Origin of the sequence: Rodentibacter pneumotropicus DSM 21403, from assembly GCF_000379905.1 — a bacterium.
GTDB lineage: Bacteria > Pseudomonadota > Gammaproteobacteria > Enterobacterales > Pasteurellaceae > Rodentibacter > Rodentibacter pneumotropicus.
The window spans coordinates 115,343-157,442 of record NZ_KB904058.1; the positions used below are offsets into that span (position 1 = coordinate 115,343).

At 40.7% G+C, this 42,100-nt stretch carries 41 protein-coding genes, 2 tRNA genes and 2 rRNA genes; 11 read left to right on the top strand and 34 right to left on the bottom strand.

The window, feature by feature from the left end:
• Positions 1–209: 209 nt before the first annotated feature.
• From A3GE_RS0109165 to nudE, 9 genes are all read right to left on the bottom strand, one after another.
• Complete coding sequence (locus A3GE_RS0109165; protein ID WP_018356965.1) at positions 210–515, bottom strand: nucleotidyltransferase family protein; 306 nt, start codon at positions 513–515, stop codon at positions 210–212.
• On the bottom strand, positions 499–912 hold the full coding sequence (locus tag A3GE_RS0109170; protein WP_018356966.1) for a nucleotidyltransferase substrate binding protein: 414 nt from the start codon (positions 910–912) through the stop codon (positions 499–501). Before A3GE_RS0109170 ends, A3GE_RS0109165 begins: the two co-directional genes overlap by 17 nt.
• A gap of 22 nt (positions 913–934) precedes the next feature.
• Positions 935–1,297 carry a DUF1304 domain-containing protein gene (locus tag A3GE_RS0109175; protein WP_018356967.1) on the bottom strand — a complete coding sequence of 121 codons (363 nt, stop codon included), beginning with the start codon at positions 1,295–1,297 and terminating at the stop codon, positions 935–937.
• Positions 1,297–1,995, bottom strand: coding sequence for a 6-phosphogluconolactonase (gene pgl / locus A3GE_RS0109180; protein WP_018356968.1), 699 nt, complete (start codon positions 1,993–1,995; stop codon positions 1,297–1,299). Before pgl ends, A3GE_RS0109175 begins: the two co-directional genes overlap by 1 nt.
• Before the next feature lie 3 nt (positions 1,996–1,998).
• Positions 1,999–3,483 carry a glucose-6-phosphate dehydrogenase gene (gene zwf, locus A3GE_RS0109185; protein WP_018356969.1) on the bottom strand — a complete coding sequence of 495 codons (1,485 nt, stop codon included), beginning with the start codon at positions 3,481–3,483 and terminating at the stop codon, positions 1,999–2,001.
• Between the two features lie 68 nt (positions 3,484–3,551).
• Positions 3,552–4,376 carry a 3'(2'),5'-bisphosphate nucleotidase CysQ gene (gene cysQ, locus A3GE_RS0109190; protein WP_018356970.1) on the bottom strand — a complete coding sequence of 275 codons (825 nt, stop codon included), beginning with the start codon at positions 4,374–4,376 and terminating at the stop codon, positions 3,552–3,554.
• Positions 4,377–4,398: 22 nt separating this feature from the next.
• On the bottom strand, positions 4,399–4,812 hold the full coding sequence (locus A3GE_RS0109195; RefSeq protein ID WP_018356971.1) for a hypothetical protein: 414 nt from the start codon (positions 4,810–4,812) through the stop codon (positions 4,399–4,401).
• A 51-nt stretch (positions 4,813–4,863) separates the two neighbouring features.
• The gene (locus A3GE_RS0109200; protein ID WP_018356972.1) at positions 4,864–6,864 is read right to left on the bottom strand and encodes an OPT family oligopeptide transporter; all 2,001 of its coding nucleotides are present in this window, start codon (positions 6,862–6,864) and stop codon (positions 4,864–4,866) included.
• Between the two features lie 147 nt (positions 6,865–7,011).
• On the bottom strand, positions 7,012–7,572 hold the full coding sequence (gene nudE, locus A3GE_RS0109205; protein ID WP_018356973.1) for an ADP compounds hydrolase NudE: 561 nt from the start codon (positions 7,570–7,572) through the stop codon (positions 7,012–7,014).
• Between the two features lie 71 nt (positions 7,573–7,643).
• Between nudE and hslR the strand changes: the two genes are divergently transcribed.
• A complete protein-coding gene (gene hslR / locus A3GE_RS0109210; protein ID WP_018356974.1) occupies positions 7,644–8,030 on the top strand; it encodes a ribosome-associated heat shock protein Hsp15 in 387 nt (128 codons plus the stop codon).
• A 58-nt stretch (positions 8,031–8,088) separates the two neighbouring features.
• Here the strand turns inward: hslR and lysA are convergent, their stop codons facing one another.
• Positions 8,089–9,336, bottom strand: a complete 1,248-nt coding sequence (lysA, locus tag A3GE_RS0109215) for a diaminopimelate decarboxylase (RefSeq protein WP_018356975.1) — start codon at positions 9,334–9,336, stop codon at positions 8,089–8,091.
• A gap of 15 nt (positions 9,337–9,351) precedes the next feature.
• Positions 9,352–9,468 carry an LPS translocon maturation chaperone LptM gene (lptM, locus tag A3GE_RS12375; RefSeq protein ID WP_077553533.1) on the bottom strand — a complete coding sequence of 39 codons (117 nt, stop codon included), beginning with the start codon at positions 9,466–9,468 and terminating at the stop codon, positions 9,352–9,354.
• Positions 9,469–9,565: 97 nt separating this feature from the next.
• Here lptM and cyaY point away from each other — a divergent pair, with 97 nt between their 5' ends.
• Both cyaY and recQ read left to right on the top strand, forming a co-directional pair.
• A complete protein-coding gene (cyaY, locus tag A3GE_RS0109225) occupies positions 9,566–9,871 on the top strand; it encodes an iron donor protein CyaY (RefSeq protein ID WP_018356977.1) in 306 nt (101 codons plus the stop codon).
• Position 9,872: 1 nt separating this feature from the next.
• A complete protein-coding gene (gene recQ / locus A3GE_RS0109230) occupies positions 9,873–11,720 on the top strand; it encodes a DNA helicase RecQ (RefSeq protein WP_018356978.1) in 1,848 nt (615 codons plus the stop codon).
• Between the two features lie 51 nt (positions 11,721–11,771).
• Here recQ and glpC read toward each other — a convergent pair whose 3' ends face one another.
• The 3 genes from glpC to glpA are packed head-to-tail and all read right to left on the bottom strand — an operon-like array spanning position 11,772 to position 16,033.
• A complete protein-coding gene (glpC, locus tag A3GE_RS0109235; RefSeq protein WP_018356979.1) occupies positions 11,772–13,052 on the bottom strand; it encodes an anaerobic glycerol-3-phosphate dehydrogenase subunit GlpC in 1,281 nt (426 codons plus the stop codon).
• A gap of 10 nt (positions 13,053–13,062) precedes the next feature.
• Positions 13,063–14,352 carry a glycerol-3-phosphate dehydrogenase subunit GlpB gene (gene glpB / locus A3GE_RS0109240; RefSeq protein WP_018356980.1) on the bottom strand — a complete coding sequence of 430 codons (1,290 nt, stop codon included), beginning with the start codon at positions 14,350–14,352 and terminating at the stop codon, positions 13,063–13,065.
• Positions 14,342–16,033, bottom strand: coding sequence for an anaerobic glycerol-3-phosphate dehydrogenase subunit A (gene glpA / locus A3GE_RS0109245; protein ID WP_018356981.1), 1,692 nt, complete (start codon positions 16,031–16,033; stop codon positions 14,342–14,344). The genes glpB and glpA overlap by 11 nt, the downstream gene beginning before the upstream one ends.
• Positions 16,034–16,321: 288 nt before the next feature.
• Here glpA and glpT point away from each other — a divergent pair, with 288 nt between their 5' ends.
• Both glpT and glpQ read left to right on the top strand, forming a co-directional pair.
• Positions 16,322–17,764, top strand: coding sequence for a glycerol-3-phosphate transporter (glpT, locus tag A3GE_RS0109250; protein ID WP_018356982.1), 1,443 nt, complete (start codon positions 16,322–16,324; stop codon positions 17,762–17,764).
• A gap of 147 nt (positions 17,765–17,911) precedes the next feature.
• On the top strand, positions 17,912–19,003 hold the full coding sequence (gene glpQ, locus A3GE_RS0109255; protein WP_018356983.1) for a glycerophosphodiester phosphodiesterase: 1,092 nt from the start codon (positions 17,912–17,914) through the stop codon (positions 19,001–19,003).
• 96 nt (positions 19,004–19,099) lie between these two features.
• Here the strand turns inward: glpQ and A3GE_RS0109260 are convergent, their stop codons facing one another.
• On the bottom strand, positions 19,100–19,843 hold the full coding sequence (locus tag A3GE_RS0109260) for an MIP/aquaporin family protein (RefSeq protein ID WP_018356984.1): 744 nt from the start codon (positions 19,841–19,843) through the stop codon (positions 19,100–19,102).
• 341 nt (positions 19,844–20,184) lie between these two features.
• Here A3GE_RS0109260 and glpK point away from each other — a divergent pair, with 341 nt between their 5' ends.
• Complete coding sequence (glpK, locus tag A3GE_RS0109265) at positions 20,185–21,696, top strand: glycerol kinase GlpK (RefSeq protein WP_018356985.1); 1,512 nt, start codon at positions 20,185–20,187, stop codon at positions 21,694–21,696.
• Positions 21,697–21,728: 32 nt separating this feature from the next.
• Here glpK and A3GE_RS0109270 read toward each other — a convergent pair whose 3' ends face one another.
• On the bottom strand, positions 21,729–22,601 hold the full coding sequence (locus A3GE_RS0109270; protein ID WP_018356986.1) for a VirK/YbjX family protein: 873 nt from the start codon (positions 22,599–22,601) through the stop codon (positions 21,729–21,731).
• Between the two features lie 103 nt (positions 22,602–22,704).
• Here A3GE_RS0109270 and yihA point away from each other — a divergent pair, with 103 nt between their 5' ends.
• Both yihA and A3GE_RS0109280 read left to right on the top strand, forming a co-directional pair.
• Entirely contained in the window at positions 22,705–23,322 is a 618-nt protein-coding gene (yihA, locus tag A3GE_RS0109275) for a ribosome biogenesis GTP-binding protein YihA/YsxC (protein WP_018356987.1), read from the top strand.
• 114 nt (positions 23,323–23,436) lie between these two features.
• Entirely contained in the window at positions 23,437–24,966 is a 1,530-nt protein-coding gene (locus A3GE_RS0109280; RefSeq protein WP_018356988.1) for a YifB family Mg chelatase-like AAA ATPase, read from the top strand.
• A 112-nt stretch (positions 24,967–25,078) separates the two neighbouring features.
• Here the strand turns inward: A3GE_RS0109280 and nfuA are convergent, their stop codons facing one another.
• The 7 genes from nfuA to A3GE_RS0109315 form a co-directional block, all read right to left on the bottom strand.
• Positions 25,079–25,663 carry a Fe-S biogenesis protein NfuA gene (nfuA, locus tag A3GE_RS0109285; RefSeq protein WP_018356989.1) on the bottom strand — a complete coding sequence of 195 codons (585 nt, stop codon included), beginning with the start codon at positions 25,661–25,663 and terminating at the stop codon, positions 25,079–25,081.
• Positions 25,664–25,765: 102 nt separating this feature from the next.
• Positions 25,766–26,464, bottom strand: a complete 699-nt coding sequence (locus A3GE_RS0109290) for a phosphoribosyltransferase family protein (RefSeq protein ID WP_018356990.1) — start codon at positions 26,462–26,464, stop codon at positions 25,766–25,768.
• Between the two features lie 2 nt (positions 26,465–26,466).
• Positions 26,467–27,849: a type IV pilus secretin PilQ gene (locus A3GE_RS0109295; RefSeq protein ID WP_018356991.1), complete on the bottom strand. Its 1,383-nt coding sequence runs from the start codon at positions 27,847–27,849 to the stop codon at positions 26,467–26,469.
• A gap of 8 nt (positions 27,850–27,857) precedes the next feature.
• Complete coding sequence (locus tag A3GE_RS11635; protein ID WP_018356992.1) at positions 27,858–28,250, bottom strand: pilus assembly protein PilP; 393 nt, start codon at positions 28,248–28,250, stop codon at positions 27,858–27,860.
• Positions 28,251–28,252: 2 nt separating this feature from the next.
• Entirely contained in the window at positions 28,253–28,771 is a 519-nt protein-coding gene (locus tag A3GE_RS0109305; protein ID WP_018356993.1) for a hypothetical protein, read from the bottom strand.
• A complete protein-coding gene (locus A3GE_RS0109310; protein WP_018356994.1) occupies positions 28,768–29,286 on the bottom strand; it encodes a PilN domain-containing protein in 519 nt (172 codons plus the stop codon). Before A3GE_RS0109310 ends, A3GE_RS0109305 begins: the two co-directional genes overlap by 4 nt.
• Positions 29,273–30,109: a pilus assembly protein PilM gene (locus A3GE_RS0109315; protein ID WP_018356995.1), complete on the bottom strand. Its 837-nt coding sequence runs from the start codon at positions 30,107–30,109 to the stop codon at positions 29,273–29,275. Before A3GE_RS0109315 ends, A3GE_RS0109310 begins: the two co-directional genes overlap by 14 nt.
• A gap of 98 nt (positions 30,110–30,207) precedes the next feature.
• On the opposite strand from A3GE_RS0109315, the gene A3GE_RS0109320 reads away from it, so the two are divergent.
• Together A3GE_RS0109320 and A3GE_RS0109325 are read left to right on the top strand one after the other, a co-directional pair.
• A complete protein-coding gene (locus A3GE_RS0109320; protein ID WP_018356996.1) occupies positions 30,208–32,829 on the top strand; it encodes a penicillin-binding protein 1A in 2,622 nt (873 codons plus the stop codon).
• A gap of 54 nt (positions 32,830–32,883) precedes the next feature.
• Positions 32,884–33,729 (top strand): 23S rRNA (adenine(2030)-N(6))-methyltransferase RlmJ, encoded by an 846-nt coding sequence (locus A3GE_RS0109325; RefSeq protein WP_018356997.1) that lies wholly within the window; start codon positions 32,884–32,886, stop codon positions 33,727–33,729.
• A gap of 135 nt (positions 33,730–33,864) precedes the next feature.
• On the opposite strand, the gene hslO is transcribed toward A3GE_RS0109325, so the two are convergent.
• From hslO to A3GE_RS0109355, 6 genes are all read right to left on the bottom strand, one after another.
• Complete coding sequence (gene hslO / locus A3GE_RS0109330; RefSeq protein WP_018356998.1) at positions 33,865–34,740, bottom strand: Hsp33 family molecular chaperone HslO; 876 nt, start codon at positions 34,738–34,740, stop codon at positions 33,865–33,867.
• A 207-nt stretch (positions 34,741–34,947) separates the two neighbouring features.
• Positions 34,948–36,081: a porin gene (locus A3GE_RS0109335; protein ID WP_018356999.1), complete on the bottom strand. Its 1,134-nt coding sequence runs from the start codon at positions 36,079–36,081 to the stop codon at positions 34,948–34,950.
• Positions 36,082–36,237: 156 nt separating this feature from the next.
• Positions 36,238–37,197: a lipopolysaccharide heptosyltransferase RfaC gene (gene rfaC, locus A3GE_RS0109340; RefSeq protein WP_018357000.1), complete on the bottom strand. Its 960-nt coding sequence runs from the start codon at positions 37,195–37,197 to the stop codon at positions 36,238–36,240.
• Entirely contained in the window at positions 37,194–38,240 is a 1,047-nt protein-coding gene (waaF, locus tag A3GE_RS0109345) for a lipopolysaccharide heptosyltransferase II (protein ID WP_018357001.1), read from the bottom strand. The genes rfaC and waaF overlap by 4 nt, the downstream gene beginning before the upstream one ends.
• A gap of 76 nt (positions 38,241–38,316) precedes the next feature.
• Entirely contained in the window at positions 38,317–39,243 is a 927-nt protein-coding gene (rfaD, locus tag A3GE_RS0109350; protein WP_018357002.1) for an ADP-glyceromanno-heptose 6-epimerase, read from the bottom strand.
• A gap of 77 nt (positions 39,244–39,320) precedes the next feature.
• On the bottom strand, positions 39,321–39,824 hold the full coding sequence (locus A3GE_RS0109355; protein ID WP_018357003.1) for a protein disulfide oxidoreductase: 504 nt from the start codon (positions 39,822–39,824) through the stop codon (positions 39,321–39,323).
• Between the two features lie 109 nt (positions 39,825–39,933).
• Here A3GE_RS0109355 and deoC point away from each other — a divergent pair, with 109 nt between their 5' ends.
• Positions 39,934–40,605 carry a deoxyribose-phosphate aldolase gene (gene deoC / locus A3GE_RS0109360; RefSeq protein ID WP_018357004.1) on the top strand — a complete coding sequence of 224 codons (672 nt, stop codon included), beginning with the start codon at positions 39,934–39,936 and terminating at the stop codon, positions 40,603–40,605.
• 22 nt (positions 40,606–40,627) lie between these two features.
• Here the strand turns inward: deoC and mazG are convergent, their stop codons facing one another.
• The 5 genes from mazG to rrf (A3GE_RS0109385) form a co-directional block, all read right to left on the bottom strand.
• Complete coding sequence (gene mazG, locus A3GE_RS0109365; protein WP_018357005.1) at positions 40,628–41,425, bottom strand: nucleoside triphosphate pyrophosphohydrolase; 798 nt, start codon at positions 41,423–41,425, stop codon at positions 40,628–40,630.
• A gap of 66 nt (positions 41,426–41,491) precedes the next feature.
• Positions 41,492–41,567, bottom strand: a tRNA-Trp gene (locus A3GE_RS0109370).
• Between the two features lie 17 nt (positions 41,568–41,584).
• Positions 41,585–41,661, bottom strand: a tRNA-Asp gene (locus tag A3GE_RS0109375).
• An 11-nt stretch (positions 41,662–41,672) separates the two neighbouring features.
• Positions 41,673–41,788 (bottom strand): 5S ribosomal RNA (rrf, locus tag A3GE_RS0109380).
• A gap of 47 nt (positions 41,789–41,835) precedes the next feature.
• A 5S ribosomal RNA gene (rrf, locus tag A3GE_RS0109385) occupies positions 41,836–41,951 on the bottom strand.
• Positions 41,952–42,100 lie beyond the last annotated feature (149 nt).

The following is a 42,100-nucleotide window of genomic DNA, read 5'->3' on the forward strand; positions in this document are numbered from 1 at the left end:
GCTTTTTCTTGATTCCTCTAACCTTTTTAATGCATTATCCGTCATATTTCTAAAACCTCGACCAGCGTATATGGATTGACTAGAAGTAGCTATAGCTATTGTGCATAAAAAATAGCATTAAAAATGATAATATACTTATATAATTTTTCATATTTCCCCAAATAAAATTTGATTAAATAATATGCATAATCTATTATAGAACTCTATCTTTATTCCGAAACGACCACATACTTTTGAGAGATAATTTCTCGAAATGTTTCGGAAATCGTCGCCCAATCCAGCAAATCAACTTTATAGGGGAGACCACTTTCACTAAAGGCTTCCTCCACTTCGGCGAATAGCAGTAATGAAAGCGGTTGTTCGCTCATGACCACTAAATCCAAATCCGAAAATTTGCGAGCGGTGCCTTTCACTCTAGAACCAAATGCCCGCACTTCGTAGCCAGCCAAGTGAGTTCGTAAAATATCTTGTACAATAGCAAGATGTTTGGGTTCTATATCAAAAACTTTGTCCATTTTGACCGCTCTTTAATTTTTTTTGAAGATGTTTCGCTTCACTTAAAAATTTAGGAATCCCTTGCACCACCAGAATTGCAGTATCTTCATCGTAAGTATGGCTCGTTCGGCTACGCATTTCACGATACTGTTTCCAATCTAACCATTCGCCTTGCAATAATCCATATTCATTGCCTGTACGAATAAGATCCTGAAAGCTTATACCATCATAAAGTTCCGGATTGGGTGAAACAGCAATTAAATAACGCTTTAACATTTTATGACTGAGTTCATAGGTAAATTCAAATCGCTGAATTAAACCATCACGAATTTGAACATCACTGATATCTTGTTGATAACGATTTAACCCTTCCTCTAAACGGAAAATCGCTTTTTCCAATGGTGTAAAATCGAGCATGATTATTTTTCCCCATAGAGCATTAATTTTGATAAGCAATTTGTAAGATAATCGCCAACACCGCCGGTAATCCCTGTTTCACCAAAATGCCTTTATTTGCTGTGGTTGCACCAAAAATTGCGGCGATAATCACACAGGTTAGAAAGAAATAAATCACAGGCATTTGCTGAATGGCATAACCGAAAATAATCCCAGCTGCCAGAAATCCGTTATACAACCCCAGATTAGCAAACATCACCTTCACTTTCTGTTGGGCGATAAAGTCATCGATTAAGCCAAAAATACGTTTGGCGCTTTTTCCTTCAATAGCGAACATTTCTAAATAGAGAATATAGAAATGTTCAAGTGCAACAAGTGCGGTCAAAATATGGGCTAAAATTTCCACTATAACAATGCCGCCGCCGACTTATCCAAATACCACTCCGTTACACCATTTTTGGCTTTAATTTTAGCTGCCGGATAAGGTAGATTTTCAGTCGGTGTTGTTTGGATTTCTTTTAAAATTTCCGCTTTTCCTTCGCCTGTAACAAGATAAGTAATGCGTTTTGCCTGCTCAATTAATTTTGCGCTTTTAGAAATACGGATTTGTCCGCTTTCTGGATGTTTTGCAATAACTGCAAGGTTTTCATCATCAAAATTGGTTTGATATGGAAATAACGAAGCCGTATGCCCGTCCGCGCCCATGCCTAAAATAATCCAGTCAAAAACGCCGTCAGGAATGACCGCACTTAGTTCTTCTTGAAAACGTTCCAGCTCAAAGTGCGGTTCATTTTCACCACGAATTCGGTGAATATTCTCAGTGGGAATTTGAATATGATCGAATAATAATTTTTGCACTTCGCCATAATTACTTTCAGGAGATTGTGACGAAACCATTCGCTCATCCCCCCACCAGAAATGCAGATTTTCCCAATGAATTTCCGTATTGTAAGGCGCTTCAGCTAAAGTTTTAAATAATAATTTTGGCGTGCTTCCGCCTGATAATGAAATATGAATCGGGCGTTGTTGTTCACTATATATTTTTAATTCTTGTGCAATTTTTTCAACCGCTTGTTGGGCTGTATCAAAGATTATTGTGTTCATCAATTATACCTTTTTCTTCATCAATCCACTCGGTTTACGCCATACTTTGCCTTGTCTGGCAATGAGTTTATCCGCCGCCACCGGTCCCCAAGTACCGGCTTCATAATCATGGATTCGTCCGCCGTTGGCTTTGTAATCCAAAATAGGTTGAACGAATTTCCATGCAGCATGAACGGCATCCGTACGGGCGAATAGGGTTGCATCACCTTTCATCGCATCCAGCAATAAACGTTCATAAGCGGTCAGTACTTGTGCTCCGGCAAGATCCGCATAGCGGAAATCCATTGATACTTCTTTGGCTTCAAAGCCTGCTCCCGGTTTTTTCAAACCAAAACGCATTGAAATACCTTCATCCGGTTGAATACGGATAATGAGTTTATTTTCCGGCGCATTTTGGCTAAATACAGGATGTGGCGTGGTTTTAAAGTGAATCACAATTTCTGTCACACGAGCAGGTAAACGTTTACCGGTACGTACATAGAAAGGTACACCTGCCCAACGCCAGTTTTCGATCTCACAACGCAACGCAATATAGGTTTCAGTGTGTGAATCTGCCGGCACGCCTTTTTCTTCCAAATATCCCTTCACCATTTTGCCGTTCACTTCACCTGCGACATATTGACCAAGCACTAAACTATGCTCCACATCCTCTTGCGTGAGCGGGCGTAAACAGTGCATCACTTTTGCTACTTCATCACGCATTGAGTCCGCGTTAATGATTGCGGGCGGTTCCATTGCCACCATTGCAAGCACTTGTAATAAGTGATTTTGGAACATATCCCGCATTGCACCGGATCCGTCATAATAGCCGCCACGCTCTTCAACGCCAATGGATTCAGCACCGGTGATTTCAACATAATCAATAAAATTACGATTCCAAAGCGGTTCAAACCAGCCATTGGAAAAACGCAACACGAGTAAGTTTTGCACGGTTTCTTTACCAAGATAATGATCAATACGGTAGATTTGATGTTCTTCAAAGAAACGGTGAATTTGCACATCCAACACTTGCGCCGTTTTTTCATCGTAACCAAAAGGCTTTTCTACAATAATACGTTTCCAACCGTATTCTTCCGTATTCAAACCATGTGCCGCCAAGCATTCGGGAATCACACCATAAAGACTTGGTGGGGTGGACATATAATAGAGTGTATTGCCACAGGTCTGATATTTATCGTGTAATTCGTCCAAACGAGGCACTAATTTGCCATAGTCTGCGGCATCTGCCGTATTCACAGATTGGTAATAAAGATGATGGCAAAATTCATCAAGGGTTTCAGGTGTGGTATCTTCATTATTGATTAAAGCTTCACGCATTTTCGTACGGAAAGTTTCATCATTAAGCTCCGAACGCGCAACGCCAAGCACAGAGAAGTTCCCGCCTAATCGTCCGATTTTGAAAAGATTATAAAGTGCCGGAATAAGTTTTCGGTGGGTTAAATCACCGGATGCGCCAAAAATGACGATACAGCTGTTCTCAGTTTGCATAATTATCCTTATAAAAAATACCGAGTGAAATGATGGGCTATTCTAACGAAAATTCCCCCTCTAACCAATCAATTAAATTGAAAGACAGATGCCCAATTAACAGATTTATCCGCCACCATCACAAAAGGGGGATTAATCAGTATTTCACGTCGGTTGTATGTCAATGGTGCAAATTTCGGATCGAAAATTTGCCCGTTGGTTTCCCCCAATAACACCTCTGCTGCTGCCGTATCCCATTCTCCGGTTTGCCCAAGACGAACATAGCAATCCACAATGCCCTCCGCCACTAAACCGCTTTTCAAACTACTGGAACCCATCACAACAAATTCACAAGGAAAATCTTTCGGCAAAATTGACCGCACTTTTTCCTGAGCTTCTCTCGCGCCCACTGCAATACGCAATGGGAAATCAGAAAAAGTGCGGTTAAGATTTACGCTGTTTGTAGCCAGTTTTTTTACTTGATCGCCTTGTTTTTTAAACGCACCAAAACCTTCCATCGCATAATAAGTGAAGGATAAAATCGGCGCATGGATAATACTTAACACGGGTTTATTTTTACGGATGAGGGTAATTAAAACGGAAAATTGATCGGTGCGATTAATAAATTGTTGCGTACCGTCAAGGGGATCGATTAACCAATATTCTTTCCATTTTTGGCGTTCCTCAAAAGGAAGATGACAATTTTCTTCTGACAAAACCGGTATTTGAGGAAAAAGTGCGGTCAGTTTTTCAGTTAAAAATTGGCTGATGAAAAGATCCGCTTCTGTGACCGGCGTATTATCTTCTTTCATTTGTATATCAATATGCTGTTGATAAAAATCTTGTAGATAATTACCGGCTTGGTAAGCAATCGGTAGAATTTGATTGAGTAAATGTTCATTGAGTAGCAACATAAAATCTCCCTACAATATTTTTTCATAATGATTTTGTTTTCGGCAACAGCCATGGCAACACAAATAGGGTATAAAAGACCATACAGCAAGCACTTAGTATCCCTAATGTTAAACCGCCTTCAGTAAGCCATTGCCAAAATGAAGCGTCCTGTTTACCCATAAACAATAAATAGAAATAGGACGCGACATTACAATAAAAAAAGCTAATCAATGATGAGCATAATACGATGGCTGCAATATTATGACGAATATAACGAAATCTCGCGGCAACCAAGGCAATTAAAAAAGCAGGGATTGTGGTGAGAAAAAATGCCACCATAAGATAGCGAGTAAAAGGGGTCGGTTCAAAATCCCAATTCAAAAACCAAAATAGTGCGGTCACTAATCCTTGTAAAATGAGAGGAAATAAAATTAATGCTTTGAGATAAGGTTTCATAAAAAAATAGACTATCGGGAAAGATAGCCTATTTTAAAGGAATTTTAGGGATTAATCAGATTTTTTCGCACGTAATACACGGGAAGCAAAAATAATGATTCCGGCAATAAATACGGTTAAACCTAATATTTCACCAATGCCGTCCCAATTTTCAAGGTTAAGCGCCAGTGGTGCTTCAGAACCACCGGATGTGACAGAAGCTGCAATAATGAAGGCGAGAATCACCCCCATGAGGCTTTCACCGACAATCAAGCCTGCCGAAAAAAGCGTACCGAAACGTTCTGCTTTAGCCGAGGCTTGTTTATCGCCGGTTCGTGCCGCATAGTTTGCAATATGGCGGTTAATGAACCATGCTAAAAATGCCCCAACGACAACCGGTGTATTAATAGATGGTGGTAAATAAATACCAATTCCCACCGCTAATACCGGCAATGCGAAGGCTTTATTACTCACTTTTTTCAAAAATTCATCAATAATAATTAACACAGCCCCTAAGCCCACACCAGTTAAAATGTACGTCCATTCTAATTGGTTAGTAAAAATACCTTGTGAGATAGTCGTCATAATCGTGGCTTGCGGTGCGGAAAGTGCTTGAGTCGGATCCATATCCGGACGTGGCAACGCTCCGGTAAAGCCATAAGCGTGATACAAAATTTCCAATACCGGAGCAATCACCAGTGCGCCGACAAAGCAACCGATAATCAATGCCACTTGCTGACGCCACGGCGTGGCTTCAACTAACAGACCGGTTTTTAAATCTTGTAAGTTATCGTTGGAAATCGTCGCGGTAGTTAGCACGATAGAGGCTGTAAAGAGCGTAAGTGCGGTTAAAAATTTCTGACCATCTGTGGTTTCAAATAAACCCGTAGCATTACCGATAGAAACCAATACGAGAGAAATCACAATCACCGAAATAATCCCGATACCGGAAATTGGGCTTGATGATGCCCCTACTAATCCAGCCATATAACCGGAAGCCGCAGCCACAAAAAAGCCAATAAATACAGCCAAGAAGGTACAAACCACCACTAATAAAATAGAAAGTTCCGGTGAAATAGGTGCGACTGCAATAAAGTGATGTAATGAAATCACGATCAATGCAACGGTTGCAATGAGGATATAAATCATCGTTTTTGGTGAAAGATCGATATCAATGCGATCATCAGATTCTGATTGGCCCCTTTTCAACATACGGAATGAATGTATCATACCTTCTACCATCGGTTTCATTAAAACCAGTAATGTCCAAATTGCGGCAATACCGATCGTCCCCACTCCAATAAAGCGAACCTTGGTTTTCCATGTCCTCATGGCAAAGTCGATTAACCCCATATCTGTCGGCATATCACCGGACACAGTAAAGAACGGAACGGCGACACCCCAAGTCAGCACTAAGCCGACTAACATAGCAATACCTCCAACAATACCGATCAAATAACCTGCACCTAATAATGCCAGAGAGAACCCCATTGGTAATTGGAAAGCGGCTTTACCGGTTTGAATCCAGGCGCTTGCCCCATCCGCCATTACACGTAAGCCATTGGTTAAAAATGCTACAACACCAGCTAACACGCCACCATAAGCAATGTCTTTTACACCGGTATCACCTTTGTCATGATTTCCCACCTTTAAAATTTCGGCAGCGGCGACGCCTTCCGGATAAGGTAAATCACTATTCACTACCATCACTCGGCGTAGCGGAATCGTAAACAATACACCTAATGTTCCGCCGGAAGCACAAATTAACATGGTTTGCCAAAATGGAAAATCGTTCCAGTAACCCATCATTAACAAACCCGGTAAAACGAAAATAACGGAAGATAAAGTGCCGGCAGCAGAAGCCTGAGTTTGCACCATATTATTTTCCAAAATACTGGAATCTTTAAAGAATTTTAACACTGCCATGGAAATAACAGCGGCAGGAATGGAAGAAGCAAAAGTCATTCCGACTTTTAATCCCAAATAGACGTTAGACGCGGTGAAAATCACCGTAATTAACGCCCCGAGAATAATCCCACGAAACGTGAGTTCTTTTAAATTTGAATGAGGCATAATTTTTCCCTAGGTTAAATAAAAAGCTCTTCACTTTCCCAAGAAACGGCAAAAAACTCAAGAATTATTTAAATATTTATGCAATTAAATTAAAAAATATTTAATAAATACTCTCTTTATTAGAAAAATTATTAATATCTCATTATCTTATCTTAGACCGTCCAAATAATCTCTTAAGGCATAAAGTGCGGTCAAATTTCTCGCCTCATTGAAATCGGGATCTGCAATTAATTCATCTAATTTTACCAATGGAAAACGAACCAATTCTAATGGTTCGGGCTCATCCCCTTCAAGCTTGCAAGGATAAAAATCCTGCACAATAAAAATATGCATTGGGTTACACATATAACTTGGGCTGGTAATGATCGTGCGTAAAAAACGGATGTGCTTTGCCCCAACGCCAATTTCTTCTTTCAATTCACGATTAGCCGCTTCCTCCGGCGTTTCCCCTACATCGATTCCCCCTTTAGGAAAACTCAGCTCATAACGTTCCGTACCCACAGCATATTCCCGAATCATTAAAAGTTCATCACCCTCAATAGGCACCATCATCACCGCCTGATGCACTCCCGGTTTAAAGCGTTCATAGGTGCGTTTTTCACCATTACTAAATGCCAAATCAACCGCCTGAATTTCAAATAAGCGTGATTTTGCAACGGTACGTGTGGAAAGAATTTGAGGCAAGTGTTTTTGACTATTTGACGACATCGGTTTTCCTTTATTTTGTGATACCATTGGGCTCAAACTGTATCATAAATTGAGCAATAGAGAGATCCCAAATGGAAGAAAAAGACGTTCGCCTAGATAAATGGCTATGGGCTGCCCGTTTTTATAAAACCCGCAGTCTTGCGAAAGCTATGATTGAAGGGGGAAAAGTACATTACAACGGACAACGGGCAAAAGTCAGCAAAATAGTGGAAGTAGGCGCTATCTTAAAATTACGTCAAGGCAATGAAGAAAAAGAAGTAGAAATTTTGGCGTTAAGCGATCAACGCCGTGGTGCACCCGAAGCACAATTACTTTATCGAGAAACGAGCCAAAGTTTGAAAAAACGGGAAGAAATGGCATGGGCAAGAAAAAATAACGCCCTTTCGATGCCTCATCCAGAACGTCGCCCGAACAAAAAAGAACGTCGGGATTTGTTGAAGTTTAAGCATCAGGTATAAAAAAAGTGCGGTTGAAAATCTCTCTGTTTTTCAACCGCACTTTCTTTTCAAGGGAGGATTAAATCACCGATTCCAACGCCCAAAGTTCTTGCAAACTTTCACGGCGGCGGATTAAATGTGCGTTATCGCCATCCACTAAAACTTCCGCTGTGCGTGGACGGGAATTGTAGTTGGAAGACATACTCGCCCCATAAGCACCCGCAGAACATTGTGCAATATAATCGCCCTCCGCAATGGCAAGTTCACGCTGTTTGCCTAAAAAATCCGAGGTTTCACACACCGGCCCCACCACATCATAAACGGCTTTTTCGCGCGCCAAAGTGCGGTCAATTTCTACGATGTTCATATAGGCTTCGTACAATGCCGGACGAATCATATCGTTCATACCGGTATCCGTGATGGCAAAATTACGGCTTTCGTTACTTTTCAAATACTGGACTTTTGCTACTAAAATGCCGGCATTGGCGGTAATTGCCCGTCCCGGTTCAAGGATAATTTCAAGATCCTTGTAATCTTTTAGTTTTTCCAATAAGGCTTTAGCATACTCGCTTGGATGTGGCGGATTTTCATCGGTATAAGTTACCCCCAAACCGCCGCCTAAATCTAAATGTTCCAGAGCAATGCCATCTTGTTTGAGTTGCTCCATTAGCACAATAAGACGCTCTACCGCATCTAAAAAGGGTTGCAATTCAGTGAGTTGCGATCCGATATGACAATCCATTCCCGTGATCTTCACATTCGGTAGGCTTGCTGCCAGCTTATAGACTTCACGGGCTTCATCCACACTGACCCCAAATTTATTTTCTTTTAAACCGGTGGAAATATAAGGATGAGTATGAGCATCTACATCAGGGTTTACACGCAAGGAGATCGGTGCAAGCTTTCCCATTTCGCCGGCAATGAGGTTTATGTGGTGAAGTTCAGAAACAGACTCAACATTAAAACAACGAATCCCTACCTCTAAAGCACGCATAATCTCCTCGCGAGATTTTGCCACACCGGAAAAGACGACTTTCGATGCCTCACCACCTGCCACCAATACGCGTTCCAATTCGCCTTGCGAGACAATATCAAAACCTGAACCTAATTTTGCCATAACACTTAATACCCCAATGTTAGAGCAAGATTTCACAGCAAAACAAATTAAATGGGGATGTGAACCTAATGCGTCGTTAAACGCATGCCAATGGCGTTCCAGCGTGGCGCGGGAATAAATATAAAGCGGTGTACCGAACTGTTCTGCGAGTTGTTGTACCGGCAATTGTTCTGCATAAAGTCGGTTATTTTGATATTGGAAAAAATTCATATTGTGTCTCACCAATTATTGATTCTGTTGCGTTTGCTCTTTTTCCGGAAAATACAATGGTCCTTTCACGCCACAACCTGTTGCTAACACACAAACTGCACTTAATACTAAAATTGACAATAATTTTTTCATTTTTTCTCTCTCACTCATCGTTAAATCCGCCTTTCACAAGGGAACAAAAGGCTTTATAATTTGCCGCATTCTATCAGATTTGAAGGGAAAAACATTTATGAATGTTGCAGAATTTCATCAAAATATTGAACAAATTTGGCAAAAAATTGAAGAAGAATTAGAAGAACAAGGTGCAGATGTGGATTGTGAAACCCAAGGCGCGGTGTTTACTATGACCTTTGACAATCGCACACAAATTGTTATCAACAAACAAGAACCTTTGTTTGAACTTTGGCTTGCCAGTAAATTAGGCGGTTTTCATTTTTCCTTCAAAAATGGTGAATGGATTTCTAATGATGGACAACGATTCTGGGATAGTTTAACGAAAGCCTGTGCAGCGCACGGCGAAGCTGTTCAATTCTAATATGTCCAGTCTTCCTCCATCCCCAAAAATACCGGAAAAACCAACCGCACTTTCTGTGCTAAATTCGGTTTTCGGCTATCAATCTTTCCGCAAAGGGCAAGAAGAAGTTATTAATACCACACTTAATGGACAAGATTCACTGGTGGTAATGGCGACGGGGAATGGTAAATCTCTCTGCTATCAGATTCCGGCGCTCTGTTTTGATGGACTTACACTGGTGATATCCCCCCTCATTTCATTAATGAAGGATCAGGTGGATCAACTACAGGCTAACGGTATTGAGGCGGATTTTCTCAATTCCAGCCAAACATTAGAACAGCAGCAACAAGTACAAAATAAGCTGATTTCAGGACAGCTTAAACTCCTTTACATCTCACCGGAAAAGGTAATGACAAACAGCTTTTTCCAGCTGATTTCCTATTGTCAAGTCAGTTTTATCGCCATTGATGAGGCGCATTGTATTTCTCAATGGGGGCATGATTTTCGCCCCGAATATACCCAACTTGGCGGCTTAAAATCCAGTTTTCCGAATACGCCTATTATGGCATTGACGGCAACTGCGGATCATGCCACACGGCAAGATATTCTCACTCATCTAAAACTGCAAAATCCGCATAAATATATTGGCAGTTTTGATCGCCCAAATATCCGCTACACACTAGAAGAAAAATTTAAACCCATGGAACAACTTGCCCGTTTCGTGCTGGCACAAAAAGGCAAAAGCGGTATTGTTTATTGTAACAGTCGTAATAAAGTCGAACGAATAGCAGAAAGTTTACGTAATAGAGGAGTATCCGCTGCTGCCTATCACGCCGGAATGGAAACCACACAGCGTGAACGTGTGCAGCAGGATTTTCAACGTGATAATATACAAGTGGTGGTGGCAACTATTGCCTTTGGTATGGGGATCAATAAATCCAATGTCCGTTTCGTGGCACATTTTGATTTGCCGCGTAGTATTGAATCTTACTATCAAGAAACCGGTCGTGCAGGACGGGATGATTTACCTGCGGAAGCCGTATTATTTTATGAATCAGCGGACTATGCTTGGTTACAAAAGATTTTACTTGAGAAACCGGAAACACCTCAACGGCAAATTGAACAACATAAATTAGAAACCATAGGCGAATTTGCCGAAAGTCAGACTTGTCGTCGTTTGGTGTTGCTCAATTATTTTGGAGAACATCGCCAAACGCCGTGCAACAACTGCGATATTTGCTTAGATCCACCTAAGAAATATGACGCTTTAGTAGATGCGCAAAAAGTAATGTCAACCATTTACCGTGTAGGGCAATGTTTCGGAGCGCAATATGTGATTGGCGTATTACGAGGAATGCAAAATCAGAAAATCCTCGAACGGCAACACGACAAACTGAGCGTCTATGGCATTGGTAAAGATAAGAGCAAAGAACATTGGCAATCGGTGATTCGCCAATTAATTCATCTTGGTTTTATACAGCAGGTGATTGGAGAATTTAACACAACATTACAGCTTACAGAAAACGCCAAACCCGTGTTAAAGGGAGAAATCCCCCTAGAACTCGCAATGCCACGTATTTCCGCAATTAGCAAAATTGCTCACAGTCCACAACGAAGCACGATGGTTAATTACGATAAAGATCTTTTTGCCCGCCTGCGCTTTTTACGCAAACAAATCGCCGACAAGGAAAATATCCCTCCTTATATTGTGTTCAATGATGCAACACTACAAGAGATGGCACAATATATGCCGACCTCTAATATTGAAATGCTGCAAATTAACGGCGTGGGAGCAATAAAATTGGAACGCTTCGCCCAACCTTTTATGACATTGATTAAAGAACATAAAGCGATTTTGGCGAAGGCTTAAGTAAGATAGAAGTAAAAAGTGCGGTCAATTTTAACCGCACTTTTTTGTTTCCTACGCCTCCATTGACATACAAAGTAAGGTCAAAGGGTGAATGCAGGTAACGTTGGAGGACATATCAATTTGCCATTTACAGGTTTGACATTCGGAAATAACGTAATCAAATCCGCCATCATTGATATTATCAAATAAAGTTTTGCCGATAGATTGTGCAGTGTCATAATTTTCCGCTTTAAATCCATAAGTACCGGCAATGCCGCAGCATTGTGACGGCAACATAATGATTTCCAATCCCGGAATTTGTTTCAACACATCCAACGTGTAAGGTGCCCAACCGGCCTTTTCCACATGGCATGCCGTGTGGTATGCCACCCGCAATTTAAGTGGCTTGAGTGGCAAAGTTTTACCTTCTTTAAAAAGCCGATACAGGAAAGGGGTCACCATATGAATGTGTGGACGGACTTTGGCATTGTCGATACCTAAGATATGATGATACTCATCCCGTAAATTTAACGCACAACTTGAGGCTTCGCTAATTACCTCTACCCCTTTTTCATCCACTATTTTGCCAATATGGTCGGTATTAAATTGAGCAATATTGCGCGCGCGCTCAGGAAAACCGTTCACGGTTAAAGGTAAGCCGCAACATTTTTCTTTTTCTAATAACATCACACCAATCCCCATGGCATTGAATACTTTCAGAAATTCCTTGCCCAATTGGGGATTATTGTAGTTCACATAACAACCGTGAAAATACGCGACTTTGCGTTCAAAGTTTTTCTGTTCTTCTAAGGCATTTTTCATGTACCAGCTACGAAACGTGCCAAAGGAATATTTCGGCAGAGTGCGTTTTTTACTGATATTAAGGGTTTTCTCAAGCACAAATTTAGTGGCACTTAATCCGGTGATAGTATTCACAATGGGCGCAAGGGGCGTGTTGAGTTTTCCCATCACATCGGTGTTACTCAAAATGACATCACGCAATTTGTTCATCAGCGGTTTTTTCTGTTGTGCCAAATGATTATTCCGAGCCCGAACAATAAGATCACCGATTTTTACATCAGACGGACAAGCCACTTCACAACGTTTACAGTTCGTACAATATTTGAGAGCTTCGTCATAAAGTTCGGCAGATTTTAAACGTAAACGCTCACCATCAGGGCCGGACTGCTTCGGACCGGGGTAAAGAGGATTATTACGAGAAACCGGACAAACCGCGGTACAAGCAGTACATTTAATACAGCTTTCAAAACTTTCATCAATATACTGGTGGCTTGCCGGTGAATTGAGCGATTGTTTTGCACTGTCAATTAATCGTTGAATATTTGTATCCATATCGCCCCTCCTATTTTGCCTTTGCTAAAATTTCATCAGCCACGGTAAGTGCTGTTACCACTGCCACCCCAGAACCACAACCCAGTTCTAAAGCATTAAAACCGCCGATGACGTTACCCACCGCATATAGATTCGTTAAAAATTGACCGCCCTTTTGTACTTGGCAATGCGCATTAATCACCACCCCGGCAGATTGATAAGGTTGCGGATTAGAGAAACGGTGATCCGTCCAAGTGAAACGATCTTTTTCATTAAAACCTTGTACGCCCGTGATGTCAGCATAAAACACTGGCTCGAAAATTCGATCAAATTCGGACATTAACCCTTTGCTGAAAAAACTGCCGGAGGCAAGGACAAAATTGTCAGCAATGATTTCTTCTTTATTATGCAGACGTGTCATAATACAACGCACACGATCGCCGTCAAAATGCGCTTTCACTGCACTGTCGCCATTCATCATTAATCCACCGAGGGATTCAAATTGGCGACGTAATTGAATACGTTGGCGCATTCCTAGCAATGACGGCGGCAAAGTTGGTAATTCAAATAAAGCGAGTTTTGTAGCTTGGCGAAGTGCGGTCATAAATTCTTGATTTTCTAACCCAAAACAAGCCGGCAAAAATACCGCTTCTGCACCTTGCGCCGCATCCACAATTTCTTTCACCAAATCATCAAAAGCCAATTTATGTTCTAAAAGCTGGGCGATATTGACACTACGGAACTCACGGGCATTTTGTCGAAGTTCGTCCAACTGTGGAATATTCAAGAAACCGCTGGTTACCTCACAATGAGCAAATTGCGTATTAAGCACTAAATTTGCGGCTAATAATTGCGGTTGGAAATCGTGATAACCTTCAATACCCAGCACAGCAATACGTTTGTGTGGGAAAGATTCACTCCCCTCTATCGTCGGAACACTATTCGGGGAAAGCCATGAGCCACGCAAGCTCCCCAATCCTGCCACCCTCCAGTGATTTTTTTCTCTGGAACCGACTAAATGAAGATTGAGTGATTGAGCCAAGGTTTCAAACGCCTGTGCTTTGCTCATCACTTGTTCTCCCCCCAACAGACTATAGGGATGAGCCGGTAATGCGGTGCAAAGTGCGGTCAAATTTTCTTTTAAATTTTCCACCGCACTTCCGTCAGGCAGACGACTTAATAAATCAAAAGAACCGGAGGCAAAATCCATTGCGGCTTGTCCGTTGTTGATGATCACGCAATGTTTACCCTGTTGTTGAAGGGCTATGCCGCAGGTCAATCCCGCCAAGCCACCGCCAATAATCGCTACATCAAAATTCATTACTATCCGTCCCTTGTTGCGCTTGTTCTTCAAGCGGTTTCACATCATTCAAACCCAATACGCTACCATACATCCAAGCGGTAAATTCCGCCTCACGAATTGCTTCACCCCAAGCGATAGGTTGGATACCACGCCAACGCTCTTCCATAAAGGCATTAAGTTGAGTGGTAGATTGGCGAGGAGTGGCAACCTCAAAACGATTCATCAACCCAGCAGCACGGCAAGCACAAAGTTCCGCTTGGCAGGTTCCCATGCCTACACGGGTACGGCGGCGTAAATCCACCAGATTATTGACATCAAGCTCATCAATAGCATAACGTACTTCCCCCGCCGTCACCGCTTCACATTCGCACACCATGGAACGATCTAAACGATCTGTTTGTAGCAATCGACTTGCCCGCGCACCATGGCGATATACGGCGGAGTAGCGAATAGTGCTTGGTAATGAGATCACTTTTTGATTGGTCTCTTGGCGGCTTTCTGTCGAACCCGGTAAAGGACGCTCTGCGGTAACACAAGGAGTATTTTTATTCAGCTTTTTACACACTAAATTCGTTGCCCATTCTGCCATCAAGCGATAGGTCATCAGTTTACCGCCGGTAATCGTAATAAATCCGTCTAAACCGTCACGCTCTGCATGATCCAACAAAACAATACCACGGCTTACATTTCGACCTGACGGATCATCATCAGTCGCTACGAGTGGACGCACCCCCGCATAAGCGCGAAGCACACGCGTGTGGCGTAAACTTGGCGCAAGTTTTTCCCCTTCACGAAAAAGAATATCCACCTCTTCGGGGGTGACTTCCATATTGTCGATTTGATCATAAGGAATGCGGCTGGATGTCGTACCAATCACACAAATGGTATCACCCGGCACGAGAATATCGGCATCCGCCGGTTTACGGCAACGATTAATCACCATTTTATTAATACGGTGTCCCATCACCAGTAAGGCACCTTTTGCCGGGAACATTTTTATTTTGAGATCAGCGTATTCCGCAATCCCTTGCCCCCAGATCCCACTGGCATTCACCACCACTGGTGCAAAAAATTGACGTTTAATCTTGTTTTTATGGTCATAAACATCTACGCCAATGACTTTCCCGCCTTCCCGAATAAGATTTTTCACTTCACAATAAGTGAATACTTTGGCACCGTTTTCTGCGGCATCCATCATATTGGAGGCAGTTAAACGGAAAGGGTCAATGGAACCGTCCGGCACAACCACTGCCCCCACTAAGTTTGGATTAACAGAAGGCTCCATAATTTTGGCAAGTTGAGGATCAATAGCAACTGCCTCAATACCGGATTTTATACAGCTTTCAATGAAGGTTTTTTGATAATCAAGGGAATCCTCCGGTAGAGTGATAAATAACCCTTCCGTTTCATCTACACAATGACGGGCGATTTTGCGCAAAATACGGTTTTCTTTAATACATTCTTCCGCCGATTCTTGATCATTCACCGCATAGCGTGCACCACTATGCAAGAGCCCGTGATTACGCCCGGTTGCACCGGTCGCAATATCACGGCGTTCCAATAAAATACAATTAACACCACGCAATGCACAGTCGCGTGCAATACCAGCGCCTGTTGCACCACCGCCAATAATAATCACATCTGTAGATAAAGAAGAAAAATCTCCAACATCTCGATATAAATTAGGCGATAATCCCATGTTTACCCCCAAAGCCCACAAAAAATAAGAGAAAATAAAAAACTAAACCGATTGTAGAGAATAACGTTTAAATTAACAACATTTTGCTCGAAAAAGAAAATAAATTTGTGAGAAAGATCACTATATTTTCGCATTCACTCATATAAGCATAATTTTTTTGTGAACCACTTCACATTTTTTAATTCAAAAACTTCCTTATTTTTTATTTTTCATTATTATGCACGCTGTTCCTTTCTTTTTTAAATTTGAAGGGAAAATCATAATTATAAATGTTGTTGGAGAAAAATTATGTTTGGACCATTTAAACCCGCGCCGCATATTGCGGAACTTCCGGCGGAAAAAATTGATTCTACTTATAAACGCTTACGTTGGCAGGTATTTGCAGGAATCTTCTTTGGTTATGCTGCTTACTATTTTGTGCGTGCAAACTTTGACTTGGCTCAAAAAGGTTTAATTGAAGCAGGTATGTATAACAAGGCTGAGTTGGGTCTTGTCGGTACGGCAGCCGGTTTGGCTTACGGTTTGTCAAAATTCTTTATGGCAATGCTTTCGGACCGTTCTAACCCGAAAGTCTTTTTACCATTCGGTTTATTGCTGTCCGGTTTATGTATGACCATGATGGGGCTGTTCCCATGGGCGACATCCGGCATCGTTATCATGTGGATTATGATTTTTTTAAACGGTTGGTTCCAAGGGATGGGATGGCCACCATGCGGACGTACTATGGTTCACTGGTGGTCTAAATCCGAACGCGGAACTATCGTTTCTATTTGGAATACCGCACACAACCTTGGTGGTATGGTACCGGGGGCAATGGTACTTCTAGCCGGTGCTATTTACTTTAGCACATACGGTGTAGAGGCCACGGCAAAAGACGTATGGCAACAAGCCCTTTACTATCCGGGTATTGCCGCAATGATCATCGCTATTCCGATTTATCTTGTGATGAAAGATACCCCACAATCTTGCGGTTTACCACCTGTTGAAAAATGGCGTAATGACTATCCCGATGACTATAACGAAAAAACTTACGAGCATGAGCTTTCTACCAAAGAAATCTTTATGACTTATGTATTGAAAAACAAATTATTATGGTACATCGCCATTGCTAACGTATTTGTTTACTTAATTCGCTACGGTGTGTTGAAATGGTCGCCGGTTTACTTAGGTGAAGTCAAACACTTCAACATTAAAGGTACCGCATGGGCATACACCATTTATGAATTGGCGGCGATTCCGGGTACATTATTATGCGGTTGGGTATCTGACCACGTATTCAAAGGTAAACGCGGATTAACCGGTTTCATCTTCATGATCTTAACCACCATTGCGGTTGTGGCTTTATGGAAAAACCCGGCTACACCTGAAGCTGAGATTGCTAGCTACAGTGCATGGTATGAAAACCCATATCAATTAACCGACTTCATTTTAATGACAACTATTGGTTTCTTAATTTATGGTCCGGTGATGTTAATTGGTTTACACGCCCTTGAGCTTGCACCGAAAAAAGCAGCAGGTACGGCAGCAGGTTTCACCGGCTTATTCGGTTATTTAGGCGGTACAGTTTCAGCCTCTGCTGTAGTAGGTTGGGCAGCTGAATACTACGGCTGGGATGGCGGTTTCTACGTTATGATTATCGGCGGTATCTTAGCAGTGTTATTGCTTCTCAATGTGATGATTGAAGAAGGTAAACACAAAGCGAAATTAGGTGATACCTACGGTACGAAATAATTAGTGTAAATAAGGTGACGGGCAAATGCTTAAGTCGCCTTTTTTCTTTAAGAAATCTTTAACATAAATGAATTATATTGACCCAATATTATTCATTCACAAAAAACAATCCGAAAACTAACCGCACTTCTTCAAGGAGAAATAGTTATGAAACTTAAGACTTTAGTCCTTTCTTTATTGGCTGCAGGCGTATTAGCCGGTTGTAGCAGTCAAACTTCAATGATGGCAAATAATATGAAATCAGAAAAAATCATTATCGCCCACCGTGGTGCAAGCGGCTATTTACCGGAGCATACTCTGGAGTCCAAAGCCCTTGCTTTCGGTCAACAAGCGGATTATTTAGAACAAGATTTAGCCATGACAAAAGACGGTCGCCTCATTATTATTCATGATCATTTTTTGGACGGCTTAACTGATGTGGCTAAAAAATTCCCAAACCGTCACCGTAAAGACGGCCGTTATTATGTAATTGATTTCACCTTAAAAGAAATTCAAAGTTTGAATATGACGGAAAACTTTAAAACCAAAGACGGTAAACAAGTTGCCGTTTACCCTAACCGTTTCCCGCTTTGGAAATCCCATTTCAAAATCCATACTTTTGAGGATGAAATTGAATTTATCCAAGGTTTAGAAAAATCCACCGGAAAAAAAGTGGGTATTTACCCTGAAATTAAAGCCCCTTGGTTCCATCACCAAAACGGCAAAGATATTGCAACCGAAACACTCAAGGTATTGAAAAAATACGGTTATGACAAAAAAACTGATAGGGTTTATTTACAGACCTTTGATTTCAATGAGTTAAAACGCATAAAAACTGAATTACTCCCTAAAATGGGGATGGATTTGAAATTAGTTCAATTAGTGGCATACACTGATTGGCATGAAACTGAAGAAAAAAATGCTCAAGGCAAATGGGTGAACTACGATTATGATTGGATGTTCAAACCAGGGGCTATGGCAGAAGTGGCAAAATATGCTGATGGCGTAGGGCCAGGCTGGTATATGTTAATCGATAAAGAAAAATCGAAAGTCGATAATATTCAATATACCCCATTAGTGAAAGAATTAGCACAGTATAAGGTGGAATTACACCCCTATACGGTGCGTAAAGATGCCCTACCGGAATTTTTTACCAATGTAAATCAAATGTATGATGCGTTGCTAAATAAAGCCGGAGCAACAGGAGTGTTTACTGATTTCCCTGATACAGGCGTGATGTTTTTAAAAGGGCAGAAATAATTTTTCTCACAAAATAAAGAACCCAATCTATAAAAGATTGGGTTCTTTTATATGTATAAAAAGTGCGGTTGTTTTCCAACCCGTTTTTCGATTTAGCTACATCACCACAGCATAAACAGCCGCTGCCAATAACGATCCGATGATCGGTCCTACAATCGGTACCCAACAATATGCCCAATCCGGTTTGGTGTTTAATTGGCGGCGGAGGAAAAGTCCTAAGGTTAAACGCGGTCCAAAATCCCGTGCCGGATTGAGAGCATAACCGGTTGTTCCCCCTAAACTCAAACCGATCGCCCAAACAAGAATCGCAACTGGCAATGCACCGATAGAGCCTAAACCAATAGGCGTTGCTTTGGTTGTACCCGGCAAGGTAATATCAGCGCCAACGATATAGAAAATCACAAAGATCAAGACAAAGGTGCCGATAATTTCACTAACAAGGTTGCTTGGATAATGACGAATTGCCGGCTCTGTGCAGAAACAAGCACGTTTTGAACCTTCATTTTCTGTGGCTAAGAAATGGTTACGGTACATAATATAGACCAACAAAGCGCCTACCATACCGCCAAAAACTTGAGCAATAACATAACCCGGCACTAAGCCCCAATCGAATACACCTTTTGCGGCAAGCCCTAAGGTAACTGCCGGATTCAGATGTGCTCCACTGTAAGGCCCGACAACGACAACCGCCACATATACGGCAAACGCCCATGCAGTCGTAATCACAATCCAACCGGAACTTTGTCCTTTCGTTTTATCAAGACAAACATTGGCAACAACACCATTCCCCAAAAGAATCATAAGTGCGGTGCCGAAAAACTCTGCAAAATAAACATTCATAAGAGAATCTCCATACGATGATTGAAAAAGGCATTTCTAAAAAGAAGTGCCGATAGGCAATTATGTTCGTTATTCGATCAAAGGTGAGACACTCAATTTGAGTGTGTTCATTATCAGCCAAAAACCCTACGATTCAAGTAAGTATTTAAACTAAATTTTAGAAATGAGAAGCAGATCACATAATTATTTATCGAAAAAGAAAAATTTTTGTGATCACTGTCATAAAATCACAAAATAGGTATTTAATTTTAATGAAAATTCCATTAGGTTATGGGCGCAATTTGTTCGTTTAAGCTCAAAATATTCGTTTATAACAAAAAACGTACTCCAAGGAGTTTACCATGACCGACAAAAAATACATTATCGCTTTAGATCAAGGCACAACCAGTTCTCGAGCAGTGTTACTGGATCATAACGCTAACATTGTCGAAATTGCTCAACGCGAATTTACTCAAATCTACCCTCGTGCAGGTTGGGTAGAGCATAACCCAATGGAAATTTGGGCAACGCAAAGTTCCACCCTCAACGAAGTCGTTGCCAAAGCCGGTATTACCTCCGATGAAATCGCTGCAATTGGCATCACCAACCAACGTGAAACCACGATTGTTTGGGAAAAAGCAACAGGTGTTCCTGTTTATAACGCTATTGTTTGGCAATGTCGCCGTACTGCGGATATTACCGATAAACTCAAGGCGGACGGTTATGAAGATTATATTCGTCACACCACAGGATTAGTGGTTGATCCTTATTTCTCCGGAACCAAAGTGAAATGGATTTTGGACAACGTAGAAGGGGCTCGTGAAAAAGCAGAACGTGGGGAACTATTATTCGGCACCGTAGATACTTGGCTTGTGTGGAAACTGACTCAAGGTCTTGTTCACGTCACTGATTATACCAACGCCTCACGCACCATGTTATTTAATATTCACACCAAACAATGGGATGACAAGATGCTTGAAATCTTGAATATTCCTCGTTCAATGTTGCCGGAAGTGCGTAACTCTTCTGAAATTTACGGTCAAACCAACATTGGCGGTAAAGGCGGTGTGCGTATTCCGGTAGCAGGTATTGCCGGTGACCAACAGGCAGCACTTTATGGTCACTTGTGTGTACATGCCGGTCAAGCAAAAAATACTTACGGCACAGGTTGTTTTATGTTGCTCCATACCGGTGATAAAGCGATCACCTCAAAAAACGGTTTGCTCACCACCATCGCTTGTAATGCCAAAGGCGAACCGGAATACGCCTTGGAAGGTTCCGTATTTATTGCCGGTGCTTCTATTCAATGGTTACGTGATGAACTCAAAATTGTTCACGACAGTTTTGATTCCGAATATTTTGCGCAAAAAGTACCGGACAGCAATGGCGTCTATGTTGTCCCTGCCTTCACCGGTTTAGGCGCTCCTTATTGGGATCCTTATGCACGTGGTGCGATTTTCGGGCTTTCTCGCGGTGCAAATCGTAACCACATTGTGCGTGCTACCCTTGAATCTATTGCCTATCAAACCCGTGACGTACTGGAAGCCATGCAATCCGATTCAGGCGAGCACTTACAATATCTCCGTGTCGATGGCGGTGCAACAAACAATAATTTCTTAATGCAATTCCAAGCGGATATTTTGGATGTGAATGTAGAACGTCCTGTGGTGAAAGAGGTCACCGCGTTAGGTGCGGCATATCTTGCAGGTCTGGCCACCGGTTTTTGGAAAGACTTGGACGAACTCCGCGATAAAGCACGCGTAGAACGCACTTTCACACCGGATAATGACAACGAAAAACGCGAACGTCGCTACAAAGGTTGGAAAAAAGCTGTGAAACGCTCATTAGAATGGGCGAAGGAAGAGGCTGAATAGAGAACAAAAGAGCGGTCAATTTGACCGCTCTTTTACGTCTTAATCCCTAGTTTCTCGGCCATGGATTTCGAAAATTCATCTAACATAGCGTAGCGTTTCCGATACATTGAACGTTTTTTACTTGGTATATCATCAAGATTTCTATTCTCTTCCAAAGGCAAAACCCAATAATCTTTTCGTTGTCCGCCTGATTCTGAAAAAATAGCATCATAATCCACGGTATAGCTTTTCGACTGAATAAAGCGAGATTTATTTTGATACCTCTGCGGAATACCGAGTAGACTCTCAAATCCAAGACACTTCGTAAGTGCTTTCATTACCTCAATCATTAAATAGGCAGGACGTAAGCCATAGCAAGCTTTCGTAAGCTGTTTCACTCTTTCTTTTGCCCCTTCAAAATTCGGTCCCTGTACAACAGCAATAAGCAATGCATCCTTAAGTTTGGCAAAAGTGAGTAAATAAACCAATTCATTTTGAGATTTATGCCACAGTTCCAATACCCAGTAACCTTCCATGGGTTGATGTGTCGTCATACTTAATGTTATCTCAAAATCAGGGATAATTTCCCCAAAATTCAATGCTTTTTCCCATAGAGGTATCGAAAGTGCGGTTAATTTTTCAGGCAAAAATAATAAATTATCACAAATGGCGTCAAAACGCTGTGATGAGTTAAAGCGTTTATCTAAAAAACGATAAACTAATGGATAAGCATAATCCACTCGTTCATTTAATAACTTAATCAGCTCAGGATGTTGATTAATAAATCCTTCAAATTTCTTGATCCAACGCCAATGTAAAAGGCTACGCAAGTTATAACGCAAACGTTTAAGTACATAAAAACGCCCAGGGCGATCCGGATAAATATCTATTGCAGCTGTCCAACGGTATTGATTTTTTTGAGTCATTTTTATTTGTTATTAAGCTTTTCTCATTGAAACCTATTTTACACAATTTCAGCAAATTTGTGATCTATGCTATGCTTAGTCACTGTATATGAAAGGAAAAATTATGTCTGAAATCAAACTGAATTATCACAAAGCCCATTTTCTCACGAGTGCCCCTAATATCCGTGCCATTCCTGAAGATACCGGCATTGAAATCGCTTTTGCCGGTCGGTCAAATGCAGGAAAATCTACCGCACTTAATGCATTGACGAACCAAAAAAACCTTGCCCGAACCTCTAAAACCCCGGGACGAACCCAACTCATCAACTTATTTGAAGTCGAGCCAAATTGTAAACTTGTGGATTTACCGGGCTATGGTTATGCCGCCGTACCGGAACAAATGAAAATCCAATGGCAAAAATCCTTAGGTGAATATTTACAAAAACGTGAATGTTTAGCGGGGCTTGTTGTCTTGATGGACATTCGTCATCCATTAAAGGATCTCGATCAACAAATGATTGAATGGGCGGTTTCCGCAAATTTACCGGTTTTACTCCTACTCACCAAAGCAGATAAATTGAGCCAAAGCGCACGTAGCAAACAAGTAAAAATGGTGCGGGAAGCCATTCTTCCCTTTCAAGGCGATATTCAAGTAGAAGCTTTTTCAGCACAAAATAAAATTGGTATTGATAAACTTGCGACAAAATTAGATAGTTGGTTTTCGCCAGTTTTTTCTGAATAAAATATGAATTTTGCGAGTAAGATCGCAAAAAAAGCCGGTGATGAGAGATTTCATCACCGGCTTTTTTTATAGTACGAAAACTTTTTAAATTTTAACCGCACTTTTAGGATCCCTATGTCCCTTGCCATCGTTTATAGCCGTGCTTCCATGGGCATACAAGCCCCACTTGTTACGATTGAAGTCCATTTGAGCAACGGAAAGCCGGGATTTACGCTGGTCGGCCTGCCTGAAAAAACAGTCAAGGAAGCTCAAGACCGCGTACGCAGTGCATTGATAAACGCACAATTTAAATATCCAGCAAAACGTATTACCGTAAACCTTGCACCGGCAGATTTACCCAAAGAAGGAGGGAGATTTGATCTACCTATTGCCATCGGGATTCTCGCCGCCTCCGATCAATTAAATTCCTCACGGTTAAAGCAGTTTGAGTTTACTGGTGAACTGGCACTTACTGGGCATTTGAGAGGCGTTCATGGGGTAATTCCGGCTATTCTTGCCGCACAAAAAGCCAAACGGGAACTTATCATTGCCAAACAAAATGCCAACGAAGCCTCATTAGTTTCAGAGCAAAATACTTATTTCGCTCAAACCCTCCTTGACGTAGTGCAATTTCTTAATAATGAGGAAAAGTTGCCGACTGCCGCCGAATTAACACAGGAAAGTGCGGTCAATTTTCACCCTAAAAATCACTTAGACTTAACGGATATTATTGGACAACAACACGCCAAACGGGCACTCACCATTGCCGCTGCCGGCCAACACAATTTACTTTTTCTTGGTCCACCGGGAACCGGTAAAACCATGCTGGCAAGCCGTTTAACAGCACTGTTACCGGAAATGAGCGATCAAGAAGCCATTGAAACCGCCTCTGTGACAAGCCTTGTGCAAAATGAACTTAATCTCCATAATTGGAAACAACGCCCTTTTCGAGCACCGCATCATAGTGCCTCACTACCGGCATTAGTAGGCGGCGGTACGCTCCCTAAACCGGGAGAAATTTCCTTGGCGCATAATGGCGTACTTTTTTTAGACGAATTACCGGAATTTGAGCGAAAAGTCCTTGATGCGTTGCGCCAACCGCTAGAAAGTGGCGAAATAGTTATCTCACGCACCAATGCAAAAATCCAATTTCCTGCACGTTTTCAATTGGTGGCGGCAATGAATCCTAGCCCGACAGGGCATTATACCGGTACACATAATCGCACTTCACCACAACAAATTATGCGTTATTTAAACCGCCTGTCCGGGCCGTTTTTAGATCGATTTGATTTATCTATTGAAGTTCCGCTATTACCACAAGGGAGTTTACAACATTCAGGTGATCGAGGTGAAACCAGTACACAAGTGCGGGAAAAGGTATTAAAAGTACGAGAAATCCAATTAGCCCGAGCCGGAAAAATCAACGCTTATTTAACCGGTAAAGAGATTGAACGTGATTGTAAATTAAATAAAAAAGAGGCGCTATTTCTTGAGAACACATTAAATAAGCTCGGGCTTTCAGTGCGAGCCTACCATCGTATTTTGAAAGTTTCACGCACCATTGCCGATCTGAATGGCGAAAAACAAATTTCTCAAACCCATTTGGCAGAGGCATTGGGCTACCGTGCAATGGATCGGTTACTGCAAAAATTAATCCATGTATAACCATGCCTTAAAAACATATTAAGATTGAAGCTCAAAGTTCTCTCTACTATTGTATTTATTGCAAGATTTAAGGGCGTATACCACGCCCTTAAATTAGAAACTTACAAATAACTTAATAATAAGAATGTTCCCCTCGTTGATGTTCGGTAACATCTCTTGCCCCCTTCAATTCATTTGGGAATAAACCAACTAATTGTTTTTCTATACCATCTTTCAAAGTGACATCCACCATTGAGCAACCATTGCAACCACCACCAAATTGTAGAACAGCATAGCCTTCTTCCGTAATCTCAATCAAAGTAATTCGACCACCATGGCTTGCTAATTGAGGATTTATTTGGGTTTGAATCACATACTCTACTCGTTCAATTAATGGCGCATCATCTGCCACTTTACGCATTTTCGCATTCGGCGCTTTTAACGTAAGCTGTGCCCCTAATTCTTCTGTCACATAATCAATTTCAGCTTCTTCTAAAAAAGGTAAACTCACCTCATCAACAAAGGCAGAGAAAGTATCATACTTCATTTCTACATCGCTTGCTTCTACCGCATTTGGAGGACAGTAAGACACTCCACATTCTGCATTTGGCATACCGGGGTTCACTACAAAAATACGAATATTCGTTCCTTCCTCTTGGGTATCCAATAATTTGCGAAAATGTTCCTGTGCTGCTTTTGAAATAGCAATTTGCTCCATAAAAATATTCCTTAATACTTGAGAAAATTCGTCAGAAATGATACGCCTACTGCGGTATTTTTTCCACTTTTTTATCAAAATCATCCTTATCATCTAAGCCAATCAGACACGTGCCAGCCCCCATACTTGAATTTCCTGAACACCTAGACTAGGTAATAATTTAGCAATCTCATTGAGCGTACTCCCCGTAGTGATAACATCATCCACTAATGCCACTCGTTGATAAGGAAAAGGCTTGGAAAGATCGATCGTAAAAGCGTTTTTCAAATTCTGACGACGTATTGCAGCACTTAAGCCACGTTGAGTGCGCGTATGTTTCACACGTTTAACAGTATGGGATATACAAGGAATTTCAAGCCATCGACTAATAATTTTTGCCAATAAATCTGCTTGATTATAACCTCTCTGCCACTGGCGAAGATGATAAAGTGGTACAGGAATAATCGCTTGAGGAAAGATTAAACCGTGGTTACGCCTTGCATCATAAACTGCCAATAAAAGCAAGCGAGCTAAAGTACGATCGAGCCAAAATTGTTTTTGAAATTTGAAACGATGAATTAATTGAGAAAGTAATGTATCATAGCGTCCAACGACGACCATTCGATCCCATGCAAATTCATTATGCCCACAGCAACCACAATGGAGAGCAAAGTGTTGCAATGGCATACCACAACCGCCGCAATAGACATATTGTTGGATTTTTCGCTGACAAATTGAACATAATCCATTTTGACCTTGTTTTAAGGTAGCTTGACATAACACACAATTAAACTGAAAAAATGTATTAAAATCTAACCGCACTTTTACTTCCTTGGTTTGCCTGCTGTTTTTTGTTTCAATCCTTCTAAACTTTCTCCTTGTTTTAAAATACGTGGTGTAACAAAAATTACTAGTTCACGCTTTTGATGTCGTTCACTTTCTTTACTAAAGAAACGTTTTATCAATGGGATATCACCTAGCACAGGGACTTTATCAATACCTTTCGTAATCGTGTCATGAAACACTCCTCCCAACACGATAGTCTCACCATCTCTCGCAAAAACTTGGGTGTTAATCTCCTGCTTATCAATGGACACAATCTCGTTATTTTGTTGTCCATAAGATATCCGATTACCCGGCGAATTTTGGCTAACCAATAAGTCAAGCAAAATATTGTTATCTTTGGAAATATGAGGCGTCACTTCTAAACCTAACACAGCCTCACGAAACTCAACGGTTTGTATATCGTTCTTACCCGTTACAACATAAGGAATCTCAGTACCTTGCTTAATACTTGCGCTTTTCTTGTTAGTTGTCAGTAACCTTGGACTAGCAATAATTTCTACGCTATTTTCACGTTCAAGTGCAGTTAATTCTAAGTCTAATAATCGCCCGTTAATTTTAGCCACTTGTAATGCCAAAGAACCTGCCGGTGTGGTGTTTGTCGCAAAATTAACATTTAAATTATCTGTTATATTGGCAAAACCATTGGCCGCAATACCACCACTCACTCGATGTGCATTCTCTGTTGGGGTAAAAATTCCCCAACGCACACCTAACTCTTTGAGGCTTTCATCCGTGATAGTGACAATTCTGGCCTCAATAGCAATTTGCTCAATAGGTTTATCCAGTTCGGCAATCAGTTTCATCAAATTTTTGACGGATTTTGCTTCATCTTGAATAATTAATACATTGCTCCGGTCATCAAACGTAATACTCCCCACCGCAGACAATAAAGATCCGCTACCAGTCGTAAGCGATTTCATTACTTCCGAGGCTTTCGCAAAATGGAGTTTAATGGTTTTACTGACTAACATAGGTACATCAGATTTCATCGGTTCAGCAATTTCATTAGCGATTTCTACAGGTACTTTTGCTAAAGATGAGAGCACTCTTGAACTGCCTTGTTTACCTAAATAATAAATACCATTCTCCACCTTTAAAGCTAATCCCTTCATTTTTGCGACAGACTGTAATACACGATCAAAATCAACATTATCTAATTGTAACGAAAGCGAACCTTCCAATTCGTCCTCAATGATTAAATTGGTTCCCTGCTCCAACGCAAGTTCCTGCAAGCTAGATACAATTGGCGCTTGTTTCAATCGGATAGAAAAAACTTGATTCTCTTTCAATTCTGCCGCTAATAAATCCCCCCAATAAAAACTTAGCAAAAAGAGACCGCACTTTCTAAGCCATATGTTCATATCTTCTCCTAAAATCTAAGTTCTAAGGGCTCCGTTTGTTCACATTGCCCTGTTTTTGAACGCAACAACTTCACTCCATTTCTTCCAATCTGTTGCATTAAATACCCCTCTTGCCCCAACCTGTAACCTTGTTTAACAACTATCAATTGTTGGTGAGGATCTAAAAATAGTGCTTTTGAGCTATTTTTATAAAGCACCACACCCACTAATTTCAGCTGTTCAAAAGCACTTTCTATGGCAAAGGAAGGCTCATTAAAAACACATTTTTCTTTCCGTATTTTGGGGAGATTCATTTTATTTTCCCCCGTTTGACGTTGTGAGCGATCAAAAGGATCCGTTGCTACCGCATTAAGACAGGAAAATAAGCAACATAGACCTAAAAAATAACGAGATATCATCATCCTTATTCCTCCCTTTTAAGTTGTAAAACAAGATGGCTTTGCAACTTTCCATTTTCTTTTTTTTCCATCGTAAGCTGTACGAAAGAAAGTAGGGTTTGTTGCGCTAAAAGTGTAGTGAGAAAATGATATGAATATTGAAATTGCCCCTCTAATTGAATCTGTAAAATCGGTCGAGAGGAAAAATCCCATTGATAGACAATCAATTCAATTTCATCACCCAACAATCTGTGAATTTGTTCATCTAATGCCACAATTTGCTTTGTTAGCAGAGACGATAATTCACGCTGATCAGAATGTTTTTTTAAAGTCGAAAGTAATTTTTCTTGATGAGCCAATTCTGTTGATTGTTGTACAATTTCCTGTTCTAGCATTTGCCGTTGCTGTTCACTTTTCCATCCCTCTAAAAGAACAGAAAAATTGACCGCACTTAAACAACAGATAAAAAAACTCCAATGATACATTTTTGGCAATGCCAACCACTTTTCAACAAAGGGGAGCCGCTGTTTAATCAGAGGTTTCACTTGCCACCTCCCGTCATCTCTAAGGAGAGATCAAATTGAAAAACCAAGCGACCTTGTTCTGTTTTAAATTGTGTCAGTTTAACTGTACTGAAATGAGAACTCAGAAATTCGTGCAATGATTCAAATTCTTGTTGTGACAAACAAAATCCATTAAGCTGAATCCTTTCTTCATTAAGGTTAAATATTTCCAGTTCACCTTGTTGAAAAGGAAATCGAGGCAACAAAGACAAAACCTGTTCAACCGTATCGGATTCAATGGCTTGCAACTCTGTTAAATTTTGTATGGCTTGTTTCATTTTGGCAATATTTTGAACGGTTTGCGTTAAACGACTTTTTTGTTGTTCAAACTGTTTTAATTGCAGATTTAATGCCTCTTTTTGTTGGTGTTGAAACCAACTCAACACTGCATATAGCAAAAAAGCGACAGCCCACACGGAAAACATTTTGAGTAAAAACAAAAACAGTAATTGCCGATATTTTTCTAACCGCCAAGGAAATAAATTAATGCCGTTCATTGAGATTCTCATTTAAAATCACAGTCGAAAAACCAGCATTATTTTGACGTAAATCCCTTTGCCACAGCGCGTTTCCTAAGGCAATAAAAGGCAAGTTCGTCATAACCCGCCGCCAATTCTCCGGCAAATCCGTTTGTTCGGTATCAACTGTCTGATATACATAAATACGCTCAATCTCAACATCAAAACGCTGACAAAATTGAGCATAAAGTGCGGTTAAATTTTCCGATGTTTGTAAAAGTTGTTGGCTGTGAGACACATTCATAATAGCAAAACAATGGGATTCATCTTGATATAAATACAATGCATTTTCCTGTACTTCTTTCCCTAAAAGAAAACAGAATGTACGCATAATTGCATGATGAGCAACATCCAAAACATTAAGTAATAATTCATCACAGATCCTCTGGACTTCACATGCTGTCTGCTGACGAATAGCATGAATATCAAGACGGAAACCTTGTTTTAGATCCGTGCTGGCATAATCGAACCAAAGCTCATCAAGAGGAATGGGTAATTCTTTTTGTAAAACAAAACTGCATTGTTGCTCACATTCTTGCGTATTTAGCATGTGAGGAAGGATTAAGGTTTTTGACCAAGTAAGATGAGGGGAGACACAACCAATAAGACGCAACTGCAAGCGGTTTTGTGGAAAATTCTGGACTACTCGTGCCATTAGCTGAGTTTTAATATTTGCTTCACTAATCAAAAATGAAAGAAATTGAACTTGTTTTAAGTTATCTAACCAAACAAATTGTATATGACCTTGTTGTTGATACACGCCAACTTGTACGATTTTCCGTTTTTTATAAGACATCAACATGCGCTTTTCCTATTATTTAGGCGGTGAATCTTTTATACTTAGTAGCTAAATCATAGTGTGATTTTATTTATGATCATCAATCAAGAGAGAATTTTACGATGCGGATCGCAAAATTAATATTTAGCAGTCTCTTAACCTTATGTATTTTAGGGTTAGTGATAGGAGGGGGATTATACCTCCACCTTAAATCTGAATTACCTTCAGTGGAAAGTTTAAAAACCGTTGAATTACAACAACCGATGCAAATTTACACGGCAGATGGAAAGTTAATCGGTGAAGTCGGCGAACAACGCCGTATTCCGGTGAAATTGGAAAATGTACCACAACGTTTGATAGAGGCATTTTTAGCTACGGAAGACAGCCGTTTTTATGATCACCACGGTTTAGATCCGGTGGGAATTACACGGGCATTATTCGTTGCAATAAGTAATGGTGGAGCTTCACAGGGTGCAAGTACCATTACACAGCAATTGGCTCGTAATTTTTTCTTAACACCGGAAAAAACGTTGATACGTAAAGCACGAGAAGCCGTACTTGCCATTGAAATTGAGAACGCATTAAGCAAACCGGAAATTCTTGAACTTTATTTAAACAAAATCTTCTTGGGCTACCGCTCTTATGGTGTTGCAGCTGCTGCTCAAACCTATTTTGGTAAACCCTTAGATGAACTCACTTTATCTGAAATGGCCGTTATTGCAGGCTTACCAAAGGCCCCTTCCACAATGAATCCTTTGTATTCGTTAAAACGGGCTGAAGAACGTCGTAATGTCGTTTTAGCCCGTATGTTAGATGAAAAATACATCACTAAAGAAGAATACGATACTGCTCTCAAAGAACCTATTAATGCGAGCTATCATGGTGCCAAGTTTGATTTTCGGGCAGATTATGTGACCGAAATGGTTCGTCAGGAAATGGTCAAACGTTTCGGTGAAGAAGACGCTTATACTCGGGGCTACAAAGTTTTCACTACTATACTTTCTAAAGATCAAGCAGAAGCACAAAAAGCAGTCCGTAACAATTTGATCAACTATGATATGCGCCATGGCTGGCGTGGCGGCGCACCGCTATGGAAAAAAGGTGAAACCGCATGGGATAACGAACGCATTGTTACTTTCTTAAAAAAACTACCGAATTCTGATCCTTTCGTACCGGCTGCCGTCACGTCCTTAGGTAAAAATGGAGCAGAATTATTACTGGCAAACAATCAAACGATGACCCTTTCATCTAATGCGATGCGTTGGGCAGGAAAAACTCCGGTAAAAGTCGGTGATCAAATTTGGATTCGCCAACGGGATAATGGCGAATGGATTTTAGGGCAAATTCCGGCAGCCAACTCTGCCTTAGTGTCCTTGAATTCCGATAATGGCGCAATTGAGGCGTTAGTCGGTGGCTTTAGTTTTGAGCAAAGTAAATTTAACCGTGCGACACAATCTTTGGTCCAAGTGGGTTCTTCTATCAAACCATTTATTTATGCCTCAGCGTTAGAAAAGGGTTTGACTCTTTCAAGTGTATTACAGGATAGCCCAATCTCCATTTCCAAGCCCGGACAAAAGGTATGGAATCCGAAAAACTCACCGGATCGCTATGATGGTCCAATGCGCCTGCGCGTAGGCTTAGGGCAATCTAAAAACATGATTGCAATCCGTGCCCTACAAACAGCAGGTATTGGCTTTACCGCCGATTTCTTACAACGTTTTGGCTTTAAGCGAGAACAATACTTTGCCAGCGAGGCTTTAGCATTGGGTGCAGCCTCTTTCACACCACTTGAAATGGCGCGTGCTTATGCCGTATTTGATAATGGCGGTTTCTTAATTGATCCTTATATTATTGAAAAAATTCAAGATAACACCGGCAAAGATTTATTTATTGCCAACCCAAAAATTGCTTGTATTACTTGCCATGATATTCCCGTTGTTTACGGTGAGACAAAAGAAAAAATTGACGGCTTCCAAAACATTGCCGATGTGGCAAAACCGGATGACTTAAAAACCGCAAAAGGCAATAGTAATACAGATACGGAAGAGGGTGATGTTCAGCCTGAGAACGTACCTGATTTACCTGAATTACAAGCACAAGATGGCACATTAAATGATGATGCCGTTGATTTAATGGCGAATGCTAAAGACGGCACATCAAAAATTGAATATGCTCCTCGTGTTATTAGTGGTGAACTGGCATTCTTAATCCGTAGTGCGCTAAATACGGCAATTTACGGTGAACAAGGATTAAGTTGGAAAGGAACAAGCTGGAGAATGTCAAAAGAAATCAAACAACGCAAAGATATTGGCGGTAAAACCGGAACAACAAATAGTTCAAAAGTAGCTTGGTATGCCGGTTTTGGTGCTAATTTAGTTACCACCACCTATGTAGGTTTTGATGATAATAAACGTGTATTGGGTCGTGGCGAATCGGGTGGTAAAACAGCAATGCCAATATGGATTGCTTATATGAAAGTCGCCCTTGCCGATATTCCGGAACGAAACCTTGATTTACCACCGAATATCATGGAAAAAACTATTGATAGCAGCTCAGGTTTACTTTCAGAATATGGTGGACGTAAAGAATACTTTATCGTAGGGACAGAACCGAAACGCACCTATGCGGCAGAAATGCAAGAGCGCGGTTATTATGTACCACCTGAATTGCAACAACGCTTAAACGGCGGCACAGGTAAAATACAAGATGCCACCCCGATAGCACAACCGGAAGAATTATTTTAATCATCACTAAAGTGCGGCCAATCTTGACCGCACTTTTTAACTAAAAGGACAACTATGCTGAGTTATCGTCATTCCTTCCATGCGGGTAATCATGCCGATGTGTTGAAACATATTGTGCTCATGCTCATTTTGGAAAATCTAAAACTCAAAGAGAAAGGGTTTTATTATTTGGATACACATTCCGGTGTGGGACGTTATCGTTTATCATCAGACGAATCGGAAAAAACCGGTGAATATAAAGAGGGAATAGAGCGTTTGTGGGAACAATCCGATTTACCGGAAAAAGTGAGCCGCTATGTTGATTTAATCAAAAACCTCAATTATGGTGGGAAAGCGCTTCGTTATTATGCCGGCTCGCCGATGATTGCGGCACAATTATTACGTCCGCAAGATCGTGCCTTACTTACGGAATTACACCCTAGCGATTTTCCATTATTACGCAATAATTTTAAGGAATTTAAAAATATCACCGTAAAGCGTGACGATGGTTTCCAACAGGTCAAAGCGACTCTCCCCCCAAAAGAGCGCCGTGGATTAGTGCTGATTGATCCGCCTTATGAGCTTAAAGAAGATTACGATTTAGTCATCAAAGCAGTAGAGGAAGGCTATAAACGTTTTGCTACCGGTACTTATGCCATTTGGTATCCCGTAGTGCTACGCCAACAAACCAAACGTATTTTTAAAGGATTAGAGGCCAGCGGTATTCGTAAAATTCTAAAAATTGAATTAGCTGTACGCCCTGATAGCGATCAACGAGGAATGACAGCGAGCGGTATGATTGTGATTAATCCACCTTGGACATTAGAAAGTCAAATGAAAGCTATTTTGCCTTATTTAGTGAGAACCCTCATACCGGAAGGAACCGGCAGTTGGACAGTGGAATGGATTACGCCTGAATAAAACAAGGCGGAAATTATTCATAAATCACTAAAGTGATTTGTGCACGCCGTTGGCACAGCCAGCGTTCAAAAAACTTTGTTTTTTGTGACCGCACTTTAAATGCAAAAAATCCCGATTCATTCTCGGGATTTTTCGTTATTCCGCTTGTGCAGCGGCTTTTAATTTACTAATAGCTTCTTTATTAAAGAAATAATGAGTGCCACAACATTCACATTGCATATCAATACTGCCTTTATGCTCTTCTAAGATTTCATCAATCTCCTCATCAGAAATTAATAGTAGCGCTGCACCTGAACGTTCAGCCGAGCAACCGCAGAAAAATTGAATGTTTTGCGGTTCATACACTTCCACAGTTTCTTCGTGATAAAGCCGATAAAGCATTTCTTCTGCCGGTAAACCGAATAACTCTTCATCTTTTGCCGTTGCCGCTAAAGTGGCAAGATGTTCAAAATCCTCCGGAGAACCTTCACCATCAGGCATAATTTGTAATAACATTCCGGCTGCCGACGGTTTACCTTCATACTCCCCTGTACGAATAATTAGCTGGGTTTGCAACTGTTCTGAGCGGACAAAATAATCTTCTAAACATTCAGTAATAGTAGGTTTATCCAACCCGATTACGCCTTGATAACGCTCACCCTCTTTCGGTGCAATGGTGATCACCAATACCCCTTTGCCAATCATCTCATGCAAGGTCATCTCAGGTGAAATTTCCCCTTCCACTCGGGCCAAAGCACGAATTTGTTGCTGATCATTGCCATTTACTAACGAGAGGCGAAGCGGACCATCACCTTGAATTTGTACAGTAATATTACCCTCAAATTTTAATGTCGCGGTAAGTAATGTGGTTGCCACCATCATTTCACCCAATAAATTTTGCACGGGCTGTGGATAATGGTGGGTATTTAAGGTCTCGACAAAACTTTGATTTAAACGAACCCATTCCCCACGAACAGCGCGGTTTTGAAAAAGATAGCGGTAAAGTTTGTCATTGTCTTGTGTGTAATTCATAGTTTGTTCCTTGTTAAAGTGAACTAAAAAGTGCGGTCACCAAAAACAAAGTTTTTTGAACGTTGGCTATGCCAACGGCTCCAAAGGAGCGAATAATTTTTACCGCACTTTTAGCTTGTGCTGTATTATGGGGATATTTTAGACAATTACAATCCCAAAGAAAAAGCGAGCCGTTTCTGACTCGCTTCGAGATATAGATAAATTCTATTACCAGTATGCACGTAAACCAACAACAGCGGCATAATCACGTTGTTTTACATCTTGTTCGTTTGCAAGATTTTTTACACGAGCCACTTTACCTTCAACAAATGGTTTTAATTTTAGGCTATCGTTTTTGTAAACATAGTATTCGGTACCCAGCATCACTTCACTACGTTTTTCTGTTGTTGCTGACACTGTTGTATTTTTTAACTTGTTGTGGCGATAAGCATACATCGCATAAGCATTCCAATCTTCATTTAATTCTTGGAATACCACTGCACGTGCTTCATATTGAGCACGTTTAGCGCCATTACCAAAATTCGTTGAAAGATTTGCGGTATTACGATGTTCTAAATCTAAACCTAATATGGTGTGATCAAAGCGGTATGCATTACCAAATGAATATGCTGTGACTTGACGACCGTTTGCAAATGTTTCACGAGAAAAACCTGCTGCGCTTGTCCAATCTTGTAAATCATCAATATTATGTTTATAAACGGCACCGCCTCCCCAAACGTGATTACGATGTGGTTCGATATCTAGCCCCTGTGTACCACGTGGACTTGTTGCACCATAATAGGCACCGAATTTTAAGTTAGGAAGAATACCACCACGGTTAGTATATTGAACAACCCGACGGGCATTATTATTCAATAAACCATCACTCAAACTATATGTATTTGGTAAATCGGTTTGTTTAATTTCATCAGTGAACGTCGTCATATTACCGTAAACCAATTCACCATAGGTTTTATGACCAAAACCGGCGTAAAGTTGACGGGTATAAATATGACCAAAATTATTGTGGCGGTTACTTGCCAAGTTAGGTTCGGCCTCTGAGCCACGATGGCCCGTATTATCACGGAAACGCCATTCTACACGACCAACCGTATAAAAATCATTACCGAGGTTTTGTTTGATTTTGAAACCAAAACGGGAGCCGTTGTTATCAATATCACCGTGAGAAATATTTTTCGTGGTAGTCTCCCCTTCTGTTTTACGATTAATGTTTTCCCACTTCAAACGAAGGGAACCATTGAAATCAATTTCAGTGCCGGTTTCTTCAATATGAAATTGATAGGCTTGAGCTGAGCTTGCCGCGAATGCTGCAACCATTAAAGCAAGAAGTGTCTTTTTCATAGTGCTTTCCTTTCTTTTGAGTAAAAATAAAATTAAAAATTAAACTTTTTTGGAGTTTATTCACTCCAGATGTAATGTCAATGCAAGATTACACCAATATTATAAAAAATAAACCGATTTTTGATAAAAATCGGTCAAAAAACAAACTTTCCTTTTTCATTGACAACAATTTAATCGTGATTCAAGCATTGAAAAGACTTGCTCGGCAGAAATTTCAGCCATATTTGAAGCAAATAAGTATTGTTGATTTTTACCATAACAACCGATTAATTTGGGGTCAGTCGCACCATAAAGTGTAATATTCGGTTTATCTAATGCGGCGGTTAAATGCGCTAATCCCGTATCGACCGAAACCACTGCTTGAGATGCAGCAATTTGCTGTGCGAGATCCGTTAATGATAAATGGGGTAACACCACCACATTGGCTTTACCTTGCGCTAGACGCTCCGCTCGGGCTTTTTCCTTTTCATTGCCCCAAGGTAAACGGATTTGCACGGAAAGTGCGGTCATTTTTTCGATTAAATTTTTCCATTCCTGCTCAAGCCAATGTTTCTCATCACGGGTAGTAGAATGGAAAAAAATCACATAAGGCTCAATAGAGGCAGTAGTAAAATGTTGTGCAATACCGTAATCACCTTGTGAAGACGGTAATTCATAATTAAGGCTTAGCGAAAACAGCTGCCGAATGCGTTCAACGGCGTGTTGGTGGTAAGAAATAGCATATTTTTTATCATAAAAAAAAGTAGCAATGGGCTCTCGAATACTATGGCAATCATAGCCATGCTTTGTACCATTAACGAGACGGGTAGTAAAAAATGCGCTTTTAAATAATCCTTGTGCGTCAATCACCGCATCATAGCGTTCTTTTTGGAGTAAAGTGCGGTAGATTTTCCATTCATTTCTGTTTTTTACAGAAAAAGGGAATTTTCGCCAACGGCGGAGGGCGATAGGGATCACCCGATTCACCGCAGAATGCCATTTGGGGATTTCCGAAAAATTTTCCTCCACAACCCAATCCACTTGTAAATTAGGGAGGACATTCAGAGCATCTGTTAAAGCAGGTAAGGTATGGATAATATCTCCCATTGAGGAGGTTTTAACTAAACAAATTTTCATGATTTTGCTAATAATTCGTTCAATTTTTCCATCACCATTTTAGGCGTAATATCAATCAAACTTTGGTGATACCCCTCTACACTATCTTTGCTTTTACGCACTTTCATTAAATCCCCTTCAATTAAACGAATAACCGCGGCTTTATCGGAAAGCGGTGGCGTGTAGGTTAGGCTGGTTGGGCCGTAAACAGCAACAAGCGGACGTTGGGTTGCGGCTGCAATGTGCATTAAACCGCTGTCATTGCTCACCACAGCTGCACAATTTGCAATTAAATCAACCGCCTGATTTAAATTGGTTTGTCCGGCAAGATTCAAACAAAAAACTTGTTGCTCCTGTGGCAAGGCGTTACGGATACTTTCGCCCGCCTCCACATCTTTTGGAGAACCAAAAATTTCCACTGCGTAACCTTGCTCAATGAGCATTGTCGCCAATTCAGCATAATGATAATGAGGCCAACGTTTCGCCGGTCCAAATTCCGCCCCCGGACAAAAACCGATAATCGGACGCTCCCCCAAAAGTGCGGTCTGTTTTGAGAATATTTTCAGCGTTTCTTGTTGCTGACTCAGCTCAACGCTGAGATAAGGTTTTAGCAGCGGGATTGCTTGCGCGTTCGGTACGGCATTTTTTTCAAAGGCTAATGCTACATAACGTTGTACCATCATCGGGTAATCCCGTTTGTTGTTGCGCAAATCGTTCAACAAGAAATAACGACTTTCCCCCTTCCAACCACGCCGTACGGAAATTTTTGCAAAAAGCGGGATCAAGGCCGATTTCAATGAATTCGGCAATACAATCGCCATCTCATATTGCCCTCGCAATTTTTTGCCCAAACGATAACGTTCACCAAGAGCAAAAGTTCCGTGTCCTAAAGGCATTTCAATAGCATTGCGTACTTCCGGCATACGGGCGAGTAAAGCTTTACACCAATTAGGTGCCATCACATCAATGTTGCAATGAGGATATTGTATTCTGAGTTGTTGATATAAACTATGCGACATCATCATGTCGCCAACCCAAGACGGGCCGATAACGAGGATATTCATACTTTTCCTATACTAAAGTGCGGTTAAAAAACACGTTGCATTTTAACCGCACTTTATATCACTTAATCACAAAAGACTATTTATTCAACCATGCCATATATGCTGCAGTCCCTTCAGCAACAGATTTAAATTCGCCTTTGTAACCGGCTGCACGTAACGCGGTTAAATCTGCTTGTGTAAAGGTTTGATAGCGGGATTTGAGATGTTCAGGGAAAGGAATTGTTTCTATTTGCCCTTTGCCATGGAATTTAATTACGGCTTCCGCAACGGCTTGGAAGGATTCCGCATTACCCGTGCCAAGATTGTAAATGCCGGAAATACGATTTTGCCACGCCCAAATATTGACTTTTGCCACATCTTCCACATAAACGAAATCACGTAAGAAAGTTTCCGAACCGGCAAATAATTTTGGATTTTCCCCTTTCAACATTTGATTATTTAAGTGGAACGCCACACTTGCCATTGAACCTTTGTGTTGCTCTCTCGGACCGTAAACATTGAAATATTTGAAACCGCAAACCGGCGATTCTGCCGTCGGTAACACTTTTCTCACATATTCATCAAATAAGAATTTTGAGTAACCATAGGCATTGAGCGGGCTTTCAAATTCACGTTTTTCAATAAAATTATCGGTACGCCCACCGTAAGTGGCGGCACTTGAAGCATAGAAAAATGGGATTTGACGATCTAAGCAGTAATGCAACAATTCTTTGGAATATTCATAATTGTTTTGCATTAAATACTTGCCATCCCATTCCGTGGTAGCGGAACACGCCCCCTCATGGAATACGGCATCAATATCGCCAAAATCATCACCGGCAATAATGGAAGCGATAAAATCTTCTTTGTCGCAATAATCGGCAATATCCAAATCGACTAAATTAATAAATTTAGTCCCATCTTTTAAGTTATCGACGACTAAAATATCTTTACGCCCTATTTCATTTAATGCTTTGACAATGTTGCTGCCAATCATACCGGCACCACCGGTTACAATAATCATAATCTTGCCCCTTCTTGTTATATAAAATTGCTGTCATTGTAATTGATTTTCAGGATAAGGTAAAAGCTACTCTTCCCTTAACTTAAAAACTCGGTGAAAAACAACCGCACTTTCAACCCCCAATAACTTGTCCAACCCGTCGTGGCAAGATCCATTTTTCCTTTATTCAAAATAATGATCGTTGGCGTGACATTGATCTGCCATTTTTGCGCGATCTCCCCTTGAGGATCATTAACCGTCGTGAACGTGTAATGATGTTCGGCTAAATAATCTTCGACTTCCTTTTCATTTCCTGAACGTAAGGCAATAGAAACCACCGGATAACCTTCTTTTGCTAAATCATTAATCGCCGGTGAGGTATATCGACAATAGCTGCACCACGTTCCCCAAAAATAAACTAATACGGGTTTATCTTGGGCTATTTGTGGTAGGAAAAAACCGTTACCTTGCAAATCATATAATGCCGTTGCATTGATTTCCGGTGGAATTTCAGGCTTACGGATAAAATCCAAAATACCACTCACGATAATTAACGTAAGCACGAGAGAAATGCTATTTTTGAGTAATTTTTTTAAATTCATAAAATACCTAACGAGAAAAATGTGGCTAACTTATCATAAAAGTGCGGTCAAATTTCATAATATTTTGCTATCATAGCCAAGCAAATTTTTATTATAAAGGAGAACAAAAATGGACAGCAAAACCCTTGCAAAATATATTGATCATACCGCACTCACCGCGGAGAAAAATGAACAGGATATTTTAACGCTCTGTGATGAAGCCATAAAATATGGCTTTTATTCTGTTTGTATCAATTCAGGCTATATCCCCTTAGCAAAAGAAAAATTGGCGGGGTCGGATGTAAAGATTTGCACTGTGGTCGGTTTTCCTCTTGGGGCTAATTTAACATCTGTGAAAGCCTTTGAAACGCAAGAAGCCATTAAAGCCGGCGCCAATGAAATTGATATGGTGATCAATGTAGGATGGATTAAATCTAACAAATGGCAAGCAGTAAAAGATGATATTCAAGCCGTGTTAAACGCCTGCAATGGTGTACCGTTAAAAGTTATTTTAGAAACCTGTTTATTGACTAAAGATGAAATTATAAAAGCCTGTGAGATCTGTAAAGAAATCGGTGTGGCATTCGTCAAAACATCTACGGGATTTAGCAAAGGTGGGGCGCTCGTTGAAGATGTTGCATTAATGAAAAAAATCGTTGGTAATATTGGTGTAAAAGCTTCAGGTGGAGTACGTGATACCGAAACCGCATTAGCAATGATTAAAGCAGGTGCAACTCGAATCGGTGCAAGTGCAAGCATTTCAATTATTGGTCACACTAATAATACACAAAGTGATTATTAAACAATGCAAAAAATAGCGAGAACTAGCTCGCTATTTTTTCTTCTCTTTTCACTTCATCCCACAAGATATCCATTTCAATTAAAGAAAGTGCGGTCAGTTCTTTCCCAATTTCTTTTGCTTTTTGCTCAACCTTACGGAAACGTTGTTCAAACTTAGTATTCGCTTTGCGTAAACTTTCTTCAGCATTACATTTTAGATGTCGGGATAAATTAACCGTAGCGAAAAACAAGTCCCCGAGTTCTTCTTCAATTCTTTCAATATTTTGTGTGTTCTTATTAAATTCATCTTTCACTTCTTGTAATTCTTCTTCTACTTTCGCAAAAACCGGTTCAATTTCACGCCAATCAAAACCGATTTTAGCACAGTGTTTTTGTAACTTTTGTGCCCTCATTAATGCAGGAAAAGCAGAGGGAACATTATCTAGAATGGATTGATTCTGCACTTTAGATTTTTCTAAGGCTTTAATACTATTCCAGCGGACAAGGGCTTCTTCTTCATTTTCTGCTTTCGCATCTGCAAATACATGTGGGTGGCGGCGAATAATTTTTTCAGCCACATCGTTTAATACATCATCAAAATTAAAATAGTTATCTTCCGAGGCTAATTGACTAAAAAAAACAACTTGGAGAAGCAAATCACCTAATTCTTCACGCAAATTAGTGACATCTTTTTTCTGAATGGCATCAATCACTTCATAAGTTTCTTCAATAAGGCAAGGAATCATTGATTCATAATTTTGTTTTAGATCCCAAGGACAGCCTTTATCAGGATGGCGAAGTTGAGCAATTAATGCGATAAAGTCTTGAATTGAATGTGGCATAAATAAACCTCTAAATTAAAATGGGATTAGTATAAAGTCTATTTATGAAAAAATGAAATTATTTGATGGCAGGGGCGGAGAGGCTCGAACTCCCAACACCCGGTTTTGGAGACCGGTGCTCTACCAATTGAACTACGCCCCTATTTGGTATGAAAAGATTGGCGGAATGGACGGGACTCGAACCCGCGACCCCCTGCGTGACAGGCAGGTATTCTAACCAGCTGAACTACCACTCCGCTAATGTGGTAATTGGCAGTGTCCTACTCTCACATGGGGAAACCCCACACTACCATCGGCATTACAACATTTCACTTCTGAGTTCGGGATGGATTCAGGTGGGTCTATTGCATTATGACTGCCAAAAAATTCTATTTCTTAAACTTACTCTTAGAATAAACTTAAGAAATAAAACCTGGCGGTGCCCTACTCTCACATGGGGAAACCCCACACTACCATCGGCATTACAGCGTTTCACTTCTGAGTTCGGGATGGATTCAGGTGGGTCCACTGCACTCTCGCCGCCAAGATAATTCTTCAATAACGTCTAATTTGTCTTTTCTTTTAGTTCTTTGTTCTCTCGGTCACAAGCTGATTACTTTATTTATTTGTTTGATTTCACTCTGTTTAGTCTTTATTCGCTTCATTCTGACTTTGGCTTCGCTTTCGCTCCCACCC

Bases quoted from the DNA above. Each gene is read 5' to 3' on its own strand.
- A3GE_RS0109165 (WP_018356965.1), bottom strand. From the start codon at position 515: ATGGACAAAGTTTTTGATATAGAACCCAAACATCTTGCTATTGTACAA.
- A3GE_RS0109170 (WP_018356966.1), bottom strand. From the start codon at position 912: ATGCTCGATTTTACACCATTGGAAAAAGCGATTTTCCGTTTAGAGGAA.
- pgl (WP_018356968.1), bottom strand. From the start codon at position 1,995: ATGAACACAATAATCTTTGATACAGCCCAACAAGCGGTTGAAAAAATT.
- zwf (WP_018356969.1), bottom strand. From the start codon at position 3,483: ATGCAAACTGAGAACAGCTGTATCGTCATTTTTGGCGCATCCGGTGAT.
- cysQ (WP_018356970.1), bottom strand. From the start codon at position 4,376: ATGTTGCTACTCAATGAACATTTACTCAATCAAATTCTACCGATTGCT.
- A3GE_RS0109195 (WP_018356971.1), bottom strand. From the start codon at position 4,812: ATGAAACCTTATCTCAAAGCATTAATTTTATTTCCTCTCATTTTACAA.
- A3GE_RS0109200 (WP_018356972.1), bottom strand. From the start codon at position 6,864: ATGCCTCATTCAAATTTAAAAGAACTCACGTTTCGTGGGATTATTCTC.
- nudE (WP_018356973.1), bottom strand. From the start codon at position 7,572: ATGTCGTCAAATAGTCAAAAACACTTGCCTCAAATTCTTTCCACACGT.
- hslR (WP_018356974.1), top strand. From the start codon at position 7,644: ATGGAAGAAAAAGACGTTCGCCTAGATAAATGGCTATGGGCTGCCCGT.
- lysA (WP_018356975.1), bottom strand. From the start codon at position 9,336: ATGAATTTTTTCCAATATCAAAATAACCGACTTTATGCAGAACAATTG.
- lptM (WP_077553533.1), bottom strand. From the start codon at position 9,468: ATGAAAAAATTATTGTCAATTTTAGTATTAAGTGCAGTTTGTGTGTTA.
- cyaY (WP_018356977.1), top strand. From the start codon at position 9,566: ATGAATGTTGCAGAATTTCATCAAAATATTGAACAAATTTGGCAAAAA.
- recQ (WP_018356978.1), top strand. From the start codon at position 9,873: ATGTCCAGTCTTCCTCCATCCCCAAAAATACCGGAAAAACCAACCGCA.
- glpC (WP_018356979.1), bottom strand. From the start codon at position 13,052: ATGGATACAAATATTCAACGATTAATTGACAGTGCAAAACAATCGCTC.
- glpB (WP_018356980.1), bottom strand. From the start codon at position 14,352: ATGAATTTTGATGTAGCGATTATTGGCGGTGGCTTGGCGGGATTGACC.
- glpA (WP_018356981.1), bottom strand. From the start codon at position 16,033: ATGGGATTATCGCCTAATTTATATCGAGATGTTGGAGATTTTTCTTCT.
- glpT (WP_018356982.1), top strand. From the start codon at position 16,322: ATGTTTGGACCATTTAAACCCGCGCCGCATATTGCGGAACTTCCGGCG.
- glpQ (WP_018356983.1), top strand. From the start codon at position 17,912: ATGAAACTTAAGACTTTAGTCCTTTCTTTATTGGCTGCAGGCGTATTA.
- A3GE_RS0109260 (WP_018356984.1), bottom strand. From the start codon at position 19,843: ATGAATGTTTATTTTGCAGAGTTTTTCGGCACCGCACTTATGATTCTT.
- glpK (WP_018356985.1), top strand. From the start codon at position 20,185: ATGACCGACAAAAAATACATTATCGCTTTAGATCAAGGCACAACCAGT.
- A3GE_RS0109270 (WP_018356986.1), bottom strand. From the start codon at position 22,601: ATGACTCAAAAAAATCAATACCGTTGGACAGCTGCAATAGATATTTAT.
- yihA (WP_018356987.1), top strand. From the start codon at position 22,705: ATGTCTGAAATCAAACTGAATTATCACAAAGCCCATTTTCTCACGAGT.
- A3GE_RS0109280 (WP_018356988.1), top strand. From the start codon at position 23,437: ATGTCCCTTGCCATCGTTTATAGCCGTGCTTCCATGGGCATACAAGCC.
- nfuA (WP_018356989.1), bottom strand. From the start codon at position 25,663: ATGGAGCAAATTGCTATTTCAAAAGCAGCACAGGAACATTTTCGCAAA.
- A3GE_RS0109295 (WP_018356991.1), bottom strand. From the start codon at position 27,849: ATGAACATATGGCTTAGAAAGTGCGGTCTCTTTTTGCTAAGTTTTTAT.
- A3GE_RS11635 (WP_018356992.1), bottom strand. From the start codon at position 28,250: ATGATGATATCTCGTTATTTTTTAGGTCTATGTTGCTTATTTTCCTGT.
- A3GE_RS0109310 (WP_018356994.1), bottom strand. From the start codon at position 29,286: ATGAACGGCATTAATTTATTTCCTTGGCGGTTAGAAAAATATCGGCAA.
- A3GE_RS0109315 (WP_018356995.1), bottom strand. From the start codon at position 30,109: ATGTTGATGTCTTATAAAAAACGGAAAATCGTACAAGTTGGCGTGTAT.
- A3GE_RS0109320 (WP_018356996.1), top strand. From the start codon at position 30,208: ATGCGGATCGCAAAATTAATATTTAGCAGTCTCTTAACCTTATGTATT.
- A3GE_RS0109325 (WP_018356997.1), top strand. From the start codon at position 32,884: ATGCTGAGTTATCGTCATTCCTTCCATGCGGGTAATCATGCCGATGTG.
- hslO (WP_018356998.1), bottom strand. From the start codon at position 34,740: ATGAATTACACACAAGACAATGACAAACTTTACCGCTATCTTTTTCAA.
- A3GE_RS0109335 (WP_018356999.1), bottom strand. From the start codon at position 36,081: ATGAAAAAGACACTTCTTGCTTTAATGGTTGCAGCATTCGCGGCAAGC.
- rfaC (WP_018357000.1), bottom strand. From the start codon at position 37,197: ATGAAAATTTGTTTAGTTAAAACCTCCTCAATGGGAGATATTATCCAT.
- waaF (WP_018357001.1), bottom strand. From the start codon at position 38,240: ATGAATATCCTCGTTATCGGCCCGTCTTGGGTTGGCGACATGATGATG.
- rfaD (WP_018357002.1), bottom strand. From the start codon at position 39,243: ATGATTATTGTAACCGGTGGTGCCGGTATGATTGGCAGCAACATTGTC.
- A3GE_RS0109355 (WP_018357003.1), bottom strand. From the start codon at position 39,824: ATGAATTTAAAAAAATTACTCAAAAATAGCATTTCTCTCGTGCTTACG.
- deoC (WP_018357004.1), top strand. From the start codon at position 39,934: ATGGACAGCAAAACCCTTGCAAAATATATTGATCATACCGCACTCACC.
- mazG (WP_018357005.1), bottom strand. From the start codon at position 41,425: ATGCCACATTCAATTCAAGACTTTATCGCATTAATTGCTCAACTTCGC.